The following is a 57,671-nucleotide window of genomic DNA, read 5'->3' on the forward strand; positions in this document are numbered from 1 at the left end:
GATTAATCCATTCAAAGTGCCCTAAACGAATATGGCATTCAGATGTTCTGAGTAGCATTGCACCTAACTCTAATTTTTCACGCTGTACGCCTTGAGTCGAGGTTGTGAAACCGACTGCATGACTAGATGCGACGCCTAAAGCATTTAGAGCATGTCCTGCTAAATATTCACGGACCACAGAACGTAATACTGCTCGTCCATCTCCCATTCTTGAATAAGGGGTAGGGCCTGCACCTTTGAGATGTAGGTCAATGGTTTGACCCTTTGTATTTAGTATTTGCGCAATCAGTAAGCCACGTCCATCGCCGAGTTGTCCTGCCCATTGTCCGAATTGGTGGCCAGCATAGACCATCGCAAGAGACGGAAATTCAGGGAATGTACGCTGTCCACTACAGATCTCAACCCATGTATTTTTATCGTCTTCTGACCATTGCAGTTCATCAGCCAAAGCACTGTTAAAATGTCCTGCTTTTGCACCACGTAAGGGTGATGGCTGCTGAACATGAAATAGTTTAGACGGAAGTGAAGGGTAGAGCGGATTAAACTGCATAGGATTAGCAAAATAGAGAGAGCAGATTTCACTATAACACAGTTAAAAAGCAGGCATAAAAATAGCTCCCGAAAGAGCTATTTTAGATCAGAATTTATTTTAGTCTGACACCACATTGGTATTCTTTTTAACACTACGCATAAGTGTTTCTAAGCATTCGCGGTGATGACTTAAACGGTGTTCAAGCAATTGGAAATCAACTTTAAGCTTATGATCCATTCTATGAATCTTTTCAGCCATTGCTGCTTTTTTAGCTTGTAACTCTTGTTCTTTAAGTTTTGCCCAATCATTTAATGTATGTGTAAATGCTTCGTACTCTTGTGCAATACGTTGCTTCATTTGAGTAATGTCTGCATTTACATCATGACCATAAATAGCGAGGTCTTGTTCAGCGTATTTAAATTTCATCGCCAGTTCTGCTTTTTTAATATTAAAGCTTGGGATGCGACGTAAATTTTTAGCTAAACCAATTTTAGAACATGACCAGATCAACCATTTTGTTGGGTCATACTGCCACCATTTCACACCATTACGATAGTCGTATTGGAAGATATGGTGATAGTTGTGGTAACCCTCGCCCCAAGTGGCAATGGCTAACCAGAAATTATCACGTGCTGAGTTTTCGTCTGTATAAGGACGTTTACCAAACATATGGCAAAGTGAGTTAATAAAGAAAGTTACTTGATGGCTAATGATTAAACGTACTAAACCACCCAAGAGTACTACACCCCATAGGTCGCCAGTCGCCCAACCGATTAAGCCTAAAATACTAACATGAACTGCAACTACCAGTAAACCGTAGTATTTATGTTGGAACATGACCAATTTATCGTTGAGTAGGTCTGGTGCATTTTTAAAGTCTGGCTCAGATGGTGAGTGATCACGGATCATCCAACCCATATGGGCATACCAAAAACCACGCTCAATTGAATACGGATCTTCATCAACATTATCAACATGTCGATGGTGAGTACGGTGACCAGATGCCCAGAACAAAATACTATTTTGCACGGCAAATGTTCCACCGATCATTAAAAGAATTTTAAGCGGTAACGACGCTTCATAAGCTCGGTGAGCCCAAAGGCGATGGTAACCAGCAGTAATCCCCATACTACTTAGAGCTAAAAGAAAAAATAAGCTTACCCATGCGCTTACACTAAAATCATAATAATACGCATAAATCGGGATTATGATTGCGGCAAGAATTGGTAAACCAATTAAGGTAATGCTAGCGGTCCAGTTAATTGGGGCTTTGAGTGGGGCGGAAGTCATATCCGGCAGCGCTCCTAGAATCCTTGTGAAACAAGGTACAAAGACAAAACGACATAGCAAAACCAATCATCAAGATATATTGCTATTCTATCCTTCATATTAGCACGTGCTTAGTGAGAATCACTAGCATTATTGTACAGATGTATTGAAAGAACCGTAACAGAATTAAACTATGTCAAAGAGTTTTTCAAGCAGGAGAAGTTGTTTAATGAACGTACAACGATTGAAAAAAAAGAACAGCATTGATATTTCAAGAAAATTATCATTGAAGTGTGTCTTGGTCACAATCAGTCTTGTATTAGCCGCATGTCAAAGTGCACCCGAACAAACTACGAAAAAAGTTCAAACAAAAAGAACAGTTCATCAGACTCAAACCCCTGTTGTAAAAAAGAGAGTGAGTTTAGATGGCATTCAAGATATTGATTGGCAGATCACTCAGATCAGTGGTCATAAGGCAAAATTTTTTAACCAATGGCCTACTCTTTCACTGAACTCAGCAGTCAAAACAGTATCGGGACATACTGGCTGTAATGCTGTTTTTGGCCGTTATACATTTAACTTCAGTCAGCAAAAACTTGATATGCAAGTAAATGCAGGCCATTCAAGCTGTGATGGTGCTTTGGCTCAAGAAGCAGAGCTAGTAGATGCTTTGCAACGTATTCAACGCTTTCAACTCGTAGGTAATACCCTATATCTACTTGACCAGAGTGGTCAGCGCCTCATTCAGGCACAAAAGAAATAAAAGGTGGTTTTTACCACCTTTTTTATATTTACAGGGCTTGTAACATCGTAGTTGGAATATCTGTAATTAAGCCTTGAACCTCTAAATCACGCAGCCTTTTTGCTCTTTCTACATCATTGACTGTCCAGACACTAATGTTCAAACCAGCTTGATGTGATAGTTGGATCATTTCATCTGTTGCCAGCTGATCATGCCAACCAATATGACCGCAACCATATTGATGCGCGAGTTCAATTGCCGTTGCCCCAACAGGAAGTTCAACTAACAATCCGCGTTTAAATTGAGAGTTTATATCGCTTAAGGCAGTTAAAATTTGAAGATCAAAACTTGTGATGGTTACAACTTTTTCAAAGCCCTGTAATTCCGTCTCAAGCTTTTGAACGAGCTTTTCGGCCAACGCCATATCTCTTACAGCTTTAACTTCAACTTCAATATGATCGAAATTATCAAGTAAGTTTAAAACACCTGTAAGGGTCGGTGTTGATTCAGAAGTTGGCCAATTGGGCCAGCCTTGCCGATGATCGAATAACAACGCTTGAGCCAAAGTCGATTGCTCTACAATTTGATCGACTCCAGCTGTACGCAAAAAATTGTCATCATGAATAACAACTAACTCTTGGTCTTGAAGCTGACGAATATCAAATTCGACACCACGAATACCTAAATTTTTTATATGCTGAAACCCACCAAGTGTATTTTCAGGAGCTTCTCGGCGTGCACCACGATGACCAATAACGCGCATAATTTTCTTCTATGAAATATTTTAACTATGGTCTCTTTAAAATGAGTAGAGACCATGTTTAATCTAATCTATTTTTAAATAATCTCATTAATATTTTTTTGCCAAAGTACTTCTTGTCCGCCTTCGGCACGCTGTAAAGCACGCGATGCGACAAATAACCAGTCAGATAGACGGTTTAAAAGTTGGAGTGCTGTAGCTTGAATATTTTGATCACGAGTTTGCACCGACATGAGTGATCGCTCTGCACGGCGGCAAACGGCACGGGCTTGATGAGCATAACTACAAGATAAAGAACCAGACGGTAGAATAAACTCCTTAAGCATCGGTAAGTCTTCATTCATACGATCAATTTCTTTTTCAAGAAATTCAATACAAACTGGCTGGAGTAGATTGTAATTTGGAATACAAACCTCTCCACCTAAATCAAAAAGCCAATGTTGAATTAGACTTAAGCTTTTATCCCAATCAGCCTTATCAGTTACTTGGCTATCTGTGATTTGAGCACGAAGTACCCCAATAATGGCGTTGAGTTCATCAACATCACCAAGTGCCGTAATTCGTAAATCATCCTTGGCAACACGAGAACCATCGCCTAAACCTGTTGTACCTGAGTCGCCTGTGCGTGTATAGATTTTGCTTAAACGGTGTCCCATGATGGATATCCTGAACATAAAAAAGGGATAATGTCGGTCAGAACATTACCCCGAAACTGGAGTTAAGAAAATATTTTTATAGTTGGTGTGAGAAATTAATAACGGAAAGTTACGCCAACAGAAGCTTGACGGCCACCGTTCACATACCAGTTACTAAAGTTGTAAACTGTTTTATATTCAGCATCACCTACATTTTCGATATTAGTAAATACTTTAACGTTTGGATTGATATTCCAGTAAGCATTTAAATCGACAGTAGCATAGCCTGGTACTTTTTGTGGATTAGAGCTATTCTGCGCATTAGAGCTAGAGCGGGCAATAACAGAAGCGCTAACACCGTAAACAGCATTTTCTAAACCTGTAGTTAAGGTAAGTGTTTGTTTAGGTCGATAAGCAATTTCTAAACCAGTTTCTTTATTCTCAGTTTTTACATAGGCATATTCAGTCGATAAAAATAGATCATCTTGTTTCCATTTAAATCCAACTTCTCCACCAGAAAATTGTGCTTTGTTTAGATTTTCATAAGTACTAGTCGTTGTATTAGTTGCAACATCAAAGCTTGAAGTTGAGGCAATTAAATTTTTGACGTCTGTTTTGTATGCCGATAAATATGCTGTTAATGCAGGAGTAAACTGATGATCTAAGCCAATTTCATATGAAGTACTTTCTTCTGGTTTTAGATTAGTATTCCCATAAGTATGATAAATTCCAAAAGAACCATAATCCGCTTCGCTGTGATAATACAATTCAGTAAGTGAAGGAGCTCTAAATGCTGTTCCGATATTTGCATATATACTGGTTGACGGTAATACAAAGTAACGAATAGCCCCTTGTCCTACATTATGTGTTCCAAATTTTTCATTATCTTCGAGGCGGACGCCTAATTGCGTGCTGATTTTATCAGTTTTATATTGATGTTGTAGATAATAGCCAGTAGAGTCAATATCTTGCTTTCCATTTAAAATGGAGGCATCTTGATACTCTGTATTATCAATACTTGTGCCAACCAAGATGTTTTGTGCCTGTGTAAATTGCCACTTAACATTTAAATCACCTTCATTGCGTTTAGTGTCGGCATGATAAGGTGATGATTCACGATACTTCTGTGTATCTTTAAAATTAGAATATCTTGTATTGATAGTGATATTAGTTGTCGGTTTGTATTCGACTCTGGTACTGACTAACTGATTGTCAAACTCACGTTTAGCTGTATTACTTATGCCACCATTGTCTGAATAATTATTAGCGCCTTTATTTTGAGAAATTTCAACACTTGTATTTAAATTATTTTTATTGTCATATCCTAATTTTGCGCTATAACCTTTTTGATCATAAGCAGCTTTTAAATTGTCTGGTTGTGTGTTGAAAATATGTGTTCCATCACTTTCCATACTTTGCCCACGAATCTGAGCAAAGAATCCTGCATCACTGACTAAATCTGTTCCAATAATGGCCTTATAAGTATTATCTTCACCATAAATACCTGTAACGAATGCAGAGTTTCTTTCAGGTGTAGATGTAATCATTTGGATCACACCACCAATCGCATCAGTACCATATTGAACTGATGCAGGACCTTTTAATATCTCAATGCGGTCAAGATTAGTTGTATCTAAAAGTTCAGGATAGATTGGGGAAAGGGTATTTGGAGTATTTAGACGTGCTCCATCTTTTAATAACAGTACATGATTTGGATTTGTACCACGAATCAAAAGATTAGTGCCTTGTCCAAGACCACCATTTTGTTTGATATAAATAGATGCATCTTTTTGTAAGATATTAGATAAATTTGAAATAGGATTTTTTTCAATTTCTTCTTTTGAAATCACTGAAATCCGCGCCGGAACTTCACTTGCTTTTTCAGCACTTTTTGAAGCAGTCACTACAATTGGATCAAGCTGAGTTACATTCGTTGCATCTTCAGCAAAAATAACAGGTGAAAACCCCATCGCAATAGCGATAGCCCCTACCAGACGAGTAGGTTGAAAAGACTTAGACATAACATGCTCCATACATTCACCCCACGTGAATGATCGGGTAGATAGATGAAACAAGTAGGTCTCCGGACTTCAGCGCCATATTTATGTTATGGACATATTCACCTTCCCACATTACTGCAGTGGCGTAAGTCGAGAACGACTTAAAAAATATGCTTTACATTGTTACCGTTGCGGGGGCAGTGCCGGACTTTCACCAGCTTCCCTAAAGCATGAATTGCTTACACTTGCTTCCAATTTTACGCAGTATAAAGTGGCGATTTACTTCATACAATGTCATTTGGAGCAATTCTCAGAGAACTTTTACGCAAGGGACAAAAATTGCATTACAATGGCGCTTATTTTAAGAAATGGTCGTAGTTTAGGCAGATCATGAACCCATCAAACCAAAAACGTACACGAGCAAAAATCTGTGGAATTACTCGGATGCAAGATGTTCAGGCAGTTGTTGTTGCTGGAGCGGATGCGATTGGTTTTGTTTTTTTTCCGCCAAGTCCAAGACATGTAACAGTTGAACAGGCCCAAGAATTAGCAAAAGTAATTCCGCCTTATGTACAAATGGTAGGTTTGTTTGTAAATGCGAGTGCTACTGAAATTCAGGATGTACTTGATTGTGTTCCCCTAGATGTATTACAACTACATGGCGATGAAACTCCAGAACAATGTCAGGAAATTGCTCGCCATTGTAAACGTCGCTGGTATAAAGCGATTCAGGTTAAACCTGATCTGGATGTAGTTGCTGAAATTCAAAAATATCAGGCGGCTGGTGCCAGTGCTGTATTGCTCGATGCGTGGCATCCTGAGCTCAAAGGGGGCACAGGACATCAGTTTGACTGGTCTAAGTTCCCAAAACTTGATATTCCATTAATCTTGGCAGGTGGTTTAAGCCCTGACAATGTCATTGACGCTATTCATACTACCGGTGCTTTTGCAGTAGATGTGAGCGGAGGCGTAGAGTCCGCAAAAGGTATAAAAGACCAACAACTCATTGAACGATTTATGCAAGGAGTCCAACGTGGATCAGCAAAACAATGTGATTGACTATACACAGTACCCAGATGCTGCAGGGCATTTCGGTATCCATGGCGGACGTTTTGTGTCAGAAACTCTAATGGCGGCATTAGAAGATTTAGAAAATCTCTATTCTCGCATGAAAAATGATGAACAGTTTTTGGCAGAATTCGACCGTGACCTCGCCTACTATGTAGGTCGTCCTAGTCCACTTTATTATGCTGAGCGATGGTCAAAAGAGTTAGGTGGTGCGCAAATTTACCTTAAACGTGAAGACTTGAACCATACAGGCTCACATAAGGTAAACAACACGATTGGTCAGGCGTTATTGGCAAAGCTTTCTGGTAAAAAACGTATTATTGCCGAAACTGGTGCAGGGCAGCATGGCGTAGCAACAGCAACAATTGCAGCACGTTTAGGTCTCGAATGTGTTGTTTATATGGGTGCTGAAGACGTTAAGCGTCAAGCGATGAACGTTTATCGTATGCGTTTGTTGGGTGCTACAGTTGTTCCTGTACAAAGTGGTTCTAAAACGCTGAAAGATGCCATGAACGAAGCGATGCGTGACTGGGTAACCAACGTTGATACGACATACTATGTAATTGGTACAGTTGCAGGCCCACATCCATATCCTCAATTGGTTCGTGACTTCCAGTCGATTATTGGCCGTGAAGCACGCAAACAGATCTTTGAGCAAGCAGGCCGCTTACCAGATGCATTAGTTGCGTGTGTGGGTGGCGGTTCAAATGCAATGGGCTTGTTCTATCCATTCTTAAACGATGCCAACGTGAAAATGTATGGTGTTGAAGCAGCTGGTTTTGGTATTGAAACTGGTAAACACTCTGCACCATTAAATGCGGGTCACGTGGGTGTATTACATGGTAACCGTACTTACTTGATGAGTGATGAACAAGGCCAGATTATTGAGACACATAGTATCTCGGCAGGCCTTGATTATCCGGGTGTTGGCCCTGAACATAGCTTCTTGAAAGATATGAAGCGCGTAGAGTACGTGCCGATTAATGATACAGAAGCTCTACAAGGTTTCCGTGATTTAACCAAAATCGAAGGGATTATTCCTGCACTTGAAAGCTCGCATGCTATGGCGTACGTCTCTAAGCTTGCACCGACGATGTCTAAAGATCAGATTATTATTGCGACTGTTTCAGGCCGTGGTGATAAAGACTTAATGACAGTTGCACGCATTGATGGCGTAGAAATGGTTGAGATGTAAGAGGAAAAAATGCCAAGTTTGTTTATGGTGATGTTAGGCGGGCGTCATGCTCGCGCTAATACAGAAGTTCATGATGTAGGCATGGCTATAGGAGATACTTTGGAAGAAGTTTATCCTCAACTTAAACAGGCTTGGTTTGGGGAGGCTCAAGGATTGCATATTGATGCTTGGGCCAAGCTCTCAGGAGTTAGCTCTCAAGGGCAAAATTATCAAATTCATTTTACAGATGCTGCTCCACAACCAGATGATTTAAAATTATATTTAATTAATCTGGGCGGATATAATGCAAGTGAATTCGGTGAACTTCACCGTTATGAGTTTGTGGTTGCACCGAATGCGGTAGCTGCCAAACAATTAGGTAAACAATTTATAGATCGGCAGTGGCAAAAAGCACATACAGATCGAGTCATTGATATTGATGACTGCTTAGCGATAGATTGTGTAGCAGGGCGCTATATTCATTTAATAAAAGGCGATTTTGCTGAAACAATTTGGGAAAATACGTATTTGACCGTGGTATAGGTCATTTGAAATCTAATATTCATATGGAAGTGGGTAAATGGATTTAATTCAAGAAAATGGACAGCCTCGCTACGGGCGTTTTGAATCTGTACCGTCAACCATTCACGTACAACATTATATTTATAAAACCCCTTACGGTAAGGTCCTTAAAGGCTGGCGTAAGCAATTAAAATATAAAAAATTTAAATTCTGCGGCATTCAACATAAACACTATAGTATTGGTCTGGCAATTGCAGATATTGGCTGGGTTGGGCACGGTTTTTTCTATATTTATGACCATGAAACAGAGCAAGTCATCGAGTGGAATGCGATTCAGCCTTTGGGGCATAAAACCTACCTTGATGAACAGCCCTTATTTAATCAAAGTTATTTTTCTAAATCGCCTTATCAGTTTGATATCCAGCATGCCAATGGTGTGCGATACATTCGAGTCACTAAATATGGTGAGATTCAGCTTAGCGCTCGTATTTTTTGTGCTGGAACCGATATATTAAGTTTGTGTACACCAACTGGCATCAATGGTTGGACTTATACCCAAAAGCAGACCACATTGGCTGTAGAGGGAATGTTTATTAATAAGCAAAACCAAGTCGTACAATTTGATGAAAAGACATTTGCCTCTTTAGATGATACCTGCGGTTTTTTGCGACCTGAAACGGCTTGGTTCTGGCTTTCATGTAATTTCTGGGATGAGCAAGGGCGTCGTATTGGTTTAAATTTAGCTTCTGGTGTTAATGAAAGTTTTGGTAATGAAAACTGCTTATGGATTAACGGAGTTTTATTTCCACTAACTGATGTTTTATTTGAAAAAGTAAATGATGAGCTTTGGCAAATTAGCTCTTTAGATCAAAAACTTAATCTACAGGTCCATATTGGTTGGTGCCGATACGAAAATATTAATTTAAGAATGATCGGCAGCCAGTTCAATCAGTGGCAAGCTAAAATTAGCGGAACGATTGAGCATGAGGCAACCGATATCATCAATTGCTACGAACAATATGGTTTACTAGAACAACATTATGCGAAATGGTAACAAGCAGGTTATAAACCTGCTTGCCAGAATGCCTCACCAGCTGCAATAGGATCATTTGTCTTTTCGAGTGTTTCAATCCAAACAGGATATTGACGAATGACTGGATGCTGACTTGGATGAAAGTCTTTTTTAAACCAATCTAAATATTGGCTTTTCATGGCAGTTAATGTGCCATTTTTGCCGAAGAACCAAGGTAAACCTTTAAGGTTCATCAAGAGTCTTTCTCTTGGACTAAAGCCATCACATTTCAACATGATGTTGGTGCGATAGAGTGTAAAGCCAAACATTAGTACTGTCGTAAGAACCAATACAAAACGACGAGTCGACTCAGGAACTTCACCTACTTGTTTCATGACATCAAAAGCAACATCGCGGTGCTCCATCTCTTCAATGGCATGCCAAGCAAACAGCGCTCGAACATAGGGGTGAGCATTTTCTAAAGTTTTTTTATGGCTATAAAACGTTTCTGCCATTAGCGCTGTTAAATGTTCCGCTGCTGCTGTCATCGCAATATTGTATTGTGGTGAGCGTTTGGTGAGTTCAAAACGAAAAATTCTTTTAAGTGTGGCTGTGAACTGGTCAACAGGCATGCCTTGCTCTTTCATGAGCTGATTCATTTTGTCATGTGCAATACCGTGTTGAGCTTCTTGTTTAATAAAGTCTGCAACCCGTTTTTGTAGTTCAGGATCATCAATTTTGTCTCGGAACATACGGACACATTCAATAAAATAACGCTCTCCATCTGGAAAGGTTAAGCTGAGCGCATCAAACATACGAGTCAAAAAAGGATCATTATTAAACCAAAAGCGAGGCGCTTCGTTTAAATGAAAATCTAGATCTTTACGAACTACTGGCTCGACCTGATAAGAAACATGTGCGTTCATATTTTTATTTCTCGCATCTAACATGTTCATTAGTATGTCGCTAATAGTCGGCTTTGTTTTGACAGTTATTGCCAATTTTTATACAGTTTGCGACAAGATGGCATTAAAAAAAGGATGAGCCATGCAGGATTTTACGATTTCAAATGGCTACTTTTATCTGTGGAATACTTATCTAAAAGAGAAAGGAATCGATTGGCAGGCATTAAACCTTACAGATGTTCAGGCCCGTCAAGTTCAAAATATTTTAGCTTCATCTATTGATGCTCAATCTTCTTTAAACTTTTTTCTTGAACTTTTAGAGCTGACAGAGTCTCGTCTACAAGTTTCTAATTTAGCCCTAGAAATGGCAACTTGTATTACACCTGCCAATTTTGGTGTACTGGGATATATGGCTTCTCGGAGTGGCAGCTTTGCAGAGGTTCTTGAATATGTCATGAAATTTCATCGTCTCGTGATTGACGGTGAGCAAGTCGTGCCTATGCAAGTTGAACAAGATGCTTCTAACATTCGTCTGTATTGGCCGCTAGTTGATGCCAGTAATATCATACTTTGTGAGCTGACTTTAGCTGCTATGGTTCAGCTTGCTAAACAAATTGCTCCTTTCCATGATTTTCTCTTGCAGCATGTTGAGTTTGTGCACCGCTCACGTGGTCCCTTAGTTCACTATCAGCGTTTCTTTCAATGTAAATTATCATTTGAGCAACCTTACTATGCATTAACTTTTGCAAGTGAGGGATTGAATGTTCGTCCTCGACATGCGGACCCCAGCTTAATGCAACTTTTGGTGAAACAAGCAGAAGAGGCATTAGCTCAGCGGAAAATACATACAGATTTAGCCCAGCAAATACATTGGATTGTTCATGAATATTTTAAACATAAGCAACAAGCCCCTAAAATAGAGGATATTGCCATCGAGTTGAATATTTCAGTACGAAGCTTGCAGCGTCAATTACAGTCATTAAATACTTCATTTAAATTAATTTTAGATACTGAACGCATGAAACGCTGTGAAATATTACTTCACCAAAATGAAAGCCTCACCACAATTGCTGAACAGTTAGGATATTCCGATCAGTCGGCACTTGCACGGGCTCATAAAAATTTGACAGGACAAACTTTACTCACGCGGAAAAAGGAATTACAACTCGCCAATAAAAATATTGAGAAATAAGTTTTGTGTGATTGTTTTTTGATCGGGAAGCAATCTAATAATGGCTCGAAAATAGGAAGCTTTGATCATTGAGAAAAGTTTCAAAATATTGATAAATGTACACCATGGGTTGTATGAATCATACAATCGAATATCGCCATAACGTTAGACCTGTTCAATGGACAAAAAATAGCGTTAAAATGCGATGTTCTTGTATTTCTACAAACAACTCCTCAATTTTAAATAATTCAAGGAAAGCACAACCCTATGTCACGTCTTGCCACCCGTTTTGAAAAGCTTAAGTCCCAACAACGTAAAGCGCTTGTATCTTATGTTATGGCGGGTGATCCACAGCCACAAGTAACGGTTCCGTTACTGCATAAAATGGTTGCGGCAGGAGTAGATGTCATTGAGCTTGGTTTACCATTTTCAGATCCAATGGCTGATGGTCCGGTAATTGCGCTTGCAGCTGAACGTGCGCTTGCAGCAGGGACTAACACGTTGGATGCACTCAACATGGTAAAAGAGTTCCGTGAGCAGGATCAGGAGACACCTGTTGTTTTAATGGGTTATCTCAATCCGGTTGAGGTGATTGGTTACGAGAAGTTTGTTTCTCATGCGAAACAATGTGGTGTAGATGGCTTATTACTTGTGGATTTACCACCAGAAGAGTCAAAAGAGTTTGGTGCTGTGTTGAAACAACATGATATGGACCAAATTTTCTTGCTTGCGCCAACTTCTACAGATCAACGCATTCAACATGTGACTAATCAGGCAAGTGGTTTTATTTACTACGTTTCACTTAAGGGTGTAACTGGAGCAGCAACACTTGATACGGCAGAAGCTGCTGCGCGTATTCAAAAAATCAAAAATGCCACTAATATTCCAGTGGGTGTTGGTTTTGGTATTAGTGATGCCGCTTCAGCAAAAGCAATGGGTAATGTTGCTGATGCCGTGATTGTAGGTAGTGCTTTCGTTAAAAATTTTGCAACGTTGGCAGCGGATGACGCTGTTGAACAGACGGTGAGTAAAGTCAAGGAGCTTCGAGCAGCGCTCGATGAGTTAGTATGAATCAAGAAGTGAAATCAGGGAAAGTTCTTAGCCCTTCGACACCATGGACAAAACGTCCGGTTCCAGGTATTGAAGTCGCAGATGAGCAACAAATTCTCAAAGCAACATTTACTGAGCCAACGATTGAATGTCCTGAATGTCATGCACTAGTGACACGTACAGCAATTTCTTTCAATGCATATGTTTGTCCGCAATGTGACGAACACTTACGAATGAAAGCTCGTGACCGCTTGAACTGGTTCTTCGATAATGTTGTAACTGAATTGGGTCAAGAATTTACTGCAAAAGATCCATTAAAGTTTGTTGACTCTAAACCGTATCCAGATCGTATGCGTGAAGCGCAAAGCAAAACTGGTGAAACGGAAGCGTTAATTGCCATGCAAGGTAACTTAAATGGCGTAGATATGATTGCATGTGCTTTTGAGTTCGACTTTATGGGCGGCTCAATGGGTACAGTTGTAGGTGATCGTTTTGTAAAGGCTGCCGAGCTTGCAATTGAAAAACGTCAGCCATTAATCTGTTTCGCAGCTTCTGGCGGCGCGCGTATGCAAGAAGGTATGTTGTCGCTTATGCAAATGGCGCGTACTTCTGCTGCGATTCAAAAATTAAAAGATGCTGGCTTACCATATATCGTCGTGTTAACACATCCTGTGTATGGTGGTGTAACAGCTTCTTTAGCAATGTTGGGTGATATTCATATTGCTGAACCTAAAGCAATGATTGGCTTTGCTGGTAAGCGTGTAATTGAGCAGACTGTACGTGAAACTCTTGAAGAACCGTTCCAACGTGCTGAATATTTGCTTGATCATGGTGTAATCGATCAGATTGTTCATCGTCATGCTTTACGTGATACTGTATCTCGACTTGTATCGAAATTGATGAACTTACCTTGAACCAACAAGCTCCACTTTCAATAGACTCTTTAGATACATGGCTCAATTATTGGAGCCATGTTCACGTTACAGGGATAGATCTTGGTCTGGAACGTGTAATTCCTGTTGCAGAAAAGCTGGGTGTAACTCAGCCTCATGCTAAAGTTTTTACAGTAGCCGGAACGAATGGTAAAGGCTCAACCACAACCACACTGGCTGCGATATTAAACGCACAGGGTTATAAAGTTGGGTTATATCAGTCACCGCATATCTATCGCTTTAATGAGCGAGTTAAGTTAGGTGGAGTTGAAGTCGATGATCAAAGTCTGATTGATGCTTTTGTTCAAGTCGATCAGGCTCGTCGCGATTGTGATTTAAGCTTATCTTTTTTTGAAGCAACCACTTTGGCTGCTTTTGTTATTTTTAAACAACAACAATGTGATGTATGGGTGCTCGAAGTCGGTTTGGGCGGACGTTTAGATGTCGTCAATGTGATTGATCCCGACATTGCAGTGATTACTAATATTGGCCTAGATCATATAGACTGGTTAGGCGATACCATCGAAAAAATTGCTTTTGAAAAAGCAGGCATTATTCGTCCATATATTCCGGTTATCTTCGCGGGTGAGCAACAATTACCGCAAGCAATTCAAGATAAAGCACAAAGTTCACAAGCAGACTTATATACCGTTAATCGTGATTATTTTTATAAGCTCGCAGAAGATGGACAAAACTGGTACTTTGCTTCGGAAGGAACCACTTTAAAACTTCCTTTAGGTACATTAGCGATTGAAAATATTGCAGGAGCAGTTGCGGCCATTTTAAATAGCGGACTAGAGATTTCTCAGTCAGCATTAGAAAAAGGTATTCAATCTGCTCGCTTAGCAGGGCGTTTTGAACAGCGCCAAGTGGACGGGAAAACGGTCATTTTTGATGCTGGGCACAATCCACATGGTGTTGAATTTTTGTTAAAGCAATTGCGAAATTTCTTAGAATACAATAAACAGTACACAGAAGTTGTCGCAGTATTTTCAATGCTGGCAGATAAAGATATAAAATCAGTGGTCGATTTATTGAAACCTACTGTTTTACATTGGAAAATTGCTGAATTGAATGTGCCGCGTGCTGCACCGATTCAGCAACTCAATGATGCCTTGCAAGGCCAGACAGTACAACAATATGGCAATATCAAAGAGGCTTTTAAATCAGCGCTTGAGCAAACAAATAACAATCAGCTGATTTTGGCCTGTGGTTCGTTTCATACTTTAGAAGCGATTTGGGAGTATTTGGAAGAATGTCAATGAATAACAAACAACGCTGGATGGGTGGCGTTGTTTTACTAGGAGGTGGTGTTTTATTGGCAGCATTACTTCTAAAAGGAAATGAGGAAATAAAACAGGTTGAAGCTCAACCATCCGCATCCACATCGCCAAAAACTCAAACTAAACCAAAACAGACAACTGAAGGGCAAATGGTACAACTACAACCGCTTGCGGTTGATGTTGAGACTGAAAAACGTTTGCTAGAAGAACAGCGTCGTGCACGTGAAAAGGCCGTTGCTGAACAAGAAGCACGTGCAGCTGAGTTCTTAGCAATGCAGCAGCAAGCTGAAGCTGATGCTGCTCGTAAAGCTGCAGCAGAGTACGCTGCGATTAATGCGCGCCGTACAGCGGCTCAAGAAAGTTCAGATAATATTCCACCGGAGTTAGTGGGTGAGGCGAAAGCTAAAAACCAGCAAACCAATACGGTGAATAAAATAACTGATACTTCAAAAATAGATGCAGACAAAAAAGCTGCTGAAGCAAAACGCCAAGCAGAAGCAGACAAGAAAGCAGCTGAAGCTAAACGACAGGCAGAAGCAGACAAAAAAGCAACTGAAGCAAAACGCCAAGCAGAAGCAGAAAAGAAAGCAGCTGAAGCTAAACGACAGGCAGAAGCAGATAAAAAAGCTGCTGAAGCAAAACGCCAAGCAGAAGCAGACAAGAAAGCTGCTGAAGCCAAACGACAAGCAGAAGCTGATAAAAAAGCCTCCGATGCTAAACGAAAAGCTGAGGCTGAGAAAAAAGCTGAAGCTGAAAAAGCACGTGAACTGCTTGAAAATGGCGATAAAAAGTGGATGGTTCAAGTCGCTTTGGCTGCTAACCAAGCCAATGCAGATGCAGTTGTTTCTAAATTACGAGCTAAAGGCTATAAGGTCACTACAAGCCCAACCAGTAAGGGTATTCGTATTATGGTTGGACCTGCAAAAGACCGTGATACAGCAGATGCTGCTCGTAAGAAAATTACTTCTGATTCAAGTTTAAACATGAAATCAGCGTGGGTGATTGACTGGGTACCGTTAGACCAACGTTAACCAAATTAAAAATTCCACTCAAGATGTTACTAAGATGGATTCGACAGTTGCTGTTGAATCCATTTTACATTTTCAGGTGTAAATAATCGGTCAATGTTCTTCCAAATAATATGATAACCGTAACCCCCTTGTTTCATTTCCTTAACCGCATCATCAATTGCCCAATTTTCAAAAATAATGCGATACATGGCAACGCTGGCGCCTGTACGATCTGAACCATGGTAGCAGTGCAATAAAACGCGCTGATCATTCTGTTTGGCAAGTTTGATTTGTTGCATGACTTCTAAGAGGTCATGTCGGTCAATTGCCCAAGTGTTGATAGGAATATGCACAAGATTAAAATTTTCATTTTTAAAAACTAAACTATCTGCGTCTTTGGCTCTTAAATTAATGATCGTTCCAATTTGATGATTCTTTAATTCAGAAATCATTGCAGTATCAGGTTGTTCACTGCGATAAACATCATTACTAATTTGATAAAAGTTATGAGTCTGAGAAACTAAGCTTCCCCAATCTTGTGGTCGATGCTCATGGGCGATACTTTCGTGCTGAATACACCCTTGTAAACTTATACAGATGACAAGTGTAAGGAGCGATAATTTCTTCATGTTTGATACCGTTTAAGCTCATCGGGGTCGTGAGCACAAATTATTTCAATCGTGGGTTCATGTTGGGCTAAATGCTGTAAACGCTTGAGGTTAAAAAGACGCTTTTCATTATCTTCTGCAAATGTTTTTTCCACCAGACCAAGTGATCTTAATTTATTTTTAGGGTTTAACTCTAGGTGTGAGTAGTAGGCATCTCCACAAAATAATAACCATTGATTTTGTTGCTTTATGGCAATCCCGCAATGTCCAGCTGTATGTCCTAACAGTGGTATCATTAAAATTTCATCTTGAAACAGCGGAAAACCTTTGACTTTTTCGAGGTTGAACCATGCTTCACCTTTTTGATATTCAACGAAGTTCCAATACCGATGATCTTTATATTGATTGGTTCTATAGCGAAGTTTGCCTTTAAAATTTGGAAGTTGGGCAGCGTTGTATTCTGCTGCTAAAACATGAATTGTGGCATGAGGAAAATCTGAGATACCACCAGCATGGTCAAAATCAAGATGAGTGACAAAAATATGCTGTACATCTTTGGGACTAAACCCGAGCTTTTGAATTTGTTGGATCGCACTAAATTCAAGATTATGCTCAATATTGCCTAAGCGTTTAACTAATGAGCCTAGGCGCTGCTTCATATGTAAGTAATCTTGCAAGCCAAAGCCAGTATCGATAAGCACTAAGCCTCGATCAGTTTCAACTAAAAGACAATGACAGATTACTTCAGCTCGGAAGCCTTTTTGTCCAAATAAGGGTGCACAAACTGGGCACATGCTGCCGCACTTTAAATGATGAATTTTATAGATCATGATTTTTATTTTTTTACCGAATCGTTTCGAGTTATAACTGATCTGGACAATAAAAACCATGAGTATTCAATACATAAATAAAAAAGCCATCACTACGGATGACTTTTTCGGGTGTGATATTTAATCTAAGTGTGCCTACGCGCTTTGCTTGTCTTGTAGGGAATTTTTCAGATATTTGCCTACGCACTGCGTTTGTCTTGCAAGCAATAAAACCTTTAGTCGATTTTATTGTTTTCAGGCTGTGGCGTGAGGCGTAAATAAGGTTTAACAGCCGTATAACCTTTAGGGAAACGTTGTTTAATTTCTTCTTCATCTTTAAGTGATGGCACAATAACGACATCTTCACCTTGCTGCCAGTTCGCAGGTGTAGCGACTTTATGCTTGTCTGTTAATTGTAATGAATCCACAACACGTAAGACTTCGTTAAAATTTCGGCCCGTCGAAGCAGGGTAGGTAATGATTAAGCGAACTTTTTTGTTAGGATCAATAATTACTAAAGAACGCACCGTGAGTGTTTCACTGGCATTAGGATGGATGAAACCATAAAGCTCAGATACTTTACGATCTTTATCTGCAATGATTGGAAAGTTTACAGTTGTATTTTGTGTTTCATTGATGTCGTTGATCCAGCCTTTGTGAGACTCTACATCATCTACTGACAAAGCAATCGCTTTAACATTACGCTTCGTAAATTCATCTTTTAATTTTGCTGTATAACCTAATTCAGTTGTACATACGGGAGTATAGTCGGCTGGATGTGAAAATAAGATTCCCCAACTATCCCCTAAAAAATCATAAAAATTAATTGTGCCTTCACTCGATTCTTGTTGAAAATCGGGAGCAGTATCTCCTAATCGTAGTGTCATGATCGTTCCTCAATTGCGCATAATTTGTTATTCGATTGAATGAATATGCAGCATTTACTTTATGATTAAAATTATTGTTTTTGTATTTTATTATGAACTTTTTATATAAGTGTAAATATATATGACTAAAACTCATTATTTTAAGTGCTTAATCAATGTAACTTTAAGGTAAATTTGCTAAATTAGATTTCTCGGAAGTTATGCTTAATCGATGAGCGTTAATGGTGTGTTTTTGGTGCTCGGCACATTAAGGGGAGATTAGATGAATGAAAAAACCATTCGTCTAACTATCAGTTTTTTTTTATGGGTTTTGTGCAAACCCCTTGTACTTCAAATTTCTGGCACCATAATAAACGACTGAGAAAAAGTTTATTCATTTGACCAAGCAAGATTTAGAGAGTTTATCCATGTTGGCAAGTCTGATCGGAGGTATCTTCGGTACAAAAAATGAGCGTGAACTCAAACGCATGCGCAAAATTGTTGAGCAAATCAATGCGCTCGAGCCGACGATATCAGCTTTAAGCGATGCAGACTTATCTGCAAAAACTCCAGAATTCAAACAACGTTATAATAATGGCGAAAGTTTAGATAAATTACTTCCAGAAGCGTTTGCAGTTTGTCGTGAAGCTGCTAAGCGTGTGATGGGTATGCGTCACTATGACGTTCAGTTAATCGGTGGTATTACTTTACATGAAGGTAAGATTGCCGAGATGCGTACTGGTGAAGGTAAAACCCTTATGGGTACTCTGGCGTGTTATTTAAACGCTTTGAGTGGCCAAGGTGTACATGTCATTACTGTGAACGATTATTTGGCACAGCGTGATGCCGAGTTGAACCGCCCATTATTTGAATTTTTGGGTCTATCAATTGGTACGATTTATTCAATGCAAGGTCCGTCAGAAAAAGCGGCAGCTTACCTTGCCGATATTACTTACGGTACCAATAACGAATTCGGTTTTGACTATTTACGTGACAACATGGTGTTTTCTTTAGCAGAAAAGAAACAACGTGGTTTGCACTATGCCATTATCGATGAAGTTGACTCCATCTTAATTGATGAGGCTCGTACACCATTAATTATTTCTGGTCAAAGTGAAGACTCTTCACACCTCTACAGTGCAATCAATACGATTCCACCTAAATTACATCCGCAAAAAGAAGAAAAAGTAGCAGATGGTGGGCATTTCTGGATTGATGAAAAGCAGCGTTCAGTTGAAATGACCGAGGTTGGTTATGAAACTGTTGAACAAGAACTTATTCAGATGGGCTTGTTGGCTGAAGGCGAAAGCTTATATTCAGCAACAAACCTGAACCTTGTTCACCATGTATCTGCTGCTATTCGTGCGCATTTCCTATTCCAACGTGATGTTCACTATATTATTCATGATGGTGAAGTGGTTATTGTCGATGAACATACGGGTCGTACGATGCCTGGTCGTCGTTGGTCAGAAGGTTTGCATCAAGCTGTTGAAGCAAAAGAAGGCTTAGAAATTCAGCCTGAAAACCAAACTTTAGCGACAACAACATTCCAGAACTATTTCCGTCTCTATAAAAAGCTTTCAGGTATGACAGGTACTGCTGATACTGAAGCTGCGGAAATGAAAGAAATTTACGGTCTTGATGTTGTGATTATTCCAACTCACCGTCCAATGATTCGTAACGACCAAAACGATTTAATTTATTTAAACCGTAACGGCAAATATAACGCGATTATTCAAGAAATTATGAATATTCGTCAGCAGGGTGTTGCTCCAATTTTGATTGGTACAGCAACCATTGAAGCCAGCGAAATTTTATCTTCTAAGCTAATGCAAGCTGGTATTCATCATGAAGTTTTGAATGCAAAGCAGCATGAGCGTGAAGCTGACATTATTGCTCAAGCGGGTAGCCCGAATGCAGTAACGATTGCAACTAACATGGCTGGTCGTGGTACGGATATTATCTTGGGTGGTAACTGGAAAGCTAAGCTTGCCAAACTTGAAAACCCAACAGCAGAAGATGAAGCACGTCTAAAAGCACAATGGGAACAAGACCACGAAGATGTATTGCAAGCCGGTGGTTTGCATATCATTGGTTCTGAACGCCATGAATCACGTCGTATTGATAACCAGTTACGTGGTCGTGCCGGTCGTCAGGGTGACCCTGGTGTTTCTCGCTTCTATTTATCTCTTGAAGATGACCTTATGCGTATTTTCGCAGGCGACCGTGTCGTTGGTATGATGCGCGCGATGGGTTTAAAAGAAGATGAAGCGATTGAACATAAAATGGTGAGCCGTTCGATTGAGAATGCTCAGCGTAAAGTTGAAGCGCGTAACTTCGATATTCGTAAGAACTTGTTGAAATACGATGACGTGAATAATGAACAGCGTAAGATTATTTATTCACAACGTGATGAAGTATTAGCTGAAAACACCTTAAAAGAATACGTTGAAGAAATGCATCGTGAAGTGATGCAAGGCATGATTGCTAACTTTATTCCACCAGAGTCAATTCATGACCAGTGGGATGTGGAAGGTTTAGAAAATGCTTTACGTATTGATTTAGGTATTGAGCTTCCAATTCAAGAATGGTTAGACCAAGATCGTCGTTTAGATGAAGAAGGTTTGGTTGAGCGTATTAGCGATGAAGTAATTGAGCGTTATCGTCAGCGCCGTGCTCAAATGGGTGATGAATCAGCAGCAATGCTTGAGCGCCATTTCGTTTTAAACTCTCTTGATCGCCATTGGAAAGATCACTTGGCTGCAATGGATTATTTGCGTCAAGGTATTCACTTACGTGGCTATGCGCAAAAGAACCCTGAGCAGGAATATAAGAAAGAAGCCTTCAACTTGTTCGTAAACATGTTGGGTATTATTAAAACTGATGTTGTAACTGATTTGTCTCGTGTACATATCCCAACACCAGAAGAACTTGCAGAAATGGAAGCTCAACAGCAGCAGCAAGCTGAATCAATGAAGCTTTCTTTTGAACATGATGATGTAGATGGTTTAACTGGTGAAGTTACACTTTCTCAAGAAACCATGAACGAGTCTGCCGATCAGCAAGCTTTCCCTGTTCCAGAAAGCCGTAATGCCCCATGCCCATGTGGTTCAGGATTAAAATATAAGCAATGTCACGGTAAGATCTAATCTGCCTTCACAAAAAAAGCAGAACAATTGTTCTGCTTTTTTTATGTTTGTAGTAAGCCTGTGAATAATGTTTGCAGTTTTAAGCATTAAATGCTATTTACTTCTCATCCAGAGTGTATGTTGGAAAGACAATGAAAAAAGTATTACAACCTTTATTTTTAACTGTTCTTGCTGTACCAAGTTTTGTTTTTGCAGCAGAAGCAGCTTCAGCCCCTCAAACGACAACGGTTGACAAAGTACTTGCAGCAAAAGGCCCAACTTCGGCTCAAGCTGTAGTGAAGCAAGAAAATACTACAGTGATTAGTCCACGTACAGGTATTCGCTATACGTTGGGTAACACAGGTAATCGCCCAATTATTTTACAAACTACAGCGATTGCTCCGGCAAACTCAGCAAACATTAATCGAATTGTGGCAAGTAACCCAGCTCTTTCTGCAAAAAGCCAAGAAAAAGCAAAAGTTGCTTTAATTGGTGAAGCAGCAGTAGCAGGACCAGCAGCAGTTGCAGCAAGCAATGTAACAGCGCCAGCTGCAACAAATAGTGTTGCTCCCGCAAATCCTGCATCAATGAATTAATTCATATACGTATAAAAAAGCCAGTTCAAATTGAACTGGCTTTTTTATGGGGGTGTCTTTACAACTTTAAATCTGATTATTCACATCATCATTTTTTGTTTCACGAATGAGTAAGAATGCGATAAGTGATAAAAGTGATGCAGCAGTAAGATAATAACCAACCGCATATAAACCATAAGTTTCAGCAAGTTTAGTCGCAATCAGTGGGGCAAACGATGCACCAAAAATACCAGCCAAGTTAAAAGTTAATGCTGAACCTGTATATCGAACTGAAGTTGGGAAAAGTTCAGAAAGAACTGTACCAATTGGACCATAGGTTAAGCCCATAATCGCCAAGCCAGTACATAAGAAAAGGAATACGATTAAGGTATTTCCAGACTCTAACATACTAGAGAAGAACAAGCCGAAAATCGCAGCAGCGATACAGACGCCAATAGAAGTTGTTTTCCGACCAAATTTTTCTGCAAAAATAGCAGATAAAGGAATAAATGCGGCAAAGCAAAGTGTGGCAAACAATTGAAGTTCTAAAAACTCTCCACGCGCATAACCCAGTTTAGTGGTTCCCCAGTTTAAGGCAAATACGGTAGTAAGATAGAACACAACAAAGGTACAGATTGCTGCAACTGTACCAAGAATAAGCTTACCTGTATGTTTGGTTAAGACTTCTTTAAATGGAATATTAACTTCTTTTTGCTTATCTAAGACTTTCTGGAAAGCTGGAGTTTCATGAAGTTTTAAACGGATATATAAGCCAACAATAACCAATACAGCACTGGCAATGAATGGAATACGCCAACCCCATTGCATGAATGCTTGCTCAGGAATAACTGCACTCAATAATAAGAATGAACCTGTTGCCAGAATAAAGCCAATTGGAGCACCTAGCTGTGGAAACATCCCGTACCATGCTCTTTTACCTTCTGGGGCATTTTCAGTCGCTAATAATACTGCGCCGCTCCATTCACCGCCTAAACCTAAGCCTTGTCCTAAACGACAAACAGCTAATAGTAATGGTGCGATAATTCCGATTTGAGCATAAGTTGGAAGTAAACCAATACATACGGTTGAAATACCCATGGTCAGTAAAGCTGCAACTAGAGTTGCTTTACGACCGATACGGTCTCCTAGATGGCCAAATAATGCGGCACCGATAGGACGAGCAATAAAGGCAATTGCAAAGGTTGCCAGAGATTGTAAGACTGCGGCACTGCCACTACTAGCAGGAAAAAATAGGTGAGGAAAGATAATCACGGCAGCTGTTGCATAGATATAAAAGTCGAAGAACTCAATGGTTGTACCGACTAAGCTTGCAAACAAAACTCGTGTTTTTGAATTAGTGGCTACTACAGGAGCAGCAGTCGCAGAAGTTGACTCCATATAAGTCCTTATATCCGTTAAAATTTATTTTTAATGACTACTCTTTTTAAAGACGTATTTTTCTCAAAGAATAGCGTGAAAGAACATCATCCATGACTCTTTCAGGATCACTGAATATGAGTGAAAAATGGACTAAACTACGTACCAATAGATTGCAAGAAAATGTGCCCCTGCACCTAAAAGCACAAAAATATGCCAGATCGCATGGGTATATCTTACCTTTTTTAACGCGTAAAACAATGCTCCAACCGTATAAGCTAATCCGCCAATAATTAACAAAATCAACGCGTCTTTACTCAGATAGGTGCGCATATCATCCATAACAAATACAGCAAGCCACCCCATAAGAACATAAGCAAGTAGCGAAATTTTCTGAAAACGATGAATAAAAACTAACTTGAAAAGTGTACCAATTGCAGCAATGCTCCAGAGAGCAATAAGTAAAATATGAGCTTTTTGTGTAGGTATAGCAATGCTTAAGAACGGGGTATATGTTCCAGCAATTAAATAATAAATAGCAGTGTGGTCGAGTTTTTTATACCAGTAGCGTAGGTTTTGTGTTTGAGCAAAATGATAAAGTGTAGAACTGGTAAAAACTAGAATGAGACTAAATGAGTATACCCATAAGCCCACCCACTGAGCAGTTGGAAGATAAGATCCCTTTATAATTAAAAAGATAGAAGCTACAACTGCCATAACAACACCAGCACCATGACTATAGGCATTAAATAGTTCTTCTTTTGGATCGTAAGTTTCCAACACAGATTTACTCATAACTTTAATTTTTTTGATTAAAAATACAAATGTATAGAAATAAAAAACAGTCGTAAAGTTATTTTATTTTTAATCCTAGACCCTTTAAACTTCTATTTTATATGAGTCTTCATTTTTTAGGTATATCCGTGTCGGTTTTCTCCTTTGAGCAAGAACAGCAATTCTTTTATGAAATCAAGCAAATGCTTGACCAACAAGCTTTTGAGCGTTTGATCTTGAGCCAATATAAGGGAGAGTTGGCGCAACTGGAAAAAATCACTTTCCGCGTTGTAGAGCTACATGGACAAAAACAGCTTTCAGCTCTATACCATCATACGACCCAAGATGTGACTAAAAACTATTCATTTCAAGAAGGTTTGCAACAGATTGAGCAATTAATCATTCAGTGTAAGCAAGCAAACTTATTTTCGACTACTCAAGAAATTCAACTTAAAAAAAATAAGAAAAAAGCCATATTGAATATGGGGAAAAAGCAGGCGGTAAATGCGACACAAACGGTTCAGGCGCATGACCGTGAAAAGCAGCGCTATCTACAGCAGGGCAATGCATTTTTAAAAGAGCTGGGTATTACTGATGAAAAAGCTCAGGTCATTCCAAGCATGGCTCGTAAGTGGAAACAGATTAATAAATTTATCGAAATTTTTGCAAGTGCCTATGAACAAATTGATGCGTCTCCACAAGAGTTACGCATTGTCGATTTTGGATCAGGGAAAGGTTATTTAACTTTTGCATTGTATGATTATCTGCAACAACAACAGAAAACACCATTCATTACTGGTGTAGAGCTGCGCCGTAATTTGGTGGAGTTTTGCCAGAACGTTGCAGACAAAGTTCATTTCAATCATTTAGATTTTTTTGAAGGTGACGTTCGTAGTTATCAACCAGAAAAGTTGGATGTAATGATTGCCTTACATGCGTGTGATATTGCGACTGACTTTGCTATTCATACAGGAATTCGTTTAAACGCTTCGATGATTATGTGCGCGCCATGTTGTCACAAAGAGTTGCGCCCACAATTACATAGCCCAGAAGTTTTACAGCCAATGCTACAGTTTGGTATTCATGCTGGGCAACAAGCCGAGATGTTAACTGACACTTTACGTGCGTTACTTTTAAAAGCGTATGGTTATGAAACCAAAGTTTTTGAGTTTGTATCGCTTGAACACACCAGCAAAAATAAAATGATTTTGGCGACAAAACGCAAAAACGTTTCACAACCTGACGCCAAGATTATGTCTCAAATCCAAGCATTGAAAGAAATGTATGGTATTAAAAAACAAACGTTGGAATTGTTATTGCAAGATCAGTTGCCGATCGAAAATATCGGCTGTAAGTGCTAGGAAGGTGAATGGATGTATAAAATTGTAGAGGATGGTTGGGAACAGCTTGAGCAAGATGCGAAATACATCCGTGAACAAGTCTTTATTCAAGAGCAAGGAATTGCACCTGAAGATGAATGGGACGACTTGGATGCCACAGTTCTACATTTTATTGTCTATGACAAAGAGCAGCCTATCGCTACAGCACGTTTGTTGCTGCAGCATAGCGTAGGGCGTGTTGCTGTTTTAATGCCTTATCGAAAGCAGGGTATAGGTAAAATTTTAATGCAGCATATTATTGAATATGCGCGCCAACATAAATTGCCTTACTTAAAGCTTTCAGCACAATCCTATGTGACAGCTTTTTACGAAGCTTTAGGTTTTAAAGTGCAGGGGGAGGTTTATGAAGACTGTGGCATTCCACATATTGATATGGTTTTAGAGTTAAATTGAGACTTCTTTTTAGAAATCTCAATTTAGATTTATTTCATTGCATTCCAGCTTTCAATTGCCTGTAGTCCTGTTTCTAAACCAACTTCATAACTGTAGCGAAGCTTTTTCGGATTGGTAGTTAAACGGCCAGCCATATTCTTAAGAGGCGGTGGGCCAACTTCTAAAATTTGCTGGTCTGAGTTTTGACCACGAACAAACTCTACCGACGCGTTATAACGAGCACAACGGCTACGTAAGCTGTTTGCAAAACCATAATGATGTTTAAACGCATATTTTGCGAGGAATTGATCACCTCGACTACTTGCTTTGAAATAGTTTTTCGGACGAGTACGTAAAACTAACATTTTTTTGACGCCACTTTGCTGAGCTGTCCAGCGAACGGGTAAGGCATCTGCAACACCCCCATCAAAATAAGGTTCACCCATAATATCGACGGGATGACGCGTTAAAACTGGAATTGAGCTAGAAGCACGAAGCGCATTGAGTAAATTGTCTTTACCCGCACGAAGATATTCTGCATGACCTGTTTTGGCATGCGTCAACACCATATAAAAATCAGGATTTTTGGCAAAAAGACTCTGTTGATCAAGAGGATGCTCTTGCTCACCAATTTCCCACATCCATTTTAAATCAAGTAAATCGCCGCCCTTAAAAAAGCGCTTGTAATCGATAAATTCAGGACGCAGTGAATGATCAATATAAAATGTTAAAGTGCGGCCTTGCTGGCCTGCCAGATAGTTGGCGACATTAGTTGAACCAGACGATACACCAACATATAAATCGAATGGGTTGAACTGTTGTTGTAAAAACGCGTCAAGTACACCACTGGTAAAGGCACCACGCATGCCTCCACCTTCTACAACCAGTGCGTTGCGGGAAAAATCTGTCATTTGAAAAATATCTGATTACTGAGTTGATTGCTTATGTTCTTGCATATCCATTTCAGGCATGTTGTCACTATGTTGAGCGTGTTGCTCTGTAGAGTGTTCAGCCTTTTGCTGCATTTGCTCTTGTTGTGCTTTGCGCTGTGCACCTGGCATATAGTCAGGTTCATTACTCATTGCTAAATAAAAAAAGCCAAGGAAAATTGCACTTAAAACACCAACGATCAGAACAAATTTCCAGCCTAAAATTGCTGACTCGGAAGAATTTTTATCGGACATAAGAATTTCTCGAATGTGCTGTAGAAGCACAAAAATGAAGTCTATTTATAGCATATTTAGGCAGGGGGCAGGAATCTTAAAGGTCATAAAGAAAAACCCATATAAATAAAATATATTTATATGGGTAAGGTTTATGCAGTTTTTTAAATATTCAATAAGACTAAATTACTGAATATTTTGTTTCTGCTCAGCTTTGGTTTTTAGTAAAGCTGGTGGTGTAAAACGTTCACCATATTTGGCAGCCAATTCTTCTGCACGTTTTTGTGCTTTATCAGTACCATACTGATTTAGGAATTGAATTGCTCCTCCAGTCCAAGGTGCATAACCAATCCCAAAGATAGAACCGACATTGGCATCAATTACAGACTCCAATACGCCTTCTTCATAACAACGTAAAGTATCTAAGGCCTGTACAAACAGAATGCGATCAATCATATCTTGTTCAGAAATATCATGATCTTTTTTCCAGCGGTTTAAGCCTTCCCATAGATGCTTTTTACCATTTTCAGGGTATTCATAAAAACCAGCTCCAGCAGCTTTACCTTTACGGTTTAACTCATGAATCATGGTGTGAACCACTTCATCTACAGAAGTTTTAGGTAAATCTTTTCCTTCGGCTTGTAGAGCTTTGCGTGCTTCACTGGCAACATGTTCGGTTAATGTTAAAGATACTTCATCTTGAATAGCGAGGGGGCCAACTGGCATACCAGCTTTCAGTGCTGCCATTTCAATACGCGCTGGGTGGACACCTTCGGCAAGCAAGCGCATACCCTCTTGAATGAAAGTACCAAACACACGACTGGTAAAGAAACCACGGCTATCATTGACAACAATCGGTGTTTTTCCAATTTGTTGTACAAAGTCGTAAGCTTTGGCAAGTGTCTCTGCGGAGGTGTTTTTACCTTTAATAATCTCAACCAACTGCATTTTGTCGACAGGGCTAAAGAAATGCAGACCGATAAAAGCTTTATCATCCTTACTTGCCTGAGCTAAACCTGTAATTGGCAGGGTTGAGGTGTTTGATGCCATCACACCGTTAGGCGCTAGATATTGCTCGGCTTCTTGAGTGACTTTAGCTTTGAGTTCTTGATTTTCAAATACCGCTTCAATAATTAAATCACAACCTTGAAGATCTTGAGCGGAAGCTGTCGCCGTGATGAGAGATAAAATCTGATCACGTTTTTCTGCGGTCATGCGGCCTTGTGAAACACGTTTATCTAAGAGCTTTTGTGAGTAAGCTTTACCTTTCTCAGCATTTTCAACAGATACATCTTTAAGTACAACTGGAATGCCTTTAATGGCTGTTGAATAAGCAATACCTGCACCCATCATGCCTGCACCCAATACACCAACTTTAGTCGCTTGCCATTTTGGAACGTCGGCAGGACGACTAGCACCAGACTTAATTGCATTTAGACCATGCCAGAAAGTGCCGATCATATTTTTAGAAATTTGACCTGTTGTAAGCTGAGTAAAGTAGCGAGACTCAATACGTAAAGCAGTATCGACATCAACTTGTGCACCTTCAACTGCGGCAGCCATAATTGCTTCAGGGGCAGGGTAACAACCTTTGGTTTTGTCTTTTAACATGGCTGGTGCAATTGCAAGAACTTGTGCAACTGCTGGAGTTTTTGGATCGCCACCCGGAATTTTATAACCCTTCACATCAAATGGCTGCTGAGATTTTGGATTGGCCTTGATCCAAGCAATTGCTTTATCTAAAAGTTCTTGTTCATTTTCGGCAGTGTCATGAATTAAGCCTAAAGATTTTGCTTTATCAACACCGAACTGTTTGCCCTCCATTAAAAATGGGAACGCATTTTGAAGTCCGAGGAGACGTACCATACGCACAATACCGCCGCCACCCGGTAACAAACCTAAAGTAACTTCTGGTAGACCAAATTTGCTCTTCGGGTCATTGATTGCAATACGGTGATGGCAACTTAATGCAATTTCCCAACCACCGCCAAGTGCAGTGCCATTTAATGCTGCAATCACTGGAATCCCTAGTGTTTCAATTGTACGTAAATGACCTTTTAGCTTTTCAACCATATTGAAAAAGTCAGTTGCGTGTTCAGGCTGAACTTGGATTAGCTCATCTAAATCACCGCCTGCAAAGAAAGTTTTTTTAGCCGAGCGGAAAATAACACCTGAAAGTTCTGTTTCTGCTTTAAGTTTCTGAGTTGCTTCATCAAGCGAGTCACGAAACTCAGCATTCATAGTGTTCGCAGATTGACCAGTTGAATCAAGCGTTAAAATGACAATATTGTCGGCATTTTTTTCGTATTGAATTGCACTCATCTTTTATATCCCTAATTTTTATACGCGTTCAATAATGGTGGCAATACCCATCCCACCGCCAACACAGAGGGTCGCTAAACCGCGCTTTTTATCTTGTCGTTCAAGCTCATCAAGTAAAGTACCTAAAATCATGGCACCTGTTGCACCTAATGGATGACCTAAAGCAATCGCACCACCATTTACGTTGACTTTTTCAGTAGGGACATTGAGCTCATTAATAAAACGCATAACAACTGCTGCAAATGCCTCGTTGACTTCAAATAGGTCAATATCATCAATCGTGAGGCCAGCTTTTTCTAAAGCTTTACGTGCAGCAGGCGCAGGGCCAGTCAGCATAATGGTTGGGTCGGTACCAACTAATGCAGTCGCCAAAACTTTAGCGCGTGGTTTTAAGTTTTGTTCTTTTACCGCTTTTTCAGAAGCTAATAAAACTACAGCTGCTCCATCGACAATGCCTGATGAGTTACCTGCATGGTGAACATGATTGATTTTTTGTGCTTCTGGATATTTTTGTAAAGCGACTGCATCAAAGCCCATTTGGCCCATCATTTCAAAACTTGGGTTGAGCTTTGCTAGGCCTTCGAGTGTGGTATTGCCTTTAATAAATTCATCTTTCTCTAAAATCACCACACCTGCGTGATCTTTTACTGGTACGACTGAGTGATTGAAATAACCATTTGATTGAGCTGCTGCCGCTTTTTGTTGGGACTTTACAGCAAAATTATCAACATCTTCACGGCTATAGCCATCTAGGGTTGCAATGAGGTCAGCGCCGATACCTTGTGGAACAAATGATGACTTAAGATTTGTTTCTGGATCTAGAGCCCATGGTCCGCCATCGGAACCCATTGGAATGCGTGACATTGATTCAACGCCACCAGCAACTACTAAATCTTCCCAACCAGAGCGGACTTTCATGGCTGCCATGTTGACTGCTTCTAAACCTGATGCACAAAAGCGATTGATTTGCACCCCAGCAACATCATCATTCCAACCTGCTGCAATCGCTGCAGTTTTGGCAATATCACCACCTTGATCGCCAATTGGTGTTACACACCCCAAAACAATGTCATCGACTTTAGAGGTATCGAGTTGATGGCGTTGTTGTAATTCATTTAATAAGGTGGTCAATAATGTAATTGGTTTTACTTCGTAAAGAGAGCCATCTTTTTTTCCTTTTCCGCGTGGGGTGCGAATGGCATCAATAATATAAGCCTCGCTCATAACAGTTCCTTTTTTATTACTTAAACTTTGTTGTGTTTTGAGTGTACTGGTTTTAAAAGGCAACGCAATGACGATAAGCGCACCAGTCAGGTGATGATTTTTGCCAATAGAAATACAAAAAAGCCCAAGTTGAACTTGGGCTAAATGTGAAACTAAAGAGATTTGAGAATTAGTGATAACCATGTAGCTGGCGATATAGGCCAGGTGTTACACCCGTCCACTTTTTAAATGCGCGGTGGAAGGTACTGGTTTCACTAAAGCCAACTTGTTGAGCAACATCTTCAAGTGTTAACTCAGGGTTGAGTAACAAGTGAATTGCAGCATCTCGGCGTAAAGCATCTTTTACACCTTGGTAGCTTTTACCTTCGGCAGCCAAGCGGCGGCGTAAGGTTTGAGGAGATAAATATAACATTGATGCAACGTCATTAAGCGTTGGCATTTCTTCACCAATTTGGCTTTTGAGTACTTCACGAATACGAGAAGTTAGCGAGTTGGTGTTTTTGAATTTCACTAAAAGCTGAGCAGGAGCTGCTTTTAAGAATTCTTCTAGCGTTTTTTCATCTTGGCGGATTGGTAAATCAAGATAATCAGCTGCAAAGGTAATTTCAGTACGTGGTGCATCAAACTGCATGACTGGTGCAAAAAATAATGCATCATATTCATCGGCATGTGCAGGACGTGGATAGCTAAAATGAACGCGCTCTAATGGCAAACGACGTTCAATCAACCATGATGCTAGACCGTGCCAAATCATCAGCATACTTTCAGTAATGAAATGGTCTGGATCTAAAGTTTTCGGAATGAGGGGAACTAGACGTGCTTCATGTTTGTCACGCTCTAGAGTTACAGACCATTCATCGCCAAATAATTTGTAGAATTGAGATGACAGTTCAAGGGCTTGGCCCAATGTTTTTGCGTGAATAATCAACTGACACATAATGGCAAAAGTGCCCAGACGACGTGGTTGTACGTCAAATCCAACGTGTTCATCCTGTGTGACCATCCACAACATTTTTATAAAACGAGTGTATTGTTCTGGTGAGATTCGAGCTTTAGGTTGACGTAATAATTCCGCTTCAATACCCACATGTGAAAGGAGCATTTCAACATCCATGCCAAGGCGTTTTACGCCTGTCAAAGCCGCATTCACGAAGTGGATGCTAATCGTATCGCGACTCATATTGAATCCTTCAGTCTCTTTGATGTTCACTTTAAATTGACCTAAATGACCGTCTAAAAAAATAAATTGGCGATTTACAACAGAGTAAAAGCACTTTTTACATGTTAAATTGCCGAAATGATCAAGGTAAATGGCTGAACATGACATTGTTTTAGTATATTTGCTTAACTAATATAAAAGAAAATTCGAATAATAGTGGTTAAAAATACGATGACGACAGCATTAAATGGACTTAAAGTTCTCGATTTCTCGACGCTCTTACCTGGACCTTTTGCCACAATGTATTTGGCCGATATGGGAGCAGAAGTCATCCATATCGAATCTCCATCACGTCCTGATTTAATCCGAATCATGCCACCATATGCAAATGGTCAAGCAACAGCACATAGTTATTTAAACCGAAATAAACAGTCGATTGTTCTGGATTTAAAAGATAAAGCGAGTATTGATCTGATTAAAGCCAAAATTTCTGAGTTTGATATTGTCATAGAGCAGTTCCGACCTGATGTTATGCGTCGTCTCGGTTTAGACTACGCGACACTTGCCGAAATTAACCCACGTCTCATTTATTGTTCAATTACAGGTTATGGACAAACAGGGAGCTATAAAGACAGAGCTGGGCATGACATTAACTATTTAGCTTTAGCAGGTATTGCTGGATATAGCGGCCGACAAGACAGTGGTCCACCACCACTCGGTATTCAAGTTGCAGACATTGCAGGTGGTTCACTTCATGCTGTCATTGCAATTTTAGCTGCGGTTGTCGAACGTGGACGTAGTGGAATGGGACAATATATTGATATTTCCATGACCGATTGTGTTGCTAGCCTCAATAGTATGGCCGCATCCGCTACACTTGCGGCACAAGTTGAACAGGCTCCAGAGCATGGCATGCTCAATGGCGGTATTTTTTATGACTATTATATGACTCAAGATGGTCGTTATCTTTCAATAGGTAGTCTTGAGCCACAATTTATGTCTGGTTTATCAGTGGCGCTTGATTTGCCTTTATTATTACAAAAAGGTGCTTCCTTAGATGTCGAAGACCGACAGGAAGTTAAACAAGCTATTCAAGAGAAAATTAAAACGAAATCATTTAAAGAATGGCATGAAATTTTTGCAAATCTTGATGTGTGTGTAGAACCTGTTTTAAGCCTAACTGAGTCCTTGAACTCGCCTTTAGCACAAGAACGTGGATGGATTGTGGATGTACCTTTGCAAAATAATACAGTGGATACAGAACCACAATTGGCTTGTCCAATTAAGTTTTCAAGATCGAAAATGAGATATTCCTTTATAGGTCAAAAACTTGGTGAAGGGCAGTGGTAAAGAGCTGGGGCCATTTTTCATACAATGTGTATTAAGATTATTATTAGATTAATCAATCGATTAACATTTTGAATAATTTCTTTACATAAAATTAGCGTACCCTTTATAAACAAAGACATAAAAGGTATGTAAACATGAAAACACATAAATCCTTGATGGCTTCCTGTTTATCCGTTTTATCAATTACTCTTTTTATACAGCATGCACAAGCTGCTGCTGCATTCGACCCAAATAGTCCTTGGATGTTGGGTGATTGGAACGGTCAACGCACCGCGTTACAAGCACAAGGTTATGATTTTTCTTTTGGATATACCGGCGAATATGCCGGTATTTTAGATTCAAAAAATACGTCTACGCATGGTAGTGCTTATACGGGGCAACTTGCACTAGGAACTCATTTTGACCTAAATAAAATTTTAGGTTGGCAAGATACTGAAGCTCAAATCACATTAACATATCGTGATGGGCAGTCGCTTTCTGAACATTCACCAGCTTTAGCAGGGCACTTAAGCTCGGTGCAAGAAGTGTGGGGGCGTGAGCAAACTTGGCGTTTAACAGATTTATGGATCAAGAAGAAATTCCTTGACCAGAAGTTAGATGTGAAAGTTGGTCGTTTTGGTGAAGGTGAAGACTTTAATAGTTTTGACTGTGATTTCCAGAACTTGGCACTTTGTGGTTCGCAGGTCGGTAACTGGGTGGGCGATCAGTGGTATAACTGGCCAGTAAGCCAATGGGCAATGCGTGTTAAATATAACTTGCAGCCTGATTTATATACGCAAGTTGGTGTATATGAATACAACCCGGAAAATCTGGACCGAGGTAAAGGTTTTAACTTAAGTACTGATGGTTCTCACGGTGCAATTATTCCTGCCGAAGTAGTTTGGTCACCTAAATTAGGTGTTCAAAGTATGGCTGGTGAATACCGTTTAGGTTATTACTACAGCACTGCTGACGCCGAAGAAATTACGAATAAGGCTCAAACATCTCATAAACAAGGGGTGTGGGTAACTGCAAAACAAAAATTATTCCAGCCTGCTGATCAAACAGATCGCGGTTTGACAGGTTTTGTGAATCTGACTTTCCACGACTCTGATACCAACAAAATTGATAACATGCAAAATGTAGGCTTGGTCTATAAAGGTTTGCTCAATCAACGTCCTCAAGATGAGTTGGCACTCGGTGTGGCTCGTATCCATATCAATGATGATTGGAACGATGTTCAAACTAAAGAATATGACACTGAATACAATACCGAGCTTTACTACGGTATTCATGCCACTAACTGGTTAACTATTCGTCCAAATGTGCAATATGTTCGTCATGTTGGTGCATTAAAAAATGGTGATAACACTTGGGTTGGCGGTATTAAATTCTCAACTGCATTCTAAGCGTAATTACTCCGAAAAACGGATTGTCGAGGGCTAAATCATTGATTGAATTATCCTGACCTTCCGTTTTTTCTTGATGCCTGAATTTGTTTTAGATGTATTGGTGATGCCATTTTTCTATAAGGTTCTTGGCACATCTTTCCTATAAAAATGATGATTGATAAGAGGTGGTTTATGAATCAACCTACTTCAAGATCAGGTTTAACGACTTTTACCGTAATTATTATTGGGTTACTGGCGTTATTCCTGTTAATTGGAGGTATTTGGCTCGCTACACTAGGCGGTTCAATTTACTACATTATAGCTGGAGTATTACTCCTCATTGTTGCATGGCAACTCTACAAGCGTGCTTCTACTGCTTTGTGGTTTTATGCTGCATTAATGCTAGGAACTATTATCTGGAGTGTCTGGGAAGTTGGAACAGACTTTTGGGCGCTTGCACCACGTTTAGATATTTTAGGTATTCTTGGTTTATGGTTATTGGTTCCGGCTGTAACTCGTGGAATCAACAACCTTGGATCAAGTAAGATTGCCTTATCTTCAACTTTAGCAATTGCAATCGTGTTGATGGTTTATTCTATCTTCAATGATCCGCAAGAAATTAATGGTGAAATCAAAACACCTCAACCAGAAACAGCTCAAGCCGTGCCTGGTGTTGCTGAAAGTGATTGGCCAGCTTATGGTCGTACTCAAGCAGGTGTGCGTTATTCTCCATTGAAACAGATCAATGATCAAAACGTAAAAGACTTGAAAGTTGCCTGGACTTTACGTACTGGCGATCTTAAGACAGATAACGACTCTGGCGAAACGACCAATCAGGTTACACCGATTAAAATCGGTAACAACATGTTTATCTGTACAGCTCACCAGCAGTTAATTGCGATTGATCCTGCTACAGGTAAAGAAAAATGGCGTTTTGATCCGAAACTTAAAACGGATAAATCGTTCCAGCATTTAACTTGTCGTGGTGTGATGTACTACGATGCAAACAATACAACTGAGTTTGCAACGAGTCTTCAAAGCAAGAAATCTAGCTCTACACAATGTCCACGTAAGGTATTTGTACCAGTCAACGATGGCCGTTTAGTGGCTGTAAATGCTGACACTGGTAAAGCATGTACTGACTTTGGTCAAAATGGTCAAGTGAACTTACAAGAGTTCATGCCATATGCTTATCCAGGCGGTTATAACCCGACATCTCCTGGTATCGTGACTGGTTCAACTGTTGTGATTGCTGGTTCGGTAACAGATAACTACTCAAATAAAGAGCCATCTGGTGTGATTCGTGGATACGACGTTAACACTGGTAAACTTCTTTGGGTATTTGATACTGGCGCAGCAGATCCAAATGCAATGCCGGGCGAAGGAACTACTTTTGTTCATAACTCACCAAATGCGTGGGCACCTTTAGCATACGATGCCAAACTTGATATTGTTTATGTACCAACAGGTGTAGGTACACCAGATATCTGGGGGGGTGACCGTACCGAGCTGAAAGAGCGTTATGCAAACTCAATGTTAGCGATTAATGCTTCTACTGGTAAATTAGTGTGGAACTTCCAGACAACCCATCACGATTTATGGGATATGGACGTACCATCTCAACCATCTTTAGCTGATATCAAAAACAAAGCTGGCCAAACTGTTCCTGCAATCTATGTATTGACGAAAACAGGTAATGCCTTTGTGCTTGATCGCCGTAATGGTCAACCGATTGTTCCTGTAACTGAGAAACCAGTTCCACAAACAGTTAAACGTGGACCACAAACTAAAGGTGAGTTCTATTCAAAAACTCAGCCATTCTCTGACTTGAACTTGGCTCCACAAGATAAATTGACTGATAAAGACATGTGGGGTGCCACTATGCTTGATCAGCTCATGTGTCGTGTATCTTTCAAACGTCTAAATTACGATGGTATTTATACGCCACCATCTGAAAACGGTACTTTAGTTTTCCCTGGTAACTTAGGTGTATTTGAATGGGGCGGTATGTCAGTTAACCCTGATCGTCAGGTTGCTGTAATGAACCCGATTGGTCTGCCATTCGTCAGTCGTTTAATTCCTGCTGATCCAAACCGTGCACAAACTGCAAAAGGTGCAGGAACTGAGCAGGGCGTACAACCGATGTACGGCGTACCGTATGGTGTTGAAATTAGCGCATTCTTATCTCCGCTTGGTTTACCTTGTAAACAACCGGCTTGGGGCTATGTAGCTGGCGTTGATTTGAAAACTCATGAAGTGGTATGGAAAAAACGTATTGGTACAATCCGTGATAGCTTGCCGAACTTGTTCCAGTTACCAGCTGTGAAAATTGGTGTGCCTGGTTTAGGTGGTTCAATTTCTACTGCCGGTAATGTCATGTTTGTTGGTGCAACTCAAGATAACTACTTACGTGCGTTTAACGTTACTAACGGTAAGAAACTTTGGGAAGCGCGTTTACCAGCAGGTGGACAAGCAACACCAATGACTTATGAAATCAATGGTAAGCAATATGTTGTGATCATGGCTGGTGGTCATGGTTCATTTGGTACGAAAATGGGCGACTATTTAGTGGCTTATGCCTTACCAGATAACAAATAAAAAGCTTTTATAGAAAGGGCCTGGATTTATCCGGGCTTTTTTTATGTCGATTTATATTAAAGCTTATCAATAAAACCGTTATTAAATATGCAAAAAAAGCATTTTATTGATGAATAAAAGCTCGCTATGCTATCCGCCTTAATAATGAATCTACTAGCCATACGCCATGTATTTATATACCGATTTCGACCAGCAGCTTGTTAATGAGCGAGTTGCTCAGTTCCGTGATCAAACAGAACGCTATTTAGCTGGCAAACTTTCTGAAGATGAATATCGTCCATTACGTTTGCAAAATGGTTTATATGTGCAACGTTATGCGCCTATGCTGCGTATTGCTGTGCCGTATGGCTTAATGAATTCTAAACAATTACGTAAAGTCGCTGAAGTTTCAACTGCTTATGACCGTGGTTATGCACATGTATCTACACGTCAAAACATTCAGTTAAACTGGCCTGCACTTGAAGATGTGCCAGACATTTTGGCTGAACTTGCAACTGTACAAATGCATGCCATTCAAACCAGTGGTAACTGTATTCGTAACACGACAACTGACCAATATGCAGGTGTGGTTGCTGGTGAAATTGCAGACCCACGTCCAACATGTGAGTTGATTCGTCAGTGGAGTACATTCCACCCAGAATTTGCATTCTTGCCACGTAAGTTCAAAATTGCTGTTTCTGCACTTGAAGAAAAAGATCGTGCGGCAACTGCATTCCACGATATTGGTGTTTATATCGTGCGTAATGAAGCAGGTGAAATCGGCTATAAAATTATGGCTGGGGGGGGGTTAGGCCGTACCCCAATCATCGGTAGCGTGATTCGTGAGTTTTTACCACGTGAAGATTTAATTGCTTACTTAGAAGCGGTTTTACGTGTTTATAACTTGCATGGTCGTCGTGATAACAAATATAAAGCACGTATCAAAATTCTAGTTAAAGCATTAACTCCTGAAGTGTTTGCACAGAAAGTTGAAGCTGAATTCGAACATACACGTGAAGCATTGAAGATTCAGCCAGAAATCTTGAAAAAACTGGATGAAGAGTTCACTCCATTTGCTTACCAAGATTTGACAGATGAAGACTTCACAGCTTTATTTGCTGAACATCCAAAATTCAAACAGTGGTTCAATATCAACACGCATGCGCATAAAGTGAAGGGCTATCGTATTGTTACGATTTCTCTAAAACGCGCAGGTATTGCGCCAGGTGATATGACCACCGAAGAAATGAACTTTATTGCAGATCTTGCTGATAAATATACGTTTGGTGAACTTCGCACGACTCACGAACAAAACATTGCTTTGGCAGATGTACCTCAAAAAGATTTGTTCGATGTATGGCAAGCGCTTGAACAACAAAATATGGCACGCGCACATATCGGCTTTATTACCGATATCATTAGTTGCCCAGGCGGTGATTTCTGTTCACTTGCAAATGCGAAATCAATTCCAATTGCTGAAGCGATTACACGTCGTTTTGATGACTTAGACAAAGTTTATGATCTTGGTCATTTGGATCTAAATATTTCTGGTTGTATGAATGCTTGTGGTCACCACCATGTAGGTAACATCGGTATTTTAGGTGTAGATAAGAAAGGCGCTGAGTTCTATCAAATTACATTAGGTGGTAATTCAGACCATGATGCATCAATCGGTGACATCTTGGGTCCTTCATTTGCAGCAGATGCTGTGCCTGATGTTATTGAAGAAGTATTGAATACTTATCTTGATCTACGTACTGAAGGTGAGCGTTTTGTTGATACATATCGCCGTGTAGGAATTCAACCATTTAAGGAGCGTGCATATGCTTAATACAGCTCTACCAGTGCTTTATAAAGATGGCACGATTGCAGATAATACTTATCAAATCATTGCTGAAGATGGTGTTATTCCCCAAGGTGATGTTGTGGTCACAACAGCTCAACTCGATCAATTAGCTAACGTTCAAGGCAAAAAAGCTTTGTATGTGACCGTAAATGATTCACCTGAAGAGCACACATTTCCATTAAATGAACTTGATGCAATCTTCATTGAATTTGCAGGTTTTGGTGATGGTCGTGGTTATTCATTTGCTGCACTATTGCGCCGTCAAGGTTTCCAAGGCGAATTGCGTGCAACTGGTGATGTGTTTAAGGATGTCTTAAACTACTTGAAACGTTCAGGTTTTGATAGTTTTGTGATTAAAGAAGGTAAAGATGTGCAAGAAGCGGCAGCTGGTTTGCAAGACTTTACCAACCCATACCAAGCTTCAACAGCCGTACCACAAGCAAGTTATCAAACTGGTGCTTAAATAGTTTTTAAATATAAAGGCTGAACTCAGGTTCAGCTTTTTTTTATGAATAATTTTTAAATGACTCAACTGAAGAACAACAATGTTAGGTTTAATTTCAAAAATAAATTCTGGTGCTTGGTGGCTACTTTTTGCTATTGCGACAGATGTACTCTCAACATTTTATTCTGCTAAGGGGAATGGCTTAGTCAATAAAACAGCTCAGGGTATTGCTCTGGTCTTGTATATTATTTCTTTTGCATGCGCTGCTATTGCTTTGAAATATATGCAAGCTGGAATCTTATATGTGCTTTGGTCTGGGATAGGTGTATTAGCAACAGCTTTTTTGGCAAAGATTTTTCTTGGTCAGAATATCGATGTGGCAGGATGGGTGGGAATTGGTTTTATTACTGTAGGTTTAATGATTATTGCGCAATATTCCAATATCGATGTTTAAAGTCCTTATAGAAATAGTAAGTATCTCTATAAGGGCTAAATATTGAAAATATTAGGTATCAAGCTGGCAGTTAACCATCCACTTTATACCGAACTGATCGGTAAATGCGCCGTACAATGCACCCCAGAATGTTTTTTCTAAAGGCATTTCAATTTGACCATTAACAGATAACGCATCAAAAAGTTGTTTTGCTTTTTCTTGCTCATCTTTTTCAAGGTTGATCGAGATGTAGTGATTATTTCCTTGGGTAAAAACGCTGTTAGGGGCACAAAACTGATCATTTGTATCTGAGGCCATAAGCACAGTGTACTCATTAATCGGTAAAGAAACATGTAGAACCAGATTTTTGTCGGCTTCCGATAATGTCACACCTTCAGGCGCTGGCATATCACCATAACGGCTTAACATACCAAATTCACCACCAAATACTGACTTATAAAAGTTAAAGGCTTGTTCTGCTTGACCTTGGAAATTGAGATAGTGATTGAGTTGCATTGTTATTGTCCATTGTTGTTTTCGTTTAAAGGAATAAGTTAAAACTTAAAAGTGATTTTGTGGGTCATTTTTTGTAGTTTTTTCATAAAAAATCCCACCGAAGTGGGATTTTAAAATAATGAATTTGGATTAAATGAGTTCAATTGCAACTGCTGTTGCCTCACCACCACCAATACAGAGTGCAGCAATACCTTTTTTACCGCCAGTACGTTTCAGTGCATGAATAAGTGTAAGAATAATACGAGAGCCCGTAGAACCTACAGGGTGACCTAGTGCACAAGCACCACCATTGATATTTACTTTCTCTGCATCAAGTTTGAAATCATCAATTGGGCACATGGTAACCATAGCAAACGCTTCGTTAATTTCCCACAGGTCAACATCTTGCGCATTCCATCCCGCTTTTTTAAGCACTTTTTCGATAGCACCAACTGGAGCGATCGTAAATTCTGAAGGATGCTGAGAGTTTGACGCTGTTGCGATAATTTTTGCAAGCGGTTGCAAACCGCGCTGTGCTGCAACTTCACTTGAAGTTAATACTAATGCAGATGCACCATCCGAAATAGAACTTGCATTTGCGGCGGTAATCGTACCGTCTTTTGCAAAAGCTGGTTTGAGTGAAGGAATCTTGTCAATCTTGGCATTTAAAGGTTGTTCATCCTGATCAACAACGACATCACCTTTACGACTAGGTACAGTAACTGGAACGATTTCGTCTTTGAAATAACCTTCAGTAATTGCTGTTTGAGCACGTTTTAAAGAGCGAATCGCAAAGTCATCCATTTGTTCACGTGTATAGCCACGAGTATTGGCCATATCTTGAGCAAATGAACCCATTAAACGCCCAGTTTCAGCATCTTCAAGCCCATCAAAGAACATATGATCTTTAATTTCGCCATGGCCCATGCGATAGCCAGCTCGTGCTTTTGGTAAAACATAAGGTGCATTTGTCATAGACTCCATACCGCCAGCAACAACAACTTCAGCACTACCTGCTTTAATCATATCAGCGGCTTGCATAACAGCTTTCATGCCAGAACCACAAAGCTTGTTAATCGTTACTGCACCTGTAGAGTCTGGTAAGCCAGCTTTACGCATCGCTTGACGTGCTGGACCTTGCTTTAGGCCAGCAGGCAGTACACAACCCATAATGACTTCTTCGACATCAGTAGGCTGTAAACCTGCTCGTGCGATTGCTTCTTTAATCGTTACAGCACCTAATTCAGGCGCTGTAAGTCCTGATAGTGATCCTTGAAAACCACCCATGGCAGTACGAGCACCATTTACAATTACGATGTCAGTCATTGTTGTAATCTCCGATTGTTCTTAATCTCAAAATAAGAAATGTTTAAAACCTAGGCAGTATATTGCAAAAATCAAAGAGAGATATCTTCTGCATTAGACTGTAGAGTTCTAACAATTTTTAAGGTCTTCTAAACGGGTGTGTCCCATTTTGCTGAGAATTAATTTAAAGTTTTTAAGCTGGTTATAAGAACAGTAAGTAAAAGTGCCGTTAGATTCGCGTGGGAGTCCTGTGTCGCCCTGAAATACAATACTATTTAGTTTTTTTCCAAACTTTTGAAATTTTAAAGAACCGTAGCGATGAGCAAATTCAACATTGGTTAATACTTCTTCATTATTTTCTCTTTGTAGATTCTGATTCGTGTCTACAAAGCTTATAAGACTTGTATCCCAGTTACTATTACATGTAGACAAATCAACACTTGGGCAAAGTACGACACTCTTATGTCGTAGAATTGCGTCGTATTTGGCTTTTTGTATATGAATTGTGAGTAGTCGAGACGAATTTTTTAATTCTACAGAAGCCATAAATTGATGATATAAAGGAAGCGCTATAGTGGCCATAATCATAAGAATTGCGAGCGTTATAGCGAGTTCCAACAACGTGAAACCGGGAGATTTAAACATTAAAATTCCTTAATATATAAATAGGTATTTTGATTTTATGCTTTCTATCAATGATTTATAATGATTTTTATAGTGAGGAAACACAAAATTAAATAAAGGTTATCAGGATGCTAGAATACTGGTAAAATCACCGTAAGCGAAAGAAAGAAGTTGTTCATATTTGCTAGTTGAGTGAAAAATTACCGAATTACAACGGAAATTGTAAGTAATTTTGTCAATAATTTACTTGATTAAAATTATCAAGCACTTGGAAAGTCTATCAAGTGTTTGTATGATTCAAATGTGAATAGCTTAAAAATAATACTGGGGTGAAAATATCTCAGGGGCCAATAAATTTAGGCTGAGCTTGAACAACAATTGTTATCTCTGGAGGATATCCATGAAATTGAGTCGTATTGCACTTGCTATGCTTGTCGCTGCTCCATTAGCTGCTGCTAATGCTGGCGTAACTGTTACTCCATTATTGCTTGGTTACACTTTCCAAGACAGCCAACACAACAATGGTGGTGACAAAGGCGAGTTAACTAACGGACCTGAATTACAAGACGATTTATTCGTTGGTGCAGCTCTTGGTATTGAGTTAACACCATGGTTAGGTTTCGAAGCTGAATATAACCAAGTTAAAGGTGATGTAGATCCTAACTACGGTGAATACAAACAAAAACAAATCAATGGTAATTTCTATGTTACTTCTGATTTAATCACAAAAAACTATGACAGCAAAATTAAGCCATATGTATTGTTAGGTGCTGGTCACTACAAATATGAGTTTGATGATGCTCGTTTAGCATATCATGATGGCGAAGAAGGTACTTTAGGTAACGCAGGTGTAGGTGCTTTCTACCGCTTGAACGATGCTTTATCTCTTCGTACAGAAGCTCGTGGTACTTATAACTTTGACGAAAAATTCTGGAACTATACAGCTCTTGCTGGTTTGAACGTAGTTCTTGGTGGTCACTTGAAGCCTGCTGCTCCTGTAGTGGAAGTTGCTCCAGTTGAACCAACTCCAGTTGCTCCACAACCACAAGAGTTAACTGAAGATCTTAACATGGAACTTCGCGTGTTCTTTGATACTAACAAATCAAATATCAAAGACCAATACAAACCAGAAATCGCTAAAGTTGCTGAGAAGTTAACTGAATACCCTAACGCTACTGCACGTATCGAAGGTCACACAGATAACACTGGTCCACGTAAATTGAACGAACGTTTATCTTTAGCTCGTGCTAACTCTGTTAAATCAGCTCTTGTAAACGAATACAACGTTGATGCATCTCGTTTGTCTACTCAAGGCTTCGCTTGGGATCAACCGATTGCTGACAACAAAACTAAAGAAGGTCGTGCTATGAACCGTCGTGTATTCGCGACAATCACTGGTAGCCGTACTGTAGTTGTTCAACCTGGTCAACAAGCTCAATAATTTGAGTTTTTGAACAGTAAAAAAGCGACTCGTTAGAGTCGCTTTTTTTATTGCGATTTTTAAAATATTTAGTCATTTCTATGTCTCCTTAATAATAATTACTTTCGATCTTGGTTTAAATTATTTACCAAACACCTTTCTTCAATTGCTGTTTAGCGTCTTGTCTATCTCTACGATGTTGAGCACGAGGTTTCTCTGTTTCATGTATTCCACCTTTGTGAAGTAAAGGGGAAAGAGCCACTTGATTACGGACTTTGATTTTTGACATTTCTTTAATTTTCATGTTTTAACCTTTAATACATAAAACTTGTTTAAGTGTGTGAACGACTTCAATGAGGTCTGACTGATTCGCCATGACTTCATCAATGTCTTTATAGGCGCTTGGAATTTCATCGACAACGCCACTGTCTTTACGGCATTCAATACCTTGGGTTTGTTCAATAAGATCTTGCTGATTAAAAAGAACTTTTGCTTTACTTCTGCTCATCTTGCGACCAGCGCCATGAGAACAAGAACAAAATGATTCAGGATTTGCTTTGCCTTTAACGATATAAGATCGTGCTCCCATTGAACCTGGAATAATACCTAACTCATCTAAGCCTGCTCTAATTGCACCTTTTCGGGTAATCAATAGATTTTCGCCAAAATGTGTTTCACGGCTTACATAATTATGATGACAATTAATCGCTTCTTTTGTCATTTGAAAAGAAGGGAGAGGAGGGCGGATCGCTTCTAAAATTAATCGCATCATCTCTTTGCGGTTTTCAAAAGCATATTCTTGTGCCCACTCTACAGCTTCTACATAATCATCAAAACTTTTTGAGCCTTCAGCAAAATAACTTAAGTCTTTATCAGGAACATGGCCAAAGCGATGCTGAGCTTCTTTTTTGGCTAACTCAATAAAGTAAGTACCAATAACATTACCAAGCCCTCTGCTACCTGAATGTAGCATTACCCATACGTCTTGATTCTCATCAATACATAACTCTATAAAGTGATTACCACCACCCAAAGTCCCAAGTTGCTTTTGCCATGTTGCATCAAATTGTCGAAGCATTCGGACAAGACCAGGATGCTTTTTGATAATTGGTTCTAAGCATTTTTCAAGTGGAATAATGCTAGAAGCTTTCGCTTTGACTTGTTTATGCAAAGCAAAGCCAACAGGGACTTTACGTTCAATTGCATCACGCAAACGACTTAAGTTATCAGGTAATTGTGAAGCCTTTAAACTCAAGCGAATTGCATTCATCCCACATCCAATGTCAACTCCTACAGCAGCAGGAATAATGGCGTGTTTGGTTGGAATAACACTACCTACAGTAGCGCCTTTACCCACATGCACATCAGGCATAACTGCAATGTGAGAATAGATGAATTGCAGCTGAGCCATTTTTTTGAGTTGTTCTATACTTTCACTATCTATATCTTGAGTGAAAATTTTAACAGGGACACCATAGAGTGCCTCCTTGTTTAATATTTTTTGTATGCCCATAATTTTTTCTCTTATTTTTGTCCGAGCAGGCATAAAAAAACCTAGCGAATGCTAGGTTTTAAATTTAAGCATTCGGACAAGTGGTGTGAATTTGTACACTTGTCCGTGAGCTGACATCGTGCCAAATTATTTAATCTGTTTTACCTTGTACTAATGGCATGATGTCCTCCTTATTTAAAAGTGCCGTTGAAAATCTGAACGGCATTTTACGCTTTTTTAATCAAAGATCAAGTTTTTGATCTTTGATTAACTTTTAATTACCGATTCTTAGTCTTGCTCAGGTTTGACGTTCATTTGATCGTAAGAGATCAATTTGGTTTTATTTTTCCACTTATAGCCTAACCAAATGATCAAGAACAAAGGCAAGCTAATATAAGTTGAAAGTAAGCCTAACCAATCAATTTTTCCACCTAAAATGGCTTGATAGTTCTGCCCTAAAATGATGATTGAACAGAGAATAAAAGCAAACCAAGGGGCAAATGGGAAAAATTTGGCACGATATGCTAAATCTTCTAATTTATAGCCTTGAGCAATATAACCTTTACGGAAACGATAATGTGAAATCGCAATTCCTAACCAAACAATAAAACCGCACATACCCGACATATTGAGTAGCCAGTTAAATACTTGTTTTTCACCAATAAATGTCGTTAAAAAACAGAATGCAGCAATAAATGTCGTTGCGTATAGCGCGTTCATTGGAACGCCACGACCATCGAGTTTTGCAAACCACTTTGGTGCACGGCCTTCTTGAGCCATTTTAAACAACATACGAGTTGAGGAATACATGCCTGAATTACCTGCTGATAAAATAGCAGTAAGAATGACAGCATTCATTAAACTCGCAGCGAAAGCAAAACCTACTCTTTCATAAAGCAATGTAAATGGAGATAGTGCGATATCTTCAGTGGCTGCTGCTTGCAGTAAATTCGGGTCATCATAGGCAATCAAAGTGCCGATAATGAAAATACATAGGATATAAAATAATAAGATTCGCCAGAAAATCTGTTTGATTGCAAGTGGAATTGTCTTCTTTGGATCTTTTGATTCGCCAGCAGCAACTCCAACCATTTCAGTTCCTTGGAAAGAGAATCCAGCAATCATTGCTACTCCAATCATGGCTTGTAAACCGCCTACAAAAGGTGCCTCTTTGTAGGTCCAGTTTCCGAAAGTTGCAACACCTGGAGTTAGCATAATCTTGATGATCATGGCTAAGCCAATAATAATAAATGCAACAATTGCAATTACTTTAACCATCGAAAACCAGAATTCGCTTTCCCCAAATCCCTTTACTGTCATGGCATTGATCAGAAAGATAACAATAAGGAACAGGGCACTCCAATAGAACCCTGGAATATCAGGGAACCAGAACTTCATAATAAACTGAACCGCAACAAGTTCGAATGCAACCGTAATTGCCCAGTTATACCAATAGTTCCAGCCTAGAGCGAAACCAAAGCCTTCTTCGACATAACGACTGCCGTAAGTAAAAAAGGCACCGGATGTTGGTGTGTGAGTTGCAAGCTCACCTAAGCTGGTCATTAAGAAGTAAATCATAATGCCAATGAGTGAGTAGGCGAGTAGCGCTCCACCAGGGCCAGCGTTTGCAATGGTTGATCCAGAAGCAAGGAAGAGGCCTGTACCAATGGAACCACCAATGGCGATCATATTCAGATGACGAGCCCCAAGCTTACGCTGGAGTTTTTCAGGAGCATGTGTTTCGCTCATGGAGATTCCTTACATAGTTTGTTATGCACAGGCATATAACACCTTAAAGCCTTGATGATCAGTTTTAATCTGGCACTGACCAAAGTGCTTCTCAATTAAGATCGGATAGTTTAAAAAACGGTTTGCTACAATCCATAGCTCACCTGATGCCTTTAAATGTTTTTTAGCGTTTTGGCAGAGTCCTTCACTTGCATCATAGTTGGTATGAATACCTTGATGGAAAGGGGGATTACTGACAATGGCATCGAGTTCTGTTGGAGCGTCTGCAATTCCTGTAACAGGCTGCAATCTCAACTGGTCTGAACCTATTCCATTTCGACTAAAAGTCATTTCCGTTGACCGTAAAGCGAAAGCATCAATATCTAGGGCATGAATAATATTACTTGAATTTATTTTTGCCAAATAGCAACTGATAATTCCAGCACCACACCCGAAGTCGGCAATTCTACCTGATTTCACCTGATTAAGATAAGGGAGTAAAACAGCAGTTCCGACATCTAGATGATTTTGGCTAAACACACCGGGAAGGGCACAAATCGTAAGTTCTTGTTCATTAACATGAACAGTGTAAGTTTTAAGCCAACTTTCGAGAGGTTTAATTTGTTCTGTTTTTTCAATCTTTAAGTGCCATAGCTGACAGTGGCGTGCACTATCGAGTTTAAGTACTTTGCCGAAGCTTTGTAGTTGTTTGGCAGCGCGTTCAACACCACCTTTTTTTTCACCTACTAAAAAAACAGACTGAGCAGTTTTAAGATTGCTCATTACTACATGCAGTATGTAATTTAATAGTTCTTTAGATTTGGGAACAAAAATGACGGCTTGATCGAATTCTTGTAATGGAAACTCAACTGAGAAATGCGCATTTGTTCCACTATTTATAAAGCTTTGATAGTCAGTATGGTTCCATGTCCAGACTGACGCATCAATATCAGTTGGTAGTTGACTAACTAAGGCATCATTCGGTGCATTAATGAACAAGATTCTACCTTTTAAATAGTCTTGCTGTCTTAATATCACTTCACTTCTAGGATCCATGTACATCTCTCATGAAGAAGAATGCCCAGTGGAAACTGGGCAGTAATCAAAATTAAAAAAATAGTTATTTATGTGTTTCAGGAAGTACAACATTTAAAATTAATGCTGCTATACCGCCTGTCGCTACGCCAGAGCTAAAAATATTTTTAAATAATTCTGGTAGGTGTTCCAAAATTTGAGGAACTTGAGCAACACCCAAGCCTAGTGCAAGTGAAATTGCGATAATTAAAAGTGCTCGGCGATCAAGGTGAATAGATGAGAGAATATTAATACCTGATGCAGCGACGGCACCGAACATTACCATAACTGCTCCACCTAAGACCGCCTGTGGTACGGCTTGTATTACACCAGCTACTGCTGGAAATAAGCCCAATAAAATAAGTAAAGCAGCAATCCAGATACCTACATAACGACTTGCAACCCCAGTAAGTTGGATTACACCATTATTTTGAGCAAATACAGAGCTAGGGAAAGTATTAAATAAGCCTGCGAGTAAAGAGTTTGCACCATTTACTAAAACACCGCCTTTAATGCGTTTCATCCATTCTGGACCATTAACGGGTTGGTTTGAAAGTTTACTGGTTGCAGTCACGTCACCAATCGCTTCTAAAGATGTAACTAAATAGATAAAAGCCATTGGAATGAATAAGCCCCAAGAAAAGCTTAAACCAAAGTGCATTGGCGTTGGAATCTGTACAAGAGGCGCATCTTTAATACCTGAGAAATCTAGGTAACCCATAAATCCTGCAAGAATGTAACCAATTACTAAAGCAATTAAGATTGCTGAACTTTTAATCCAAACCACCCGAATGCGGTTTAGCACAATAATAATAGCAAGTACGGTACATGACATAATAAGGTTGTCTGCACTTGCAAAAGTATGGTCTTGCATGGCTTGGTAGCCACCACCCATACTAATCAAGCCTTCCTTAATAAGCGTTAAGCCAATTAATAGAACAACAATACCAGTCACCAAGGGAGTAATTAATCTTTTTACCCATGGAAGAATTTGCGAAACACCCATTTCAATAAAGGAGCCAGCAATTACTACACCAAAAATTGCAGCCATAACTTGGTTTACAGGAGTTCCTGCGGCAACCATTGCACTACCAATACCAATAATTGGTCCAATAAAGTTAAAGCTTGTGCCTTGTACAATCAGAAGACCTGCACCAAACGGGCCGACTTTTTTACATTGAAGAAATGTAGCAATACCCGAAATCACCAAAGACATAGATAAAATCATGTTAGTTTCGGTGCGTGATACGCCTAAAGCTAAACAAATTAAAAGCCCTGGTGTAACAATTGGTACAATAATCGCAAGCAAATGCTGGAAAGCTGCTAAAAAAGCGATCAAAGGTTTTGGTCGATCATCTAAGCCATAAACAAGGTCAAGATGGTCTTGAGAGTGTGGATTGGACATGGGTGTAGGTACGCCGCAATTTCGCAAATTGGCGCTATTCTAATCGAGATACCTATCTTTACAAAACGAAATACAGGCTATTGGAAAATTTTTTTGTCAATGTCAATAAACTGTCACTACTCAAGAGTAGTGTTTTTCTGTATAATTTGCCCTCAAATTTCAGGCGTTTCGAATTTTCATGTCAGATATCAAAAATCTCCGTAATATCGCAATTATTGCGCACGTCGACCACGGGAAAACCACACTTGTCGATAAACTACTTCAGCAATCTGGTGCTCTCGGTGAACGAGCAGGCGAGATTGAGCGTGTCATGGACTCAAATGCGCTTGAAAGTGAACGTGGTATTACCATTCTTGCAAAGAACACTTCTATTACTTGGTTAGATAAACGTACTGATACAACTTACCGTATCAACATCGTGGATACCCCGGGACACGCCGACTTCGGTGGTGAAGTAGAACGTGTTATGTCGATGGTTGACTGCGTATTACTTTTAGTTGACTCTCAAGAAGGCCCAATGCCACAAACTCGCTTTGTGACACAAAAAGCCTTTGCTCGTGGTTTAAAACCAATTGTTATTATCAACAAAGTAGACAAACCAAGTGCGCGTCCAGATTGGGTTATTGATCAAGTGTTTGATTTATTTGATAACCTTGGTGCAACTGATGAGCAATTAGATTTCCCAATCGTTTATGCATCAGGTTTACGTGGTGTAGCGGGTCCTGCTCCAGAAGAACTTGCAGAAGACATGACTCCGTTGTTCGAAACGATTGTAGACATCGTTGAACCACCAGCAGTTGATGTTGATGGTCCATTCCAAATGCAGATTTCATCACTTGACTATAACAGCTTCGTAGGTGTTATCGGTGTTGGTCGTATTCAACGTGGTTCAGTAAAATTAAATACTCCTGTTACTGTAATTGACAAAGAAGGTAATACACGTAACGGCCGTATCTTAAAAATCATGGGTTACCATGGTTTAGAGCGTATCGATGTTGAATCAGCATCTGCTGGTGATATCGTATGTATTACTGGTATCGACGCACTTAACATTTCTGACACGATTTGTGATCCGAAAAATGTTGAAGCATTACCAGCTTTATCTGTAGATGAACCTACAGTATCTATGACTTTCCAAGTAAACAACTCTCCGTTTGCTGGTAAAGAAGGTAAGTTCGTAACTTCACGTAATATCCGTGAACGTCTTGATCGCGAATTAATTCATAACGTAGCTTTACGTGTTGAAGACACTGACAGTCCAGACCGTTTCAAAGTATCTGGCCGTGGTGAACTTCATCTTTCAGTTTTAATTGAAAACATGCGTCGTGAAGGCTTCGAAATGGGCGTATCTCGTCCACAAGTAATCATCAAAGAAATTGATGGTGAAAGACAAGAGCCTTACGAAAACGTAACTTTTGACGTTGAAGAACAGCATCAAGGTGCTGTAATGGAACAAATGGGTCACCGTAAAGGCGAGATGACCAATATGGAAGTTGACGGTAAAGGCCGTATCCGTATTGAAGCAACTGTACCTTCACGTGGTTTGATTGGTTTCCGTTCTGAATTCTTGACCATGACTTCTGGTACAGGGATCATGACTTCAAGCTTCTCGCATTATGGTCCTGTTAAACAAGGTACTGTTGCGAAACGTCAAAACGGTGTATTGATCTCTATGGTTCAAGGTACTTGCTTGGGCTATGCATTGTTCAGTTTACAAGACCGTGGTCGTTTGTTCGCTAAACCACAGTTAGAAGTTTACGAAGGTATGATCGTGGGTATTAACTCTCGTTCAGACGATATGGTTGTAAACCCGACTAAAGCGAAACAATTAACTAACGTTCGTGCGTCTGGTACAGATGATGCTTTAACTTTAGTACCTGCAATTGAATATACGCTTGAACAAGCGCTTGAATTCATTGAAGATGACGAGTTAGTAGAAGTAACACCTAAATCAATCCGTATCCGTAAGCGTTATTTAACTGAAAATGAACGTAAACGTAATCGTGATAAATAATTTTTCTTAATTGAAAAAGAAGAAACCGCTAAATTAATTTAGCGGTTTTTTTTAATCGTTATATTTGAAATTAAAGTAAGCTTAAAATCATATTTTTCTTGTAAACGAATATGTTGTTAAAGTGTGAAATAGCTTTCTTTTTTTGATAAAAATATTAAATTATCAATATCATGGCGAGAACTATCTAATTCGATAAGATGCCAATGAAAAAGAAAAATATGATGTGTTTCTGCCCCCGACATCTGGAGATGTTTAGATGAGTATTATTCAAGAATTTAAAGAATTTGCCGTTAAAGGCAATATGATGGATTTAGCCATTGGTGTGATTATTGGTGGTGCTTTTGGCAAAATCGTGGACTCTTTAGTGAAAGATATTATCATGCCACTTATCACTGTAATTACTGGTGGTGGTGTTGATTTTTCACAAAAATTCATTGTATTAGGTGCAAACCCTAATAACTTGCAATCTTTAGATGCTTTGCAAAAAGCAGGTATTAATGTTTTAACTTATGGTAATTTCCTCACCATTTTAATTAACTTCATTATTTTGGCTTGGGTTGTGTTCTTAATGGTGAAATTATTAAATAAACTTCGCCGTAATAAAGAAGAGCCAGAGGCTCCAGCTGCAACTCCAGAAGACATTCAATTGTTGCGTGAAATTCGTGATGAGTTAAAAAAGCAAGCTTAATAAGATTTGAAATAAAAAACGGTGCCTTGAGTACCGTTTTTTATTACTTCATATTTTATGTTGTACTAAAACTATTGGTAACATTGCCAGTAGAGAGAATTTCAACTCAGCATATTGTAAAAGGTATATAAATTAATGAATCAGCTTTTTGTGTATGGCACTTTATGCCCGAATAAAGCAAATGCTCATATTCTTGAACAAATTGGCGGTAGTTGGACCAAAGCCAGTGTAAGAGGTGTGATTCATATTTTAGATTGGGGGCCAGACAAAGGGTTAAAAGCGCTTGAGTTAGATTCGGAAGCAGATTGGGTAGAGGGCTATTTGTTTAGCACAGAAAAACTTGCTGAAAACTTGCAGATGCTTGATGACTTTGAGGGTTTTCAATACCAACGTGTCATCGCAAATATAAAATTAGAATCAGGCGATTATGTTAAAGCCTGGACATATCAGCTGAATGCACAGGCTTCTGAAAAACGATAGTTAAAATTATGGAATCAACGTAAGCTACCCATTCTAAATTTAACTTCTAAAAGATGATAGCCAAATTGGCTTTTGATTGGGCCTTGTAACACACGTTCAGCAGCTGTAAAAACAACTTTGTCGATGACGGGCACCAATTGCCCTTTTTTGACTTCACCAAGTTCACCACCACGTTTTGCCGAATTACAGGTAGAGTATTGCTTGGCAAGTTTGGCAAAGTCAGCGCCACTTTGAAGCTTCTTTTTTACCTGCTCAGCTAAGTCTTTATCTTTAACTAAAATATGTCGGACAATTGCTGTTTGCATGTTGTCTTCCTCCAAAAAATTAAGGCTTTCTCAGCTTTTTAAGCGGTTGGCACTGTGGGCAAAATACACTGGCACGCTGACCGAGTTTTAAGTTTTCTAATGTGGTTTCACAGTTAATACACATTTCTCCAGCACGACCGTAAGCAAGAAGTGTTTGCTGGAAATAACCATTTTCTCCCATGGCATTGCTGTAGTCTCGTAATGTCGAGCCACCTAAATCAATTGCCGACTTTAAAATGCGTTTAATCTCGACAACAAGTTTCTCAATTTGTTGCATGCTTAAGTCACCAGCAGGCTGAGCTGGGTGAATGCCTACATTAAATAAGCTTTCAGTTGCATAGATATTGCCTACACCAACCACTACATGATTATCCATGAGTGCAATTTTTATGCCGACAGATTTATTTTTGAGTTTTGAAGCTAAATATTCTGCATGAAAGTCAGTACTTAAAGGTTCAGGCCCTAAAGTATCTATGAGTTTGCCTTGAGTCTCGGGATTAAGCCAAAGAATACAACCAAAACGGCGAGGGTCATGGTAACGTAATTGCTGATCTTCAAATTGAATAATCAGATGGTCATGCTTTCTCAGTTCGTCATTTGGCTCGGTTAGACGAAAGCTTCCTGACATGCCTAAATGCCAAAGCATTTGATCTTGTTCAAACTTTGCCAAAATATATTTTGAACGTCGATTTAACCCAATGAGACGTTGCCCAACAAGTTTCTGAACATCATCTGGTATAGGCCAGCGTAAGCTAGGATTGCGTACTTCAACACTTAGAACTTTTTGATTCAATAATGGAAATAAACTGGTTTTGGTGGTTTCGACTTCGGGTAACTCAGGCATGCCAACTCGCAGAATTAACAGATATACTGGATTAATCAAGTATAACGTGTGGTATGTAATATTTCAGAGATTACTATGTCAGATATTTTACCATTAAGCTGGTTTCAACGTGAAACCTCAGAAGTAGCTTATGATTTAATCGGCTGCGTATTGTGTAAGCGACAACCTGATGGCCAAGTGATCCGCTGTACAATTAGTGAAACTGAAGCTTATTTGGGCGTTCGTGATAAAGCTTGCCATAGTTACAATGACAAACGCACCGCTCGAACAGAGGTAATGTATTGCCCTGGTGGCACGATTTACGTCTATTTAATTTATGGCATGTATGAAATGCTCAATCTTATTACTCAGACAGAAGGTGTGCCTGAAGGGGTAATGATTCGTTCTGCATTTTTAAATGGTGCTTCAACTAAAAATGACTATAAGCTTTTAGCTGGACCCGGAAAATTGACACGCTATTTAGGGATTGATCGGACTTTAAAAGGACAAACCTTGGGAGAGGAATCTGGACTATGGGTTGAAGCAGCATCAACGCAACCAGAAGTTGTTTTAACACCACGTATTGGAATTGATTATGCCGAAGAAGCAAAACATTGGCCTGAACGATATTGCTGGAAAGATCATCCATCTTTGAGTCGATAATTTTAATCTGGAAATCAATTTTTAGATATTGATGAAGAGTGTTCCAGATTTACAACAATGCAGATCGAATTCAATATCCAGACAAGACACTGCTTTTTGTTATCATAACTACAATTAAATAAAGGAAATAAGCATGTCCTTATTACGCTTAGACCGACTTCATTACTGTATTTTGATGAGTATGGGCTGTATTTCTAGCCCACTTGTTTGGGCAGAAGATTTAACACAAGACGTAACTGTATTGCCAACATTACATGTGGAAGCAACCCGTACCGATACAACCTATTTGCAGACACCGGCCTCGGTTTTTCGAATAGATGCACCTCAAGTTGATACTTCTTCACAAGTAAATTTAACCGAAGTTGTAAAGGGTATACCGAGTTTACAGCTTCGCAATCGTGAAAATTATGCACAAGATTTACAGTTATCTATGCGTGGTTTTGGTGCACGTTCAACTTTTGGTGTTCGAGGCATTCGCCTATATGTGGACGGTATTCCTGCAACAATGCCAGATGGACAAGGCCAAACGTCTAATATCGATTTAAGTAGTCTGGACCATGTTGAAGTTCTAACAGGACCTTTTTCCTCACTTTATGGAAACTCATCGGGTGGAACAATTTTAACTTCTACTAAAGAAGGGCAAGGCAAAGATTCAATTGAGCTGAGCTATTCGGGAGGCAGTCACGATAAAAGCCGAGCAGGGCTCGTGCTACAAGGTGGAGCAAAGGGTGCGAATGAACCAAGCTATGTTATTAGTTCATCATACTTCGATACTGATGGTTACCGAGAACATAGCGGTGCAGAAAAAGTACTAAATAATGCAAAGCTCAGTTGGAATCTTGTTGATGGTAGTAAAATCAATTGGGTAACCAACTATGTAAAAATTCATGCAGATGACCCGCAGGGTTTGAACCGTGATCAGTGGAATGCAAATCCAAAGCAACAAGTTCCATTTTTAAAGCAATTTAATGTCCGTAAAGATATTGAACAGACCCAAACAGGGGTGACATGGTCTAAGCCTATTAATGATAAAAATGAACTCTATGCCATGGCATATTTAGGTAATCGCCAAGTCACTCAATATCAATCTATTCCTAAATCAACACAAGATGCCAGCATCAATCATGCAGGCGGGGTAATTGATTTTGAACGTGATTATTATGGTGCTGACTTCCGTTGGACGGGCAAAGAATTACTTCCAAATACCACTGTAAGTGTTGGTGTTGCATTAGATGCGATGGATGAAGATCGTAAAGGTTTTGAAAACTTTAATTTGGTAAATGGTCAACCTTCTTATGGTGTCAAAGGTAATTTGCGCCGTGATGAAGATAATACTTTGTGGAATATCGATCCCTATTTACAAGCGTCATGGCAGTTCTTACCAACGTGGCGTTTAGATACAGGCGTACGCTATAGCAATGTCCATTACAAATCTAAAGATAACTATTTAAGTAATGGCGACGATAGTGGTAAGACTGATTACAGTAAAGTTTTGCCTTCTGCTGCTTTAAGCTGGCAAATTTTACCTGAACTCATGGCTTATGTGAGTTATGCCAAAGGATTTGAAACGCCAACTTTTACTGAAATGGCATATCGTCCAGATGGAGAAAGTGGTTTTAATTTTGATTTAACCGCATCCACAAGCGATACCTATGAAACAGGCTTAAAATCACAAAACCAATTAGGTGATTTTACTTTGGCAGTATTCCAGACTAAAACCAAAGATGACATCGTTTCTGCAGGTAACTCAAATGGCCGATCAACCTTCCGCAATGCAGATAAAACCTTACGTGAAGGCTTAGAGTTTGCATGGAATAAAAAGTTGTGGCGAGATTTAACAGCGACTGCTAGCTATACATATTTAGATGCAACTTTTGATGCTGATATTCCAGCTTTAGGAAGTATTGCTCAAATTCCATCGGGCAATGCCATTCCGGGAATTGCCAAAAACCAAGCTTACGCCTCTTTGGCTTGGCAGCCATCGCACGGGCTATATGGCGGGGTAGATGTACAGTATATGGATAAAGTATACGTGAATGATACCAACAGTGACGCAGCGCCAAGCTACAGTGTAACCTCAGCTAATGTTGGTTACGCATGGGTAATGGGTGACTGGAAAGTGAATAGCTTTGCCCGTGTTGATAACCTATTTGATAAAAACTATGCAGGTTCAGTGATCGTAAATGATGGTAATAGACGTTACTTTGAACCAGCGGATGGACGTAACTGGAGTGCAGGTTTACGTGTAATTAAGCAATTCTAGGAATTAAAAATGGCAAAATTATTTGAAACGGTTAACTTTGGTTCACTACAACTGGTCAATAGAATTGTAATTGCTCCGATGTGCCAATATTCGGCAACAGATGATGGTGAAATTACCTATTGGCATGAACAGCAATGGGCAAATTATGCATTATCTGGTGCAGGACTTTGTATTGTAGAGGCGACTGCTGTACAACCTGAAGGTCGGATTAGCTATGCTGACCTTGGGCTTTGGAATGATCAGCAACGTGACCAAATCAAAGCGTTGTTAGCTTAGGTTCATACACTTTCACCAATGCCATTTGGGATTCAGTTAGCACATGCAGGACGTAAAGCGTCTACTGAAAAGCCGTGGTTAGGTAAAGGTCAGATTGCAAAAGATCAGCCTCATGGTTGGCAAACGGTTGCTCCAAGTGAAAGTACCTTTTCAGTGCATGATGCTGCACCACATGCTTTGACCATTGCTGAGATTAAACAAGTTCAACAAGACTTTGCAGCAGCGGCAAAACGTGCTGTAGAAGCTGGATTTGAGTTGATTGAAGTTCATGCTGCGCATGGTTATTTACTACATCAATTCTTATCGCCAATTGCCAATCAGCGTACTGATGAATATGGTGGTTCTTTAGAAAACCGTATGCGTATGACCCTTGAGGTTCTTCAGGCAATTAAACTAGCTGTACCTGAAGGTTATCCTGTTGGTGTTAGGCTGTCTGCGACCGATTGGTTGGAGAGTATCGAGCATTGGGACGTTGAATCTACAGTGGGCTTATCAAAAGCTTTAGAGCAATTGGGTGCAGCCTATGTGCATGTGTCTAGTGGCGGTTTGCACGAACATCAATCTATTACGATTGGGGCTGGCTACCAAGTGCCTTTTGCTGAACAAGTTAAAAAGCATGTGTCTATTCCAGTCATTGCTGTAGGGCTAATTACTGAGCCAGAACATGCTGAACAAATTCTGGAAAACCAGCAAGCTGATGCTATTGGTCTTGCTCGTGCAATGTTATATGACCCAAGATGGCCTTGGCATGCA

General features: G+C 39.7%; 52 protein-coding genes, 1 pseudogene and 1 riboswitch (2 of these 54 cut by a window edge). Of the genes and pseudogenes, 27 read left to right on the forward strand and 26 right to left on the reverse strand.

The features are described 5' to 3' along the window. A protein-coding gene (locus J655_RS16285) for a protein adenylyltransferase SelO (RefSeq protein WP_032006065.1) crosses the window boundary here: on the reverse strand, positions 1-550 show its 5' portion. It extends 893 nt beyond the left edge of the window; 550 of the gene's 1,443 nt are visible here — the first part of the coding sequence; its start codon is at positions 548-550; the stop codon falls past the left edge of the window. A gap of 99 nt (positions 551-649) precedes the next feature. After that, positions 650-1,822, reverse strand: coding sequence for an acyl-CoA desaturase (locus tag J655_RS16290; protein ID WP_032006064.1), 1,173 nt, complete (start codon positions 1,820-1,822; stop codon positions 650-652). Positions 1,823-2,030: 208 nt separating this feature from the next. On the opposite strand from J655_RS16290, the gene J655_RS16295 reads away from it, so the two are divergent. Continuing rightward, positions 2,031-2,564, forward strand: coding sequence for an META domain-containing protein (locus J655_RS16295; RefSeq protein WP_032006062.1), 534 nt, complete (start codon positions 2,031-2,033; stop codon positions 2,562-2,564). Positions 2,565-2,592: 28 nt separating this feature from the next. Here the strand turns inward: J655_RS16295 and J655_RS16300 are convergent, their stop codons facing one another. From J655_RS16300 to J655_RS16310, 3 genes are all read right to left on the reverse strand, one after another. Continuing rightward, on the reverse strand, positions 2,593-3,306 hold the full coding sequence (locus J655_RS16300; protein ID WP_032006060.1) for a glycerophosphodiester phosphodiesterase: 714 nt from the start codon (positions 3,304-3,306) through the stop codon (positions 2,593-2,595). Between the two features lie 74 nt (positions 3,307-3,380). Beyond that, the gene (locus J655_RS16305) at positions 3,381-3,959 is read right to left on the reverse strand and encodes a cob(I)yrinic acid a,c-diamide adenosyltransferase (protein ID WP_017482190.1); all 579 of its coding nucleotides are present in this window, start codon (positions 3,957-3,959) and stop codon (positions 3,381-3,383) included. Positions 3,960-4,054: 95 nt separating this feature from the next. Further along, a complete protein-coding gene (locus tag J655_RS16310; protein WP_017482189.1) occupies positions 4,055-5,971 on the reverse strand; it encodes a TonB-dependent receptor plug domain-containing protein in 1,917 nt (638 codons plus the stop codon). 23 nt (positions 5,972-5,994) lie between these two features. Next, positions 5,995-6,202, reverse strand: a riboswitch (cobalamin riboswitch). Between the two features lie 126 nt (positions 6,203-6,328). Between J655_RS16310 and J655_RS16315 the strand changes: the two genes are divergently transcribed. The 4 genes from J655_RS16315 to J655_RS16330 are packed head-to-tail and all read left to right on the forward strand — an operon-like array spanning position 6,329 to position 9,756. Further along, entirely contained in the window at positions 6,329-6,997 is a 669-nt protein-coding gene (locus J655_RS16315; RefSeq protein WP_032006058.1) for a phosphoribosylanthranilate isomerase, read from the forward strand. Beyond that, complete coding sequence (gene trpB / locus J655_RS16320) at positions 6,972-8,201, forward strand: tryptophan synthase subunit beta (RefSeq protein ID WP_017482187.1); 1,230 nt, start codon at positions 6,972-6,974, stop codon at positions 8,199-8,201. The genes J655_RS16315 and trpB overlap by 26 nt, the downstream gene beginning before the upstream one ends. Positions 8,202-8,210: 9 nt before the next feature. Next, positions 8,211-8,723 (forward strand): DUF1543 domain-containing protein, encoded by a 513-nt coding sequence (locus J655_RS16325; RefSeq protein WP_032052661.1) that lies wholly within the window; start codon positions 8,211-8,213, stop codon positions 8,721-8,723. 37 nt (positions 8,724-8,760) lie between these two features. Then, positions 8,761-9,756 carry a DUF2804 domain-containing protein gene (locus J655_RS16330; RefSeq protein ID WP_017482186.1) on the forward strand — a complete coding sequence of 332 codons (996 nt, stop codon included), beginning with the start codon at positions 8,761-8,763 and terminating at the stop codon, positions 9,754-9,756. An 8-nt stretch (positions 9,757-9,764) separates the two neighbouring features. Here J655_RS16330 and J655_RS16335 read toward each other — a convergent pair whose 3' ends face one another. After that, positions 9,765-10,640 carry a metal-dependent hydrolase gene (locus J655_RS16335; RefSeq protein WP_025468518.1) on the reverse strand — a complete coding sequence of 292 codons (876 nt, stop codon included), beginning with the start codon at positions 10,638-10,640 and terminating at the stop codon, positions 9,765-9,767. A 121-nt stretch (positions 10,641-10,761) separates the two neighbouring features. Here J655_RS16335 and J655_RS16340 point away from each other — a divergent pair, with 121 nt between their 5' ends. The 5 genes from J655_RS16340 to J655_RS16360 all read left to right on the forward strand — a co-directional run bounded on the left by J655_RS16340 (position 10,762) and on the right by J655_RS16360 (position 16,086). Next, complete coding sequence (locus J655_RS16340) at positions 10,762-11,811, forward strand: AraC family transcriptional regulator (protein ID WP_017482184.1); 1,050 nt, start codon at positions 10,762-10,764, stop codon at positions 11,809-11,811. Between the two features lie 246 nt (positions 11,812-12,057). Further along, a complete protein-coding gene (trpA, locus tag J655_RS16345) occupies positions 12,058-12,861 on the forward strand; it encodes a tryptophan synthase subunit alpha (protein WP_002116163.1) in 804 nt (267 codons plus the stop codon). Continuing rightward, complete coding sequence (gene accD / locus J655_RS16350) at positions 12,858-13,754, forward strand: acetyl-CoA carboxylase, carboxyltransferase subunit beta (RefSeq protein ID WP_032052662.1); 897 nt, start codon at positions 12,858-12,860, stop codon at positions 13,752-13,754. The genes trpA and accD overlap by 4 nt, the downstream gene beginning before the upstream one ends. After that, positions 13,751-15,037, forward strand: coding sequence for a bifunctional tetrahydrofolate synthase/dihydrofolate synthase (folC, locus tag J655_RS16355; RefSeq protein ID WP_017482182.1), 1,287 nt, complete (start codon positions 13,751-13,753; stop codon positions 15,035-15,037). The genes accD and folC overlap by 4 nt, the downstream gene beginning before the upstream one ends. Then, complete coding sequence (locus J655_RS16360; protein ID WP_032006052.1) at positions 15,028-16,086, forward strand: SPOR domain-containing protein; 1,059 nt, start codon at positions 15,028-15,030, stop codon at positions 16,084-16,086. The genes folC and J655_RS16360 overlap by 10 nt, the downstream gene beginning before the upstream one ends. 29 nt (positions 16,087-16,115) lie before the next feature. Here the strand turns inward: J655_RS16360 and J655_RS16365 are convergent, their stop codons facing one another. The 3 genes from J655_RS16365 to J655_RS16375 form a co-directional block, all read right to left on the reverse strand. After that, the gene (locus J655_RS16365; RefSeq protein WP_017482180.1) at positions 16,116-16,694 is read right to left on the reverse strand and encodes a dual specificity protein phosphatase family protein; all 579 of its coding nucleotides are present in this window, start codon (positions 16,692-16,694) and stop codon (positions 16,116-16,118) included. After that, positions 16,691-17,503, reverse strand: a complete 813-nt coding sequence (locus tag J655_RS16370) for an MBL fold metallo-hydrolase (RefSeq protein ID WP_181949729.1) — start codon at positions 17,501-17,503, stop codon at positions 16,691-16,693. The genes J655_RS16365 and J655_RS16370 overlap by 4 nt, the downstream gene beginning before the upstream one ends. A gap of 215 nt (positions 17,504-17,718) precedes the next feature. Then, complete coding sequence (locus J655_RS16375) at positions 17,719-18,369, reverse strand: peroxiredoxin (protein ID WP_032052663.1); 651 nt, start codon at positions 18,367-18,369, stop codon at positions 17,719-17,721. Positions 18,370-18,776: 407 nt separating this feature from the next. On the opposite strand from J655_RS16375, the gene secA reads away from it, so the two are divergent. Together secA and J655_RS16385 are read left to right on the forward strand one after the other, a co-directional pair. Next, positions 18,777-21,497: a preprotein translocase subunit SecA gene (gene secA, locus J655_RS16380; RefSeq protein WP_017482177.1), complete on the forward strand. Its 2,721-nt coding sequence runs from the start codon at positions 18,777-18,779 to the stop codon at positions 21,495-21,497. A 131-nt stretch (positions 21,498-21,628) separates the two neighbouring features. Continuing rightward, entirely contained in the window at positions 21,629-22,072 is a 444-nt protein-coding gene (locus J655_RS16385) for a hypothetical protein (RefSeq protein ID WP_002116535.1), read from the forward strand. A 66-nt stretch (positions 22,073-22,138) separates the two neighbouring features. Here the strand turns inward: J655_RS16385 and J655_RS16390 are convergent, their stop codons facing one another. Both J655_RS16390 and trhA read right to left on the reverse strand, forming a co-directional pair. Next, entirely contained in the window at positions 22,139-23,449 is a 1,311-nt protein-coding gene (locus tag J655_RS16390) for an MFS transporter (protein WP_017482176.1), read from the reverse strand. A 132-nt stretch (positions 23,450-23,581) separates the two neighbouring features. After that, positions 23,582-24,223: a PAQR family membrane homeostasis protein TrhA gene (gene trhA / locus J655_RS16395; RefSeq protein WP_017482175.1), complete on the reverse strand. Its 642-nt coding sequence runs from the start codon at positions 24,221-24,223 to the stop codon at positions 23,582-23,584. Between the two features lie 128 nt (positions 24,224-24,351). On the opposite strand from trhA, the gene J655_RS16400 reads away from it, so the two are divergent. After that, the gene (locus J655_RS16400) at positions 24,352-25,563 is read left to right on the forward strand and encodes a class I SAM-dependent methyltransferase (RefSeq protein WP_032006048.1); all 1,212 of its coding nucleotides are present in this window, start codon (positions 24,352-24,354) and stop codon (positions 25,561-25,563) included. A 12-nt stretch (positions 25,564-25,575) separates the two neighbouring features. Beyond that, entirely contained in the window at positions 25,576-25,995 is a 420-nt protein-coding gene (locus J655_RS16405) for a GNAT family N-acetyltransferase (RefSeq protein WP_032052664.1), read from the forward strand. A gap of 29 nt (positions 25,996-26,024) precedes the next feature. Here J655_RS16405 and J655_RS16410 read toward each other — a convergent pair whose 3' ends face one another. From J655_RS16410 to J655_RS16430, 5 genes are all read right to left on the reverse strand, one after another. Beyond that, the gene (locus J655_RS16410; protein ID WP_016802595.1) at positions 26,025-26,885 is read right to left on the reverse strand and encodes a patatin-like phospholipase family protein; all 861 of its coding nucleotides are present in this window, start codon (positions 26,883-26,885) and stop codon (positions 26,025-26,027) included. Positions 26,886-26,900: 15 nt separating this feature from the next. Then, entirely contained in the window at positions 26,901-27,158 is a 258-nt protein-coding gene (locus tag J655_RS16415) for a hypothetical protein (protein ID WP_001280981.1), read from the reverse strand. A gap of 165 nt (positions 27,159-27,323) precedes the next feature. Next, positions 27,324-29,459 carry a 3-hydroxyacyl-CoA dehydrogenase NAD-binding domain-containing protein gene (locus J655_RS16420; RefSeq protein ID WP_032052665.1) on the reverse strand — a complete coding sequence of 712 codons (2,136 nt, stop codon included), beginning with the start codon at positions 29,457-29,459 and terminating at the stop codon, positions 27,324-27,326. Between the two features lie 18 nt (positions 29,460-29,477). After that, on the reverse strand, positions 29,478-30,683 hold the full coding sequence (locus J655_RS16425) for an acetyl-CoA C-acetyltransferase (RefSeq protein ID WP_025468516.1): 1,206 nt from the start codon (positions 30,681-30,683) through the stop codon (positions 29,478-29,480). A gap of 169 nt (positions 30,684-30,852) precedes the next feature. Next, complete coding sequence (locus J655_RS16430; protein ID WP_002116561.1) at positions 30,853-31,863, reverse strand: AraC family transcriptional regulator; 1,011 nt, start codon at positions 31,861-31,863, stop codon at positions 30,853-30,855. 210 nt (positions 31,864-32,073) lie between these two features. Here J655_RS16430 and J655_RS16435 point away from each other — a divergent pair, with 210 nt between their 5' ends. The 6 genes from J655_RS16435 to J655_RS16460 all read left to right on the forward strand — a co-directional run bounded on the left by J655_RS16435 (position 32,074) and on the right by J655_RS16460 (position 39,884). Further along, the gene (locus J655_RS16435) at positions 32,074-33,192 is read left to right on the forward strand and encodes a CaiB/BaiF CoA transferase family protein (RefSeq protein WP_032006043.1); all 1,119 of its coding nucleotides are present in this window, start codon (positions 32,074-32,076) and stop codon (positions 33,190-33,192) included. A gap of 155 nt (positions 33,193-33,347) precedes the next feature. After that, on the forward strand, positions 33,348-34,580 hold the full coding sequence (locus J655_RS16440; RefSeq protein WP_080947650.1) for a carbohydrate porin: 1,233 nt from the start codon (positions 33,348-33,350) through the stop codon (positions 34,578-34,580). 174 nt (positions 34,581-34,754) lie between these two features. Then, the gene (locus J655_RS16445) at positions 34,755-37,160 is read left to right on the forward strand and encodes a glucose/quinate/shikimate family membrane-bound PQQ-dependent dehydrogenase (RefSeq protein ID WP_032006039.1); all 2,406 of its coding nucleotides are present in this window, start codon (positions 34,755-34,757) and stop codon (positions 37,158-37,160) included. Between the two features lie 166 nt (positions 37,161-37,326). After that, positions 37,327-38,970 (forward strand): nitrite/sulfite reductase, encoded by a 1,644-nt coding sequence (locus tag J655_RS16450; protein ID WP_032006037.1) that lies wholly within the window; start codon positions 37,327-37,329, stop codon positions 38,968-38,970. Then, the gene (locus J655_RS16455) at positions 38,963-39,448 is read left to right on the forward strand and encodes a DUF934 domain-containing protein (protein WP_017400273.1); all 486 of its coding nucleotides are present in this window, start codon (positions 38,963-38,965) and stop codon (positions 39,446-39,448) included. The genes J655_RS16450 and J655_RS16455 overlap by 8 nt, the downstream gene beginning before the upstream one ends. Before the next feature lie 82 nt (positions 39,449-39,530). Then, complete coding sequence (locus J655_RS16460) at positions 39,531-39,884, forward strand: DMT family transporter (RefSeq protein WP_032042223.1); 354 nt, start codon at positions 39,531-39,533, stop codon at positions 39,882-39,884. A 51-nt stretch (positions 39,885-39,935) separates the two neighbouring features. On the opposite strand, the gene J655_RS16465 is transcribed toward J655_RS16460, so the two are convergent. The 3 genes from J655_RS16465 to J655_RS16475 all read right to left on the reverse strand — a co-directional run bounded on the left by J655_RS16465 (position 39,936) and on the right by J655_RS16475 (position 42,308). Beyond that, positions 39,936-40,379: a VOC family protein gene (locus J655_RS16465; protein ID WP_005072758.1), complete on the reverse strand. Its 444-nt coding sequence runs from the start codon at positions 40,377-40,379 to the stop codon at positions 39,936-39,938. 129 nt (positions 40,380-40,508) lie between these two features. Then, complete coding sequence (locus J655_RS16470) at positions 40,509-41,684, reverse strand: thiolase family protein (RefSeq protein ID WP_014207591.1); 1,176 nt, start codon at positions 41,682-41,684, stop codon at positions 40,509-40,511. Between the two features lie 108 nt (positions 41,685-41,792). Then, positions 41,793-42,308 carry a GspH/FimT family pseudopilin gene (locus J655_RS16475; RefSeq protein ID WP_017400271.1) on the reverse strand — a complete coding sequence of 172 codons (516 nt, stop codon included), beginning with the start codon at positions 42,306-42,308 and terminating at the stop codon, positions 41,793-41,795. A 379-nt stretch (positions 42,309-42,687) separates the two neighbouring features. Here J655_RS16475 and omp38 point away from each other — a divergent pair, with 379 nt between their 5' ends. Continuing rightward, positions 42,688-43,728 carry an outer membrane protein Omp38 gene (gene omp38, locus J655_RS16480; RefSeq protein WP_002116311.1) on the forward strand — a complete coding sequence of 347 codons (1,041 nt, stop codon included), beginning with the start codon at positions 42,688-42,690 and terminating at the stop codon, positions 43,726-43,728. 124 nt (positions 43,729-43,852) lie between these two features. Here omp38 and J655_RS25325 read toward each other — a convergent pair whose 3' ends face one another. The 5 genes from J655_RS25325 to J655_RS16505 all read right to left on the reverse strand — a co-directional run bounded on the left by J655_RS25325 (position 43,853) and on the right by J655_RS16505 (position 49,406). Beyond that, a complete protein-coding gene (locus tag J655_RS25325; protein WP_002116121.1) occupies positions 43,853-44,011 on the reverse strand; it encodes a hypothetical protein in 159 nt (52 codons plus the stop codon). Positions 44,012-44,014: 3 nt separating this feature from the next. Then, the gene (locus J655_RS16490) at positions 44,015-45,220 is read right to left on the reverse strand and encodes an RtcB family protein (RefSeq protein ID WP_005064298.1); all 1,206 of its coding nucleotides are present in this window, start codon (positions 45,218-45,220) and stop codon (positions 44,015-44,017) included. Positions 45,221-45,487: 267 nt separating this feature from the next. Further along, a complete protein-coding gene (locus tag J655_RS16495) occupies positions 45,488-46,948 on the reverse strand; it encodes an amino acid permease (RefSeq protein ID WP_014207587.1) in 1,461 nt (486 codons plus the stop codon). A gap of 21 nt (positions 46,949-46,969) precedes the next feature. Next, positions 46,970-47,983 (reverse strand): methyltransferase, encoded by a 1,014-nt coding sequence (locus J655_RS16500; RefSeq protein ID WP_032006030.1) that lies wholly within the window; start codon positions 47,981-47,983, stop codon positions 46,970-46,972. A 64-nt stretch (positions 47,984-48,047) separates the two neighbouring features. Then, positions 48,048-49,406, reverse strand: a complete 1,359-nt coding sequence (locus J655_RS16505; protein ID WP_032006028.1) for a uracil-xanthine permease family protein — start codon at positions 49,404-49,406, stop codon at positions 48,048-48,050. 178 nt (positions 49,407-49,584) lie between these two features. On the opposite strand from J655_RS16505, the gene typA reads away from it, so the two are divergent. The 3 genes from typA (at position 49,585) to J655_RS16520 (ending at position 52,588) form a co-directional block, all read left to right on the forward strand. Then, on the forward strand, positions 49,585-51,420 hold the full coding sequence (typA, locus tag J655_RS16510) for a translational GTPase TypA (RefSeq protein ID WP_002116501.1): 1,836 nt from the start codon (positions 49,585-49,587) through the stop codon (positions 51,418-51,420). A gap of 256 nt (positions 51,421-51,676) precedes the next feature. Then, positions 51,677-52,108, forward strand: coding sequence for a large conductance mechanosensitive channel protein MscL (gene mscL / locus J655_RS16515; RefSeq protein ID WP_002116334.1), 432 nt, complete (start codon positions 51,677-51,679; stop codon positions 52,106-52,108). A gap of 135 nt (positions 52,109-52,243) precedes the next feature. Further along, entirely contained in the window at positions 52,244-52,588 is a 345-nt protein-coding gene (locus J655_RS16520; RefSeq protein ID WP_002116214.1) for a gamma-glutamylcyclotransferase family protein, read from the forward strand. 14 nt (positions 52,589-52,602) lie between these two features. Here the strand turns inward: J655_RS16520 and J655_RS16525 are convergent, their stop codons facing one another. Next, positions 52,603-52,893 carry a peptidylprolyl isomerase gene (locus J655_RS16525; RefSeq protein WP_017482162.1) on the reverse strand — a complete coding sequence of 97 codons (291 nt, stop codon included), beginning with the start codon at positions 52,891-52,893 and terminating at the stop codon, positions 52,603-52,605. Positions 52,894-52,912: 19 nt separating this feature from the next. Further along, a complete protein-coding gene (gene mutM, locus J655_RS16530; protein ID WP_032006026.1) occupies positions 52,913-53,737 on the reverse strand; it encodes a bifunctional DNA-formamidopyrimidine glycosylase/DNA-(apurinic or apyrimidinic site) lyase in 825 nt (274 codons plus the stop codon). Positions 53,738-53,812: 75 nt separating this feature from the next. On the opposite strand from mutM, the gene J655_RS16535 reads away from it, so the two are divergent. From J655_RS16535 to J655_RS0104585, 3 genes and pseudogenes are all read left to right on the forward strand, one after another. Beyond that, on the forward strand, positions 53,813-54,379 hold the full coding sequence (locus tag J655_RS16535) for a DNA-3-methyladenine glycosylase (protein ID WP_032006024.1): 567 nt from the start codon (positions 53,813-53,815) through the stop codon (positions 54,377-54,379). A gap of 133 nt (positions 54,380-54,512) precedes the next feature. Further along, positions 54,513-56,642, forward strand: coding sequence for a TonB-dependent receptor family protein (locus J655_RS16540; protein WP_032042224.1), 2,130 nt, complete (start codon positions 54,513-54,515; stop codon positions 56,640-56,642). Between the two features lie 9 nt (positions 56,643-56,651). After that, positions 56,652-57,671 (forward strand): annotated as a pseudogene (locus J655_RS0104585) (NADH:flavin oxidoreductase/NADH oxidase); it runs 90 nt beyond the window's last position.

Origin of the sequence: Acinetobacter sp. 1294243, from assembly GCF_000588015.1 — a bacterium.
In the GTDB taxonomy this organism is placed as follows: domain Bacteria; phylum Pseudomonadota; class Gammaproteobacteria; order Pseudomonadales; family Moraxellaceae; genus Acinetobacter; species Acinetobacter pittii.

Bases quoted from the DNA above. Each gene is read 5' to 3' on its own strand.
- J655_RS16290 (WP_032006064.1), bottom strand. From the start codon at position 1,822: ATGACTTCCGCCCCACTCAAAGCCCCAATTAACTGGACCGCTAGCATT.
- J655_RS16295 (WP_032006062.1), top strand. From the start codon at position 2,031: ATGAACGTACAACGATTGAAAAAAAAGAACAGCATTGATATTTCAAGA.
- J655_RS16300 (WP_032006060.1), bottom strand. From the start codon at position 3,306: ATGCGCGTTATTGGTCATCGTGGTGCACGCCGAGAAGCTCCTGAAAAT.
- J655_RS16305 (WP_017482190.1), bottom strand. From the start codon at position 3,959: ATGGGACACCGTTTAAGCAAAATCTATACACGCACAGGCGACTCAGGT.
- J655_RS16310 (WP_017482189.1), bottom strand. From the start codon at position 5,971: ATGGAGCATGTTATGTCTAAGTCTTTTCAACCTACTCGTCTGGTAGGG.
- J655_RS16315 (WP_032006058.1), top strand. From the start codon at position 6,329: ATGAACCCATCAAACCAAAAACGTACACGAGCAAAAATCTGTGGAATT.
- J655_RS16325 (WP_032052661.1), top strand. From the start codon at position 8,211: ATGCCAAGTTTGTTTATGGTGATGTTAGGCGGGCGTCATGCTCGCGCT.
- J655_RS16330 (WP_017482186.1), top strand. From the start codon at position 8,761: ATGGATTTAATTCAAGAAAATGGACAGCCTCGCTACGGGCGTTTTGAA.
- J655_RS16335 (WP_025468518.1), bottom strand. From the start codon at position 10,640: ATGAACGCACATGTTTCTTATCAGGTCGAGCCAGTAGTTCGTAAAGAT.
- J655_RS16340 (WP_017482184.1), top strand. From the start codon at position 10,762: ATGCAGGATTTTACGATTTCAAATGGCTACTTTTATCTGTGGAATACT.
- trpA (WP_002116163.1), top strand. From the start codon at position 12,058: ATGTCACGTCTTGCCACCCGTTTTGAAAAGCTTAAGTCCCAACAACGT.
- accD (WP_032052662.1), top strand. From the start codon at position 12,858: ATGAATCAAGAAGTGAAATCAGGGAAAGTTCTTAGCCCTTCGACACCA.
- J655_RS16360 (WP_032006052.1), top strand. From the start codon at position 15,028: ATGTCAATGAATAACAAACAACGCTGGATGGGTGGCGTTGTTTTACTA.
- J655_RS16365 (WP_017482180.1), bottom strand. From the start codon at position 16,694: ATGAAGAAATTATCGCTCCTTACACTTGTCATCTGTATAAGTTTACAA.
- J655_RS16370 (WP_181949729.1), bottom strand. From the start codon at position 17,503: ATGATCTATAAAATTCATCATTTAAAGTGCGGCAGCATGTGCCCAGTT.
- J655_RS16375 (WP_032052663.1), bottom strand. From the start codon at position 18,369: ATGACACTACGATTAGGAGATACTGCTCCCGATTTTCAACAAGAATCG.
- secA (WP_017482177.1), top strand. From the start codon at position 18,777: ATGTTGGCAAGTCTGATCGGAGGTATCTTCGGTACAAAAAATGAGCGT.
- J655_RS16385 (WP_002116535.1), top strand. From the start codon at position 21,629: ATGAAAAAAGTATTACAACCTTTATTTTTAACTGTTCTTGCTGTACCA.
- J655_RS16390 (WP_017482176.1), bottom strand. From the start codon at position 23,449: ATGGAGTCAACTTCTGCGACTGCTGCTCCTGTAGTAGCCACTAATTCA.
- trhA (WP_017482175.1), bottom strand. From the start codon at position 24,223: ATGAGTAAATCTGTGTTGGAAACTTACGATCCAAAAGAAGAACTATTT.
- J655_RS16405 (WP_032052664.1), top strand. From the start codon at position 25,576: ATGTATAAAATTGTAGAGGATGGTTGGGAACAGCTTGAGCAAGATGCG.
- J655_RS16410 (WP_016802595.1), bottom strand. From the start codon at position 26,885: ATGACAGATTTTTCCCGCAACGCACTGGTTGTAGAAGGTGGAGGCATG.
- J655_RS16415 (WP_001280981.1), bottom strand. From the start codon at position 27,158: ATGTCCGATAAAAATTCTTCCGAGTCAGCAATTTTAGGCTGGAAATTT.
- J655_RS16420 (WP_032052665.1), bottom strand. From the start codon at position 29,459: ATGAGTGCAATTCAATACGAAAAAAATGCCGACAATATTGTCATTTTA.
- J655_RS16425 (WP_025468516.1), bottom strand. From the start codon at position 30,683: ATGAGCGAGGCTTATATTATTGATGCCATTCGCACCCCACGCGGAAAA.
- J655_RS16430 (WP_002116561.1), bottom strand. From the start codon at position 31,863: ATGAGTCGCGATACGATTAGCATCCACTTCGTGAATGCGGCTTTGACA.
- J655_RS16435 (WP_032006043.1), top strand. From the start codon at position 32,074: ATGACGACAGCATTAAATGGACTTAAAGTTCTCGATTTCTCGACGCTC.
- J655_RS16440 (WP_080947650.1), top strand. From the start codon at position 33,348: ATGGCTTCCTGTTTATCCGTTTTATCAATTACTCTTTTTATACAGCAT.
- J655_RS16445 (WP_032006039.1), top strand. From the start codon at position 34,755: ATGAATCAACCTACTTCAAGATCAGGTTTAACGACTTTTACCGTAATT.
- J655_RS16450 (WP_032006037.1), top strand. From the start codon at position 37,327: ATGTATTTATATACCGATTTCGACCAGCAGCTTGTTAATGAGCGAGTT.
- J655_RS16455 (WP_017400273.1), top strand. From the start codon at position 38,963: ATGCTTAATACAGCTCTACCAGTGCTTTATAAAGATGGCACGATTGCA.
- J655_RS16460 (WP_032042223.1), top strand. From the start codon at position 39,531: ATGTTAGGTTTAATTTCAAAAATAAATTCTGGTGCTTGGTGGCTACTT.
- J655_RS16465 (WP_005072758.1), bottom strand. From the start codon at position 40,379: ATGCAACTCAATCACTATCTCAATTTCCAAGGTCAAGCAGAACAAGCC.
- J655_RS16470 (WP_014207591.1), bottom strand. From the start codon at position 41,684: ATGACTGACATCGTAATTGTAAATGGTGCTCGTACTGCCATGGGTGGT.
- J655_RS16475 (WP_017400271.1), bottom strand. From the start codon at position 42,308: ATGTTTAAATCTCCCGGTTTCACGTTGTTGGAACTCGCTATAACGCTC.
- omp38 (WP_002116311.1), top strand. From the start codon at position 42,688: ATGAAATTGAGTCGTATTGCACTTGCTATGCTTGTCGCTGCTCCATTA.
- J655_RS25325 (WP_002116121.1), bottom strand. From the start codon at position 44,011: ATGAAAATTAAAGAAATGTCAAAAATCAAAGTCCGTAATCAAGTGGCT.
- J655_RS16490 (WP_005064298.1), bottom strand. From the start codon at position 45,220: ATGGGCATACAAAAAATATTAAACAAGGAGGCACTCTATGGTGTCCCT.
- J655_RS16495 (WP_014207587.1), bottom strand. From the start codon at position 46,948: ATGAGCGAAACACATGCTCCTGAAAAACTCCAGCGTAAGCTTGGGGCT.
- J655_RS16500 (WP_032006030.1), bottom strand. From the start codon at position 47,983: ATGGATCCTAGAAGTGAAGTGATATTAAGACAGCAAGACTATTTAAAA.
- J655_RS16505 (WP_032006028.1), bottom strand. From the start codon at position 49,406: ATGTCCAATCCACACTCTCAAGACCATCTTGACCTTGTTTATGGCTTA.
- typA (WP_002116501.1), top strand. From the start codon at position 49,585: ATGTCAGATATCAAAAATCTCCGTAATATCGCAATTATTGCGCACGTC.
- mscL (WP_002116334.1), top strand. From the start codon at position 51,677: ATGAGTATTATTCAAGAATTTAAAGAATTTGCCGTTAAAGGCAATATG.
- J655_RS16520 (WP_002116214.1), top strand. From the start codon at position 52,244: ATGAATCAGCTTTTTGTGTATGGCACTTTATGCCCGAATAAAGCAAAT.
- J655_RS16525 (WP_017482162.1), bottom strand. From the start codon at position 52,893: ATGCAAACAGCAATTGTCCGACATATTTTAGTTAAAGATAAAGACTTA.
- mutM (WP_032006026.1), bottom strand. From the start codon at position 53,737: ATGCCTGAGTTACCCGAAGTCGAAACCACCAAAACCAGTTTATTTCCA.
- J655_RS16535 (WP_032006024.1), top strand. From the start codon at position 53,813: ATGTCAGATATTTTACCATTAAGCTGGTTTCAACGTGAAACCTCAGAA.
- J655_RS16540 (WP_032042224.1), top strand. From the start codon at position 54,513: ATGTCCTTATTACGCTTAGACCGACTTCATTACTGTATTTTGATGAGT.